The following is a 57,427-nucleotide window of genomic DNA, read 5'->3' on the forward strand; positions in this document are numbered from 1 at the left end:
GCCGTTCCGGTCCTTCACGGCCGCCTCGCCGGAGATGACCTGCTTGAGGGCCTCCTCGCGCTGGGCGTCCTGGGTCTTGCTGAGCGGCCCGTCGAAGTCGTGCTCGTGCGCCTTCGCCGGCTGCGGGTCGTGCCCGTCCGCCGCGGGGGCCTGGGCCGAGCCTGTCTCGGCGGCCTGCGCCACTGCGAACGTCGTGAACGTCGCCGAGGCCGCCGCAAGGGCGACGACCGTCGCGGCAGTCCGATACGTCCAAGATTTGTTGGTCACTTGATGTCCTCCCACGCACGCGCCCTGCTCGCGGACAGAGGGGATCCCCGTAAGGGGAGGCCCGCGGCTTCTACGCGTGTAGTCAAGTGACGCCATTTGACTACTGGTTTAAAAGAAAAGACAGACCTTGACTTGAACAAGTCAAATGCATTATCGGGAGCCGCTGTTCGCATTGCGGACACATGACCGTTACGTGACCGAGTCCGGGGCGAGATCCGTGACGGGGTCCGGCGGGGTCCGGCGGGGTCCGGCGGGGAACTGACGGGAGCCTGGCGGGGACCCGACGGGCGCGCGGGGCAGTCCACTTGGTGGACGCCATGACTCCGTGCGCCCCCTGTGCACCGGCGCCGTGGGTTAGGTCACGCTTACCGTTCGGTCCGCTCGGGCATGCAGCCGAATAGAGTCGAGACCGCCCCCGCTTCCGAGGACACGATTGCCATGCCTCGTCCGACTGTCGCACAGCTCACGTACGGTTCCTGCACCGTCATCTTCTCGACGCTCGCCATGCTGCTGCTGTCACAGACGAGTTCGGGCCCCGGGATCGCCGTCGTCGTCGTCGCCGCGGTCGCGCTCGGCGTGCTCGTCGCCATGACGGTGCCGACGCCGAAGCCGCCGCGGGCCCCCGTGGCCCGCTCCGCGGCCAGCAACTCCGCGGCCCCGCCCGCGAGTCGGCCCGAACCCGTCTCCATCTCTGTCCCTGTCTCCGTTCCCGTCTCCGTTCCTGTGTCCGTCTCGGCTGCCGAGCCCGTCCGGGAGCGCACGGCACCCTGAAACGCGGCGGTACGACGGAGGGGCCGGCCCACGCCTCATGGCTGCGGGCCGGCCCCTCCGCCGTGCGGCGGGCGGTACGTCAGGGGGTGCTGACCACGACCGTCTTGGCCGCCTTGTCGTGCAGGCCCTGCTTGTAGGGCTTGTCGAAGTAGCTCCAGCCGCCGCAGATCGCCGTCCACAGGCAGGCGCAGCAGAACGCGAACGGCAGCCACAGCACCAGGGCCCGCACCAGTGACGTCTGCACGGAGGGCGTGGAGCCGTTGTCGAGGTTGGCCACGCGCATGCCGAGCCACTTCTTGCCGAGCGTCTGGCCGGCCTTGGCGGTGAGGATCGTGTCGTACGCGACGTACAGGATCGCGGCGACGAGCTCCCGGCCGAAGGTCTTGCCGAACTCGAGCTCGTCCGCGTCCGTCGTGTACTGCGCGACCCCGAAGGCCCACGACAGCAGCAGCACCACGACGAAGACGAGGATCATGTCGATGATCCGGGCCAGCGTGCGCCGGCCGCTGTCGGCGAGCGGCGGCATCCCGGCGAGCGGGTCGGCGGGGTAGCCGCCGTAGGGGTCACCCCCGTAGGGACCGCCGCCGTGGGGGTCACCGCCGACGGGACCGCCGCGGTACGGATCCTGGGGTCCCTGCGGGGTGTCGTACGGCGAGCCCTGCCCCCCGCCGTACGGCGGGGGCTGCTGCGGCGGCCGCTTCTTGAACGGGTCGTCCTCCGGCGGCTCGCCGCCGCCGGAGCCGGGGGGCGGTTCGGTGGTCATGCCCCCGAGTCGACCCCGAACCCCTCCGCTCCGCATCCGGCGAGCGGCCGTCCGGGGTACCGGAGTACCGGTGCCGGAGTACCGGTGCCGGAGTACCGGTGCCGGAGTACCGGTGCCGGAGTACCGGTGCCGGAGTACCGGTGCCGGAGTACCGGTGCCGGAGTACCGGTGCCGGTCAGCCGGCGACGAACGTGTGCGCCGCCTTGTCGTGCCAGCACTGCCGCCAGGGCTTGTCGAACGCGCCCCATACGACGCCCACGACGCCGACCACGAGCAGACCCGGCACGCTGTACACGAGCCAGCGGCGCAGGGCCGCCCCGAAGGACGGGGGTTCACCGCCCCCGATGTCCCGCACCTCGAGTCCGAACAGCTTCTTGCCCAGCGTGCGGCCCCACTTGGCGGTCGGCAGCGCCTCGTAGACGACCCCGAAGACCAGCAGGACGCCGAGGACGATCCCGAGGTACACCGACGTCGTGCCGTCCAGCAGCCAGACGGTGACGGTCTCGCCGGTGAGCTTGGCCGCGTCGATCTTCGCGTTGACGTGGTCGAGGGCCTTCACGCCGAGCGGTACGGCGGCGGCGGAGGTGACGGCAGCGAGGACGAGCGTGTCGACGAGACGGGCCGCCAGCCGCTTGCCGAGGCCTGCGGGACGGGCCGAGGCCTGCCGCCGGGCGGCCGCCTGGAAGATGTCCTCGACCGGCGGCTTCCAGGGCGCGACGGGCCCGTCCTCGGCCCCCGCGAGCCGGTGCACCTGCTGCGCCCAGGACGGCTGCCCGCCACCGGGACCGGGGGCCGGCGGGACGGACGCGGATGCGGATGCCTGGGCGGCACCCTGGGCGGCGACTGCGGCGGGCTGAGGCTGGGGCACGGCAGGAGCACCGGCCTGCTGGGGAACGTTGGGGGCGGCCTGCTGGGGTCCGGGGTGAGCGGCGGACGCCCGCACGCCGGGCTGGGCGGCGGGTTGCCCGCCGGGCTGGGCGGCCGGGAAGCCGGCGGGACCCTGCGGGGCGGGGGCGCCCGGCGGCTGAGCCGCGGCCGCCCGTTCGGCAGCCGCCTTCCCGGCCCCGAAGCCGGGCCTGGCAGCGGCGGGGGCGGCGGGCGCCGCCCCGGAGGCCACGGCGGGGTCAGTGCCTGCGGAGCCCGGCGCCCCGAAACCGGTGCCGGGGGCGGCAGCGCCCTGCCCTTGCCCGCCGAAACCCGAGCCGGGGGCAGCAGCGCCCGAACCCGGCGCGCCGAAACCCGCCCCAGGCGCCGCGCCGCTGCCGGCCGCGCCGACAGGTCCCTGGGTCCCGAAGTCGGCCGCGGCCGGACCCGCCGGACCCGGCGCGCCGAAACCGGTCGCGGCCCCGCCGCTGTCCTGCGCCGCCGCAGGGAACGTCGGGGCGGGCGTGCTTCCGGGGTGTGCGCCGGGGGCGGCCGGGTGGTGGGGTGTGCGCGGGGGCGGCGTGCGGAAGGTGACCGTGCCCTCGTCAGGGACGGGGCCCCCGGGGCCGGACGCACCGGACGGGGCCGTACCGGACGGCGATCCGGCCACCCCCGCTCCCCCGTCGCCCGACGTCGGCCGGCGGAAGACGAACGTGCCCCCGGAGACCACGTCCCCGGCCCCGGCCCCGCCGCCGTCCTCCGGTTCTGTGGGCGGGATCGTCGCCGTGCCGTCCGTGCTCGTCGACTGGCCGCCGGGCTGGGCCGGAGACGGGAGCCTCGGGTCGGGGGTCTGCGGGCCGCCGCCCCAGGAGACCCGGCGGTCCTGGTCACCGCCGAAGCCGGACTGGTGGGAGCGGTCGGCGCCCCACGCGGAGGCCGGCTCGGGCCGGCCGGCGTAGGGGTCGGCCGGGGCCGGGTCCTCGTCGAAGAAGTGCGGGCCGGTCTCCTCGACGGAGGCCGGGGGCGCGCCGGACGGGGGCGTGAGCGGTCCGCCGTCGGACGGGGCGGGTCGGCTGGTGCCCGGTACCCAGGCGGAGCCGTTCCAGTACCGGACGTATCCAGGGATGGACGGGTCCGGGTAAAACCCTTCGCGGGGCCGGTCGTCGCCGGGTGCCGGGGTTGGGGCGCTCATGTCCGTCGTCCCGTATCTGCTCGGGGGTGGGATGGGAACCTCCACATCTATCAGACCGGCGCGGCCGCCATCGCCAGTCCCGTCGGACCCGCCCTTTTACGGGCAACCCCGTGCACGCTCTTCACAGGTTCGGAACCACCCGCCGGAACACCCGTAGGGACACCAGCCGGAACCCGTCGCCGGAAGCCGCCGAAAAAAGTTCTCCGAACCCGCGTAATGGATCCGGCTCCACCCTCTCTCCACTCGTAAGGGCCCAACGGGTGCCCGTACGAGGTCCGTATCGAGAGGAGAACCGACATGCATCACACCGTGGTGGAGCGCGAGCTGGAGCTCAAGCTCATCCTGTCGCCGGAGCGCAGCATCCCCGTCCCGGCCCGGCTCAGCTACCGCAGCGACGACCCCTTCGCCATCCACGTCGCCTTCCACACCAACTCCGAGCACCCGGTCGACTGGACGTTCGCCCGCGAGCTGCTGGTGGAGGGCGTGTTCCGGCCGTGCGGGCACGGGGACGTGCGGGTGTGGCCGACGAAGGTGAACGGGCGCGGCGTCGTGCTGATGGCGCTGAGTTCGCCGGACGGCGACGCGCTCCTGGAGGCGCCCGCGGCCCAGGTCTCGGCCTGGCTGGAGCGGACGTTGCGGGTGGTGCCCCCGGGGACCGAGGGTGAGCAGCTCGGCATCGACGACGGTCTGGCCGAACTGCTCGCCCCCACCCCGGCCGACGACCTGTGGCTGCGCGACCCGTGGCCGTCGGACGAGTCGAGGGAAGGGGAGTGACTCCGAAAAACTGTGACACTTCGCTACCCAGGTGTCACAGTTTTTCGGGAAGGGGGTGTCCCCCCGGCGACCACCGGCGACCACCGGTGACCACGGGCGACCACCGTCAGAACAGCTTGCCGGGGTTGAGGATGCCCAGCGGGTCGAAGGCCGCCTTGACCGCCCGCTGCATCTCCACGCCCACCGGGCCGAGTTCGCGCGCGAGCCACTCCTTCTTCAGCACGCCCACGCCGTGCTCGCCGGTGATGGTGCCGCCGAGTTCCAGGCCGAGGCCCATGATCTCGTCGAAGGACTCGCGGGCGCGACGGCACTCGTCGGGGTCCTGCGCGTCGAAGCAGACGGTGGGGTGGGTGTTGCCGTCCCCGGCGTGGGCCACGACCCCGATGGTCAACCGGTGCTTCTGCGCGATGCGTTCGACGCCGTCGAGCAGCTCGCCGAGTCTCGACCGGGGCACGCACACGTCGTCGATCATCGTCGTGCCCTTGACCGCCTCCAGGGCGACGAGCGACGACCGCCGTGCCTGGAGCAGGAGTTCGGACTCGGCGAAGTCGTCGGCGGGGACCACCTGGGTGGCGCCGGCCGCCTCGCACAGCGCGCCGACGGCGGCGAGGTCGGCGGCCGGGTCGGGGGTGTCGAAGGCGGCGAGGAGCAGGGCTTCGGTGGTGTCCGGCAGGCCCATGCGGGTCAGGTCGTTGACGGCCCGGACCGTCGTACGGTCCATCAGTTCGAGGAGGGACGGGACGTGCCCGTCCGCCATGATCCGGCACACCGCGTCGCAGGCGGCGGCCCCGGACGCGAACTCGGCCGCCAGCACCAACTGCCGCGGCGGCTGCGGCCGCAGCGCCAGGACCGCCCGTACGACGATGCCGAGCGAGCCCTCGGAGCCGACGAACAGGCGGGTGAGGTCGTACCCGGCGACGCCCTTCGCCGTACGGCGGCCGGTGGACATGAGCCGGCCGTCGGCCAGGACGACGTCCAGGCCGAGGACGTACTCGGCCGTCACCCCGTACTTCACGCAGCACAGGCCGCCCGAGGCGGTGCCGATGTTGCCGCCGATCGTGCACAGCTCCCAACTGGAGGGATCGGGCGGGTAGTACAGCCCCTGTTCGCCCACCGCGCGGGAGAGGGTCGCGTTCACGACGCCCGGTTCGACGACGGCGATCCGGTCGACCGGGCTGATCTCGAGGATCCGGTCCATCTTCGTCAGGGAGACCACGACGCAGCCCTCGGAGGCGTTGGCGCCGCCGGACAGGCCGGTGCGCGCGCCCTGCGGGACGACCGGGACGCGCAGCTCGCTCGCCGTGCGCATGACGTGCTGGACCTCCTCGACCGTGCGCGGCAGCACGACCACGGCCGGGGTGCCGGCCGGGCAGAAGCTCGCCATGTCGTTGGCGTAGGAGAGCGTGACGTCCGGGTCGGTGAGGACGGCGTCGGCGGGCAGGCCGGCGAGGAGACGGTCGAGGAGGTCGCCCGTCGCCACGGACGCGGCGGTGTGTCGTGCTTCCGAACGGCTCATGATCAAAGGTTCGCACCCGGGGCCATCGGTGTGAACCCCGTCCGGCCACCCCTTCGGCTGACGTCCTCCGGTCGCCGTACTGCCGCACAGTGAGCGCCATGGAGAGGGAGAAGGTCTCTTGGTTGCGTCGGCGGCTGCTGCTCGTCGGCTCGCTCGTGGGGTGTCTCGTGCTGGGCGGCGGGGTGCTGATGTGCCTGCCGGGCGACGAGCCCGCCGTCCGCTCGGCGCCGGCGGCGGGGGCGCAGGCGGGCACGGCGGTCCGGGCGGGGGTGCCGGCCGCGCTGCCCGATCTGGCGGTGCTGATCGGCGAGCGCGAGAGCCGGGTGCGGGCGCATCCGCGGGACGCGCGGTCCTGGACGGTGCTCGCCGCGGCCTACGTCGAACAGGGCCGGCGCACCGCCGACGCGGCCCTCCTCTACCCCAAGGCCGAGCAGGCGCTGCGGACCTCGCTGAAGGTGCGCCCCAAGAACAACGCCGAGGCCCTCGACGGCCTGGCCGCGCTGGCCAACGCGCGCCGCGACTTCCCCGCCGCCCTGGCCTTCGGCGAGGCCGCGCGCAAGCTGGCGCCGGCCCGCTGGACGACGTATCCGCAGCTCATCGACGCGTACACCGGGCTCGGCGACTACAAGAAGGCCCGCAAGGCGCTCGACAGGCTGACCGCGCTGCACTCCGGTCCCGCCGTGCGGGCGCGGGCGGCGGGCGTCTACTGGGAACGGGGCCGACGCGAGGACGCGCAGGCCGCGCTGGCCGACGCGGCGGCCGGCGCCACCGCCCCCGCCGAGCAGGCGGCCTGGCTGGAGCGGGCCGGGGAGTTCGCCTGGGAACGCGGCGAGCGGGAGGACGCGCTGCGGCACTTCCAGGAGGCGGTGCGGCTCGACCCCGACCAGCGGGCCGCGCAGGCCGGGCAGGGGCGTGCGCTGGCGGCCCTGGGGCGGACGTCGGAGGCGCTGAGCGCGTACCGGACGGCGCTCGCCCGGCAGCCGCTGCCGCAGTACGCGCTGGAGCTGGGCGAACTGTACGAGTCGCTGGGGCTCGCGCAGGCGGCGCGCGTGCAGTACGACCTGCTGCGGGCGCGGGTCCGGACGGACGCGGCGGGCGGGGTCGACGGGGACCTGGTGCTGGGCCTCTTCGAGGCCGACCACGGGGATCCGGCGTCGGCGGTCCGACGGCTGCGCGCCGAGTGGCGTCGGCAGCCGGGGATCCCGGTCGCGGACGCGCTGGGCTGGGCGCTGCACCGGGCCGGCGACGACAAGGAGGCGGTGAAGTTCGCCGCGATCGCCACCGACCGGGTGCACGGGGGCGCGGTGCACAGCGCGCCGTACCTCTACCACCGGGCCATGACCGAGCGGAGCCTGCGGCAGGACGGGCCGGCCCGCCGGCACCTCCAGGAGGCGTTGCGGATCAACCCGTACTTCTCGCCGCTGCTCGCCCCGGCCGCCCGCGCCACGCTGACGGAACTGGGCGCCGAGCCGGCCCCGGCGGACCTGCCCGAGTAACCCGGCCCCGGCCCGGTGGGCCTACAGGTTGCCGCGCTTCTCCTGCTCGCGCTCGATCGCCTCGAACAGGGCCTTGAAGTTGCCCTTGCCGAAGCCCATCGAGCCGTGCCGTTCGATGATCTCGAAGAAGACGGTCGGCCGGTCCTGGACCGGCTTGGTGAAGATCTGCAGCAGGTAGCCGTCCTCGTCGCGGTCGGCGAGGATCCTCAGCTCGCGCAGGGTCTCGACGGGGACGCGGGTGTCGCCGACCCACTCGCCGAGGGTGTCGTAGTAGGAGTCGGGGGTGTTCAGGAACTGGACGCCCGCCGCGCGCATGGTCCGTACCGTCTGCACGATGTCGCCGGTGTTGAGCGCGATGTGCTGGACGCCCGCGCCGCCGTAGAACTCCAGGTACTCGTCGATCTGGGACTTCTTCTTGGCGATGGCGGGCTCGTTGATCGGGAACTTGACCTTGAGCGTGCCGTCGGCGACGACCTTGGACATGAGGGCGCTGTACTCGGTGGCGATGTCGTCGCCCACGAACTCCTTCATGTTCGTGAAGCCCATGACCTTGTTGTAGAAGCCGACCCACTCGTTCATCCGGCCGAGCTCGACGTTGCCGACGCAGTGGTCGATCGCCTGGAAGGTGCGGTGGGCGCGCGGTTCGACGATCGGGGCGGCGGCGACGTAGCCGGGGAGGTAGGGGCCGTCGTAGCCGGAGCGGTCGACGAGGGTGTGGCGGGTCTCGCCGTACGTCGCGATCGCGGCCAGCACCACCGTGCCGTGCTCGTCCTTCAGCTCGTACGGCTCGGCGACCGGGCGCGCGCCGTGCTCGATCGCGTAGGCGTACGCGGCGCGGGCGTCCGGGACCTCGATGGCGAGGTCGACGACGCCGTCGCCGTGCTCGGCCACGTGCCCGGCGAGGAAGTGGCCCCAGGTGGTGGCGGGCTTGACGACGGAGGTGAGGACGAAGCGGGCCGAGCCGTTCGTGAGGACGTACGAGGCGGTCTCGCGGCTGCCCGTCTCCGGTCCGGAGTAGGCGACCAGCGTCATGCCGAAGGCGGTGGAGTAGTAGTGCGCCGCCTGCTTGGCGTTGCCCACGGCGAAGACGACCGCGTCCATTCCCTTCACCGGGAAGGGATCGGCCTGCCGGGCGGTGTCGGGAGTGTGGTGTGTGGTCTGCGTCATGACGAAAGCCTCGCGCCGGGCAGCAAGGTGCGCAATAGTTCGCTCCATCGCTGGGCAATGTGTGCAGCGGTACGACGGTTTCTGCGGGCTTTCTGTACAGGGTGACCATCACGGTGACGATCTCGGAGGCGGGCGGCGTGGCGATCGATCATCTGGACGGCCGGATCATCGTGCTGCTGGCGCGGGAGCCGCGGATCGGGGTGCTGGAGATGTCCCGGCGGCTGGGAGTGGCCCGGGGGACCGTGCAGGCGCGGCTCGACCGGCTTCAGTCGAGCGGAGTCATCCGGGGATTCGGCCCGGAGGTCGATCCGGCGGCCCTCGGCTACCCGGTCACCGCGTTCGCCACGCTGCAGATCCGGCAGGGGCAAGGGGCCGACGTACGGGCGCACTTGGGATCCGTCCCGGAGGTGCTGGAGCTGCACACCACCACCGGCGGCGGGGACATGCTGTGCCGGCTGGTGGCCCGGTCCAACGCCGATCTCCAGCGGGTGATCGACCTGGTCGTCGGTTTTGATGGCATTGTCCGGGCCTCCACCGCGATCGTGATGGAGAACCCCGTTCCGCTGCGGATCATCCCGCTGGTGGAGCAGGCGGCCGCACAGGCCCTGGACGACCGGGAAGGGCCTGGCCGGCCTGTGGGGTGAGGGCGTGTGAGCTCCTGGGAGTACCTGGCCGACCGGCACCGGCAACTGCTCACCGACGCCTGTCAACACGCCGGCGTCGTCTTCCAGTGCATGGTCGTGGCGACCCTGCTGGGCGTGCTGATCGGGGTCGTCGCCTACCGCAGCGACTGGGGCGGCAACCTCGCCGCCACCGCCACCTCCACCATCGGCCCTGTGGCAGCAGGTCCAACTGACCGTGATCTCCACCTTCTTCGTGCTGGTCATCGCGATCCCGCTGGGCATCCTGCTCACCCGGCGCAGGTTCCGCAGGGCGACCCCGGTCGCGCTGGCCCTCGCCAACATGGGGCAGGCGACCCCCGCGATCGGTCTGCTGGCGCTGCTGGTGATCTGGCTGGGCATCGGCCGCCGGGCCGCCCTGATCGGCATCATCGCCTACGCCATCCTGCCCGTGCTCTCCAACACCGTGGCGGGGCTGAAGGCCAACGACCCGACGCTGCTGGAGGCGGCCCGCGGGATCGGCATGTCCCCCACCGGGGTGCTGTCCCGGGTGGAACTGCCGCTGGCGATGCCGCTGATCCTGGCGGGCGTACGGACGGCTCTCGTCCTCAACGTCGGCACGGCGACCCTGGCGACCTTCGGCGGGGGCGGCGGCCTGGGCGTCCTGATCACGGCCGGCATCACCAACCAGCGCATGCCGGTCCTGGTCCTCGGCTCGATCCTCACCGTGTCCCTGGCCCTGCTGGTCGACTGGCTGGCCTCCCTGGCCGAGGTACTGCTGCGGCCACGGGGACTGGAGGCGGGGAAGTGAGCAGGGCGGCGAGAAGGCGGAGGTCCTGGGCGGTGAGCAGGGTGCGGTGTCTGGCCGGGGGGCTGGTGCTTCTGGCGGCGTCCGGCTGCGGACTGAGCAGCGGCTCCCCCATGGTCGACGACGTCTCCCCCGGCTCCATCGGGCAGGGCGAGCCGCTCGAGGGCGCTCAACTGACCGTGACGTCCAAGTCGTTCACCGAGAACCTCATCCTCGGCGCGATGATCGGCATCGCCTTCCAGGCGGCCGGCGCGGACGTGCTGGACCGCACCGGCATCCAGGGTTCCATCGGCAGCCGGGAGGCGGTCCGCAAGGGCGACGCCGACGCCATGTACGAGTACACGGGCACGGCGTGGATCACGTACATGGGCAACAGCGAGCCCGTCACCGACCCGCAGGCGCAGTGGCGGGCGGTCCGGGACGCCGACCTGAGGAACGGGGTGACCTGGCTGCCGCAGTCCCGGCTGGACAACACCTACGCGCTGGCCATGAACCAGGCCAACCACAAGAAGTACCGCACCAGGACGCTGTCGCAGGTGGCCGCGCTGTCGAAGTCGGACCCGAGCGCCGTAACACTGTGTGTGGAGGGCGAGTTCGCCAACCGGGCGGACGGGCTGCCGGGGATGGAGAAGGCGTACGGCATGAACGTGGCGTCGTCCCGGATCACGCAGATGGACACCGGGATCATCTACACCCAGGCGGCGAAAGGGAGTTGCGTCTACGGGGAGGTGTACACCACCGACGGCCGCATCAAGTCGATGAACCTGGTCGTGATGGACGACGACAAGGACTTCTTCCCCAACTACAACGCGGCCCCCGTGGTCAACTCCAAGGCGCTGAAGAGGTGGCCGGCGATCGCGGGCCTGCTGAACCCGATCACGAAGAAGCTCGACAACACGGTGGCACGGGAGCTGAACGCCAAGGTGGACGTCGAGGGGGAGGATCCGCATCAGGTGGCGCTGGAGTGGATGAAGGACGAGGGGTTCGTCAAGTAGCCCCCGCCGGAGGCCTCTTGGGGGACGTGGTTCAGCAGCTCGGTACCGAGCCCTTCCCCTTCTCCAGCGCTACGAGTGCGCTCACCGCGCCCTTGAGCGTGGTGACCGGGATCAGCCGCAGGCCCTTGGGCAGGTCGGTCTTCGCGTCGCCGCACTCGTCCTTCGGCACGAGGAACACCGTCGCCCCGTCGCGCCGGGCGGCCTGCGTCTTCAGGGCGACGCCGCCGACCGCGCCGACCTTGCCGTCGGCGTCGATGGTCCCGGTGCCGGCGATCGTGCGGCCGCCCGTGAGGTCGCCGCCGCCGCCGTCGCCGTCGAGCTTGTCGACGACGCCGAGCGAGAACAGCAGCCCCGCGCTGGGACCGCCCACGTCGGACAGTCTCAGCGTGACCTTGATGCCGTCGCCGGTCCGGTCGAGGTACTTCAGGGCGGCCTCGGCGGCGGCGTCCTGGGACTGCCGCATCTGCTCGGTGTTGTGCTGCTCGATCTCCTTGGTGCTCTCCCCGCTGGGGTACACGGAGTCGCGCGGCATGATCGCCTGGTCGGCGCGGAACCAGCCGTCGATCACATCGCCGAGCGAGACGTCCGCGTCGGGGCCGGTCGCCTCGATCGTCGTCATCCGCAACTGTCCGCTCGTGTCCCGGGTGGGCGCGCCGGAGACCGTGATGACCTGGTCGCCCTTGTTCTCGCCGAGGACGTTCGCCGTCATGCCCGGCTGCGCCACCGAGAACGGCAGCGGCGCGAAAGCGGCCATGGCGAGCAGCGCCACGAGGGGCAGGGCGCAGACGGTGAGGGCCTTGGGGCGTGAGAGACGAGAGAGCACGGGGTCAATGTAACCGCCGGGCCTGCGCAGACGACCGCGCAGGTACAGCCCACAGGCACAGCGCGCAGGCACAGCACAGGCACGCCGGGCCTGCGCAGACGACCGCGCAGGTACAGCCCACAGGCACGCCGACACAGCGCGCAGGTACAGGCAGCCTGCGGGCAGTCGTACCGCTTGGGTGCGTCACGGGCGAGCCGCTGGGGCGTCACGGGTGGGCGCGGGCGGCACCCGCCAAGCACCCCCGCGAGCGCCCGGCACCAGCCCACGGCACCCGCCCAGTGAACGTCAGCGCAGCGCCTCCGCCACCTCCCGCGCAGCGTCCAGCACCCGTGGTCCCACCCGCTCCGGCACCGCGTCCGCCAGCATCACCACGCCCACGCTCCCCTCGACGCCCGTCACCCCGAGCAACGGCGCCGCGGCCCCGCTCGCGCCCGCCTCCAGTTCCCCGTGCGTCAAGGTGTAGCCGGGCTGGTCCGGCAACTGCTGCCGGGCGGCGAGGATCGCCCGCCCCGCGGCACCCCGGTCCAGCGGGTGCCGGAACCCGGCCCGGTACGCCACGTGGTAGTCCGTCCAGGTCGGTTCGACGACGGCGACGGCGAGCGCCTCCGTGCCGTCCACCAGCGTCAGATGCGCGGTCGCCCCTATGTCCTCGGCCAGCGAGCGCAGCGCGGGCAGGGCGGCCTCCCGCACCAGCGGATGCACCTGGCGGCCGAGCCGCAGCACTCCGAGGCCGACCCGGGCTCGTCCGCCCAGGTCACGCCGTACGAGGGTGTGCTGCTCCAGGGTGGCGAGCAACCGGTACACGACGGTCCGGTTCACCCCCAGTTTGCTGGAAAGTTCGGTGACGGTCAGCCCGTGGTCGGTGTCGGCCAACAGCTTGAGAACCTTCAGTCCTCGATCGAGCGTCTGGGAGGTCTCCGCGGTCACGACTCCCACTCCTTAAGTGGTGAGGTCGGCAGGCCCCCATCGCGACGGATGCGTCACCGAGTCCCGTCGGCGACGCGCTACAGAGGCCGCCGATCGAAGACGGGCCCGGCGTGTCCGGGCCCAGTCGCTTCACGGCTGCGCTCCGCGGCGGCGCTGCCACGGGGCGTGTGCGTAGGCGGGACAGTAGCGAAGCAGGTTCGCTGAGCGGAAGGCTCCGTCCAGAATCCGGGCATGAGCCGGTACGGACTAACAGGATTTATCCCGATACGTACGGGGCGTGACAACGTTGTGCGCGCCCCCCGGAGCTCGCAGGACGCGGCCTCGCAGGGCACTGGACGTGCGGACGTCACTTCATCCGCGTGGCCCACTCCTGCACCTTGGCGATGCGCTGCCGCAACTGTCCCGCCGTCGCCTCCGCGCTCGGCGGTCCGCCGCACACGCGCCGCAGCTCGGTGTGGATCACGCCGTGCGGCTTGCCGCTCTGGTGGACGTACGCGCCGACCATCGTGTTGAGCTGCTTGCGCAGCTCCATCATCTCCTTGTGCGAGACGACCGGCCGCCGCTCGGCGGGCAGTTCCAGCAGGTCGGCGTCCTCGTCCGGCTTCTTCCTGCTGTGCGCGATCTGCTTGGCCTGCCGCTTCTGGAGCAGCATCTGCACCTGGTCGGGCTCCAGCAGCCCCGGGATGCCGAGGTAGTCCTGCTCCTCCTCGCTGCCCGGGTGGGCCTGCATGCCGAACTCGGCGCCGTTGTACATCACCCGGTCGAAGACGGCCTCGGACTCCAGCGCCTCGAAGGCGAACTGCTCCTGCTCGCCGGTGTCCTCGTCCTGCTCCTTGTTCGCCTCGTCCATCTCCTGCTCGGACTCGGCGTACGGATCCTCCTCGCCCTCCTTCTTGGGCTTGTCGAGGGCGTGGTCGCGCTCGACCTCCATCTCGTTGGCGAAGGTGAGCAGATCGGGCACGGTCGGCAGGAACACGGAGGCGGTCTCGCCGCGCCGCCTCGACCGCACGAAGCGCCCGACGGCCTGCGCGAAGAAGAGGGGCGTGGAGATGGTCGTCGCGTACACGCCGACGGCGAGGCGCGGCACGTCGACGCCCTCCGACACCATCCGCACCGCGACCATCCACCGGTCGTTGCTCGCGCTGAACTCGTCGATGCGGTTGGACGCGCCGTTGTCGTCGGACAGGACGAGGGTCGCCTTGTCGCCGGTGATCTCCCGGATCAGCTTCGCGTAGGCGCGGGCGGAGTCCTGGTCGGAGGCGATGACGAGCGCACCGGCGTCCGGGATGGCCTTCCTGACCTCGGTGAGCCGCCGGTCGGCGGCGCGCAGCACGCTCGGCATCCACTCGCCGCGCGGGTCGAGCGCGGTACGCCAGGCCTGGCTGATCGCGTCCTTGGTCATCGGCTCGCCGAGCCGCGCCGCGATCTCGTCGCCGGCCTTCGTCCGCCAGCGCATGTTGCCGCTGTAGGAGAGGAAGATGACGGGCCGCACGACGTTGTCGGCGAGCGCCGACCCGTACCCGTAGGTGTAGTCGGCCGACGACCGCCGGATCCCGTCGTTGCCCTCCTCGTACGTCACGAAGGGGATGGGGTTGGTGTCGGACCGGAACGGCGTACCGGTGAGCGCGAGACGGCGGGTGGCCGGCTCGAACGCCTCCAGGCACGCCTCGCCCCACGACTTGCTGTCACCGGCGTGGTGGATCTCGTCGAGGATGACGAGGGTCTTGCGCTGCTCGGACCGGTTGCGGTGCAGCATCGGCCGGACGCCGACGCCCGCGTACGTCACGGCGACCCCGTGGTAGTCCTTGCTCAGCGGTCCGGCGCTGTACTCGGGATCGAGCCTGATCCCTATCCTCGCGGCCGCTTCCGCCCACTGCTTCTTCAGGTGCTCGGTCGGCGCGACCACCGTCACCTGCTGCACGACGTGGTGGTGCAGCAGCCAGGAGGCGAGGGTCAGCGCGAACGTCGTCTTGCCGGCGCCGGGGGTGGCGACGGCGAGGAAGTCGCGCGGCTGCTCCTGGAGGTACCTCTCCATCGCCCCCTGCTGCCAGGCACGCAGCTTGCTGGCGGTGCCCCAGGGCGCGCGGCCGGGAAAGGCGGGCGACAGGTGGTGGGAGGACGTGGAGGTGGCGGCGGTGGTAGTCACGGTCTCCGGGTTCGTGGTCGAAATCAGAGGGGCCGCGCGAAGCGCGTCGGACAGGGCTGTGGTGGGTGACGGGCGGGCGGCTCAGCTGTATGGAGCTGTACAGGGCGTACGGGGCTGTGTGGAGCTGTGCGGGGCTGTGCGGGGCTGTGCGGGGCTGTGCAGGAAGGACTCGGCTGCGTATGACAACCGGGCCACCCTACCGGCGGCCCGACGGTGCCGATGGGCGAACGAGGCCGGGCAGCCGGTGGGTGGGACTCACGTCACAGCGCCCGCAGTCGCCGCGCGATCACCGCGACCTCGGACTCCGTACCGGACGCCACGTCGATGACCAGGTCGTACGCCGCGTCCTGGTCACAGGCGGCGAGATCCACACCGTGCAGCGCGAGAAAGGTCGCGGTGGCCAGCCAGGCCGCGCGCTTGTTGCCGTCGACGAGGGGGTGGTTCGTGGCGATCGCGTGCAGGAGGGCGGCGGCCTGCTCGTGTAGGTCGTCGTACGCGGCCGTACCGAACATCCGGGCACGGGGCCGATGCACGGCGGACGCGAGCAGACCGGGCTCCCGCGCCTCAGGAGCCCGCCCCCCGAAGGCGATCCGCGCGATGTCGGCGACCTCGGCGAGGGTGAGATGCCGGGTGGGGTGAGGGGCGGACCGAGGGGCGGGGCGGTTCCCGGGGGTGCGGCTCATTCCCCCAACCTCCGCAGCAGGCCGGCGTGGGCTCCCGCGAGCCGCTCGGCCACGGCCCGCACCCGCGCCTCCTCCACCCGCAGACCCGCCCGTACGGCGTCCAGCGCGACGTCCTCCGGCCGACGCCCGGTGGCGTCCGCGAGGTCGTCCAGGGCATGCCGGAGACCGGGGTCGAGGGGGAGGGCGAGGGCGAGGGAGGTGTCGGGCTGCATACGGCCGAGCGTAGGAGGCGGACGAGGTCACCGGCGAGGGGTTTTGACCCCGGGCTTCACCCGCACCCGGGTGCCGGCCCCCCAAGCCCCGAACAACGCGACGGACGGCAGTCCCCGGGCCGCCCGCCACGTCCCGCGCGGCAACAGCCCGAGCACGGCGGGCACGAGCAACGCGACACCGACCGCACCCGGCAGCAACGCGACCGGCCGCAGATCCTGGGCGGCGTACTGCAGCAGCCCGGCACCGAGGCCAGAAGTCGGTTCCCCGACGGTCCGCCGGTCGTACGCCCACGCACCGCCTTCCCCGTTTCATGAACGCGGTATGGCAGTCCCATTGCAGCCCGCCCCGCCCCCTTGAACCCCACCTCACCCCACCCATACGGTCAAAGCACCAAGTCCGGACGGGAACTCCAACTCCCCACCCCGACCTGGCCGTGTGCCCGAGTGGTTTAGGGGCTCGCCTGCAAAGCGAGTTACGTGGGTTCAATTCCCGCCACGGCCTCTGTAGCTGGTCTGACCAGCGGACGTGACCACTGGGACCTCTGGGTCTGAAGACTCCCCCAGCCGCCTGCTCCCCCGTGTCAGATGACAGGGGTTTACCGGGTCTTCGAGCTTGGGCAGTGCGGCTCTCTGTCGGGTGCCTGCCCCGGGGGGCCGCACAGGAAGGTGACACTTCGGTGCGGGAGTGTCACATTTCCGCACCTCACCTATCGGGGACGCGGCGTGCCCGCGCACCGCTCAACTTCGAAGAACCGGCTCACCCCCTGCCCACGACCGATCTGCACTATGCCAATGGCCGCATCCGCTGGACGCGCCAGTCCTGCTCCGCTCCGCCTGGGCGTGTCTGGAAGCCTGGCCGCCCGACAGGCGGCCGCACGCTTGAGAGCGCGTCAGCCTGCGGAGCAGAGCCCGTCCGTCGGGCAGAACATGACCCAGGTGGAGTTGTAGCCGGTTCGTATGGTCGCGGGGTTCGGGGTGGGGCCGTCGTTCAGGTAGGAGCCTGTGTCGGGGGTGGCGGTGAAGGTGACCGTCGTTCCGATGTCGAAGGTCGCGGTGCAGGTGCCGGTCGGGTACGGCTGGGGTTCGTTCGATGCGTACGGGTCCCATGCCGACTGGTGGCAGTTGATTCCGGCGGGCTGGCTGGTGATGGTGCCGCCGCCCCAGCCGTCGCTGACCCACGCGGACAGTTGAGCGGTGGACTGAGCCTGGACCGGGGTGACTGAGGCGATCGCGGCGGCCGTGGCGAGTGCGGTGACGACTCCCGTCACGCGCCAGGCGCCGTTCCTGTTCTTCCTCTGCTTCCGCTGTTTCCTCTGTCTTCTCATGGGTGGCTCCCTTGGAGCGAACCGTGTCGACCCCCTGCGACCAGCCTATTCGCCCCCTCGGGAGTGTGCTACGGGACGGGTACCCGGTCGGCGTCGGCTCTCCCCGGTGGGCAATACAGCTAGGCGCACAGGCCGCCGCCCGCCTCGTCCTCGAACATGCCCGGCCAGTAGCGCAGGCCGTCGTCCGTGGGGATGGTCGGGTTCGGGGTCGGGTCGCAGGCGACCGGGTCCACGGCGGCCAGGGTGCGGGACATCGCGTCGGCCAACTGGTCGTAGGCCGCGGTCAGTTCGTGTACCGCGTCCAGGGCGCGTTCGCGTCGTATCAGCCAGAGGGTGAACGCCAGGGTCGAGATGTCGGCGTTGAGGGGGCGCAGGGCGAGGTCCGGCTCGCTCCAGGTCAGGACCGCGCCCGTGGTGCCGTCGACGACCAGGCTGGTGTCCTCCAGGAGGTGGCCCAGGCGGATCAGGCGGTCGGCTTCGGCGGGGAGCCGGTGCTCGGTGCGGACGCCGCCGCGGTCGTCCGCGCCGTACTCGGCGAGGGTCTGGAGCGGCATGTCCGTCTCCAGGGAGAACCAGACGGCCTCCTCCGGCAGGCCCACCTCGCGCAGGAAGTCGCGGGTCGGGGCGTGCGTGAGGGCCTTCGGGAAGTCGACGTCCTCGAAGCGGACGACCTCGCCGGGGCCGAACTCCTCGTCCAGGAGGCGGACCGGCAGGTCCAGGGCCAGGCCGGACCGCGTGCCCGGGCCGGCCACCAGGGCGAGCGGGCGGATCACGGCGGCCAGCTTCCAGAAGAGGCCGGACCGATCGCCGTCCCCGCCCTTCACCGCATCCGCATCCTCCTTCGCCGCATCCCCCTCCGCGCTCTCCTCGAAGACCGCCAGCAACTGCCGCGTCGCCTCCTCCACCGCCTTCGGGCCGAGGCGGCCCGCGTAGGAGGCGAACTGGCCGCGCAGGGCCGCCAGTTCGTCCACCGCCGTCGCGCAGCGCACCAGCCTCTCCAGGGACGGGGCGAGCGGGCGGGTGTCCATCAGGTCGAGGCGGTCGTGCAGGAAGTACGTCGTGGAGATCTCGCCCGTCATGCCGTCCAGCAGGACCGACTCCCGCGACCGGCCGTCCGCGCCCAGGATGCCGCCTATCACCAGGCGGTCACGCAGCTCCGCCGCCAGGCGGCCGCCCGGGTCGCCCGTGGAGTCCGCGACCGTGCGCAGGCCGTCCGTGCGCAGCGCCTCGAACGTCAGCAGGCCGCCGTCGCCCGGCAGTCCCGGCAGGCCGGGGCCGGTGAGCCAGCGGCGCGTCGGCGCGTGCGTGACGTACGGGTCGAGCTGGTCCTCGGTGAAGGTGATCGTCGTGATCGTCGTCGTGCCGGTGGTGCTCCTGGTCGTGCTCATCGGGTCCCCCGTGCGGAAAGTTGCGTGCGCCGTCCCACTGCTTCGCAGCCTACGCGGCACCACTGACAACGCCCCGGCCCGTCAGATCACCTGACGTCACCTCACGTCACGTCAGGTACACGCCACCGAGTACCACGGCCACCGCCGCCAGCACGAACAGCACGATCCAGCCGATCAACTTGCCCACACTCGGCGGGGGTTCGTAGCTCTGGGGTTCCCGTTCGCTCATCGGTCCGTCACCACCGCCGCCTGGGGCCTTATCGGCAGGCGGTTCACCGGGCGGCCCGTCGCGGCGCGGACGGCGGAGGCGATCGCCGCCGGTGAGGTCACCACCGGGACCGCGCTGGCCGCCTTCGCGCCGAACGGGGCGACCACGTCGCGCTCCTCGACCAGTTTGACGATCCGGATGTCCGGGGTGTCCAGGGCCGTGGGCAGCGCGTAGCCGGTGAGGTCGGGGTGGCGGATCAGGCCGCGCGGTGTGCGGAGGTTCTCGGTGAGCGCGATGCCGACGCCCTGCGTCACGCCGGCCTCGATGCGGGCGACGAGCTGCGCCGGGTTCAGGATCCGGCCGACGTCCTGGGCGATGGCGAGTTCGACGACCCGCACCGAGCCGAGTTCGATGTCCACGTCCACCACCGCGCGGATCGCGCAGAAGGCCAGGCCCACGAAGGCGTCGCCCTGGCCGGCCCCGTCCAGCGGCTCGGTCGGGTGCGGGCGGCACTGGGCCGTCGCCCACAGCTCCTTGCCGTGCAGCTCCTCCGTGACGGTCGTCGACAGGACGCCGTCGTACGAGGTGATCTTGCCGTCGGTGATCTGGAGCAGCTCCGTGGACATGCCGAACTTGTGCGCCAGGGGCTGGAGGAGCTGGGTGCGGACCATCTTCGCCGCCCGCTCCACCGCGCCGCCGGACACCCAGGTGTGGCGGCCCCGGCAGCCGGGGCCGGCCGGGGGCTGGTCGGTGTCCACCGGGGCGACGTGCACCTCGTCGATGCCCAGCGTCTCCTGGACGATCTGGCGGGCCAGCGTGGTGAAGCCCTGGCCCGTCTCCACCGCCGCGCACAGGACCGTCGCGACGCCGTCCTGTACCTTCACGGTCGCCGTGGACACCTCGTCGGCGCCCTCCGCGCCCAGCATGTGCACCATGCCCAGGCCGTAGCCCACGCCCCGGCGCACCGCGCCCGGTTCGCCCGCGCCCTCGGGGCCGCCGGGCAGCAGCCAGTCCGCCTCGGGCGTGTCCTTGGGGAGCTCGGGGAGGGGGAACTCCTGGACGGCCTGGAGGAGTTCGGCGACGGGGGCCGGGCAGGTCACCGTCTGGCCGGTCGGCAGGACGTCCCCGGTCGCCATGACGTTGCGCAGCCGCAGCTCCGCCGGGTCGACGCCGAGTCTCTTCGCCAGCTTGTCCATCTGCGCCTCGTAGGCGGCGCACACCTGCATCGCGCCCTCGCCGCGCACATGGCCCGAGGGCGGGTTGTTCGTGCGTACCGCCCAGCCCTCGATGAAGGCGTTCGGGACGACGTAGGGGCCGCAGGCGAAGGAGACGGCGGCGGCCAGGGCCTCGGCGGAGGTGTCGGCGTAGGCGCCCGCGTCCAGCAGGATCTGCGCCTCGACCTTCACGAGCCGGCCGTCGGCGTCGGCGTGGTGGCGGTAGCGCAGGAGGGTGGGGTGCCGGTGGACGTGCCCGAGGAAGGACTCCTCGCGGGTGGCCGTCAGTTTCACCGGGCAGCCGGTCCTCAGGGCCAGCAGGCCCAGCGGGAGCTGGAAGCCCTGGTCCTCGCGGTCGGCCGTCGCGCCGGGCACCCCGGTGACGACGATCTTCACCTGGTCGGCTGTCAGGCCGTAGACGGCGGCGGCCGTGTCGCGGTCGCTGTGCGGGTCGGTGGAGGCGAGGTAGAGCTCCACGCCGCCGTCGGGACGGGGCACGGCGAGGCCGGCCTCGGCGCCGATCGGGGCGGGGTCGGCGCGGCCGATGCGGTACTGGCCCTCGACGACGACCTCGCCGGCCGCGGACGGGTCCCCGTGGTGCAGCGGGATGTGCCGGATCAGGTTGCCGTCGGGGTGCAGGGGCTCCGCCTCGAAGGCCTGCTCCGGGTCGATCACCGGGTCGAGTACCTCGTACTCGACGATGACGGCGGCGGCGGCCATCCGCGCGGTGTCCGGGTGGTCGGCGGCGACGGCGGCGATGGGCTCGCCGTGGTGGCGGACGACCTCGGAGGCGAACACCGGACGGTCGGCCTTGCCACGGCCGTGCAACGGGCGCCCGGGGACGTCCTCGTGGGTGACGACGGCCCGTACGCCGGGCATCTCCCGCGCGTGGGACGTGTCGATGGACACGATGCGCGCGTGCGCGTGCGGGGAGCGCAGCACGGCCGCCCACAGCAGGCCCTCGGCCCACAGGTCGGCCGCGTAGGGGAAGGTGCCCTCCGTCTTCGCGCGCGCGTCGGCGGGCTGCAGGGACGCACCGATGCCGTGCGGGATCGGCTCGGGGGCCTGGGCCGCCGCCATGGTGGTGGTCACGGTGGTCGTCGCGGTGGCTGCTTCGTTGCTCACGCCTGGCCTCCGTCCTGGCCCTGGCCGTACGCCGGGTCGTGCGGGTGGGGCTGTGCCGGGTTCTCGAACGCCGACGCGTGGATGCCGCCCGCGCCCGGACCCGCCTGGTGAGGGATACGCGCCTCGTCGCCGTCCGACTCGGCGTCGGCGGCGGCGTGCGCCTCGCGTTCGGCGACGACGTCCTGCACGGCCTGGAGCACGCCCCGGTAGCCGGAGCAGCGGCACAGGTTGCCGCACAGGGCCTGGCGGGCCTCCAGTTCCGACGGCGCCGGGTTGCCCTCCAGCAGGTCGTGCACGGTCATCGCCATGCCGGGCACGCAGAAGCCGCACTGCACGGCCCCGCACCTGGCGAGCGCCCGCTGCACGTCCGAGGGCTGCCCGTTGACGGCCAGGCCCTCGACGGTACGGATCTCGCTGCCGGCGGTGGTCACGGCGGGCACCAGGCAGGAGGCCACGAGACGGCCGTCCACCTGCACGTTGCAGGCCCCGCACTCGCCCTGCGAGCAGCCGTCCTTGGCGCCCGCGAGGCCGAGGCGCTCGCGCAGGACGTAGAGCAGCGACTCGCCGATCCAGGCGTCGGTGACGGGCCGTTCGGAGCCGTTGACGCGCAGCACGTAGGCGGCGAGGGGGTGTTCCTCGTGGAACGGGGGCGGGGTGTCCTCGGACGCCTCGACGGCGTCGGCGGCGTCGTCGTCGGACTGCGGGGCGACGACGTCGGCATCGGCGACCGCGGCGGCGTCGGGAGCCGTGTCCGCCGCAGGCTCCGGCGCCGGCTCCGTTTCCGGCTCGGGGTCCTGCGGGGCGTCGCCGAAGGGGTCCTCGTGCCCGGCCTCAGCGGGCTCGTGAGCGGCCTCGTGGGCGCGCTCCGGATCTCCTGAGGCCTCGGCGGCTCCTGCGAGCTCAGGGGCCTGCCCAGCGGCTTCCGCGGGGCCGTCCGGGGACACCGTGTACGCCTCGGCGGAGACCTCCGGGGCGAACGTCCCGGTGTGCCCGTGCTCCGCCCCGTGGTGGTCGGCGGGCGCGTGCTCCCGTGTGTGGCCGAACGCGGGCGTCTCCGTGGCCGCCTGTCGCACGGCCGGGTCGGCCTCGTCCGTGGGCGCGTCCATGGGCGGCGCCCATGCCTGGCCCGCCGTGCTCAGGTGGCCCGCCGTGGCCGTCGGGTCGGTCGCCCAGGGCGCGGGCGCGCCGCCGGGCAGGGTGGCCGGGGGCGTGCCGCCCCACTGCTCGACCAGGGCCGACGTGGTGAACTCGCCCGACTCGTCGGGCAGGTCGCCGCCCGCGACGGGGATCGACCACTGGCCCGTCACGTCGTGACCGGGAGCGGACCGCGGTGCGCCGGGGGCCGCCGAGGTGTCGTCGAAGGCCCACTGGCCGGTCGCGCCCGGCTGGTACGTGAACCGGTCGTCGCCCACCGTCTGCGGGGTGCCCTGCGGGGCCGGCCAGTCGCTGCCGCCGGCCGGGGCCGCCCAGGTTCCGCCGGTGTCCGGCTCGGGCGCCACAGCTATCTGCGGCGGCACGTAGCCGTGGCCCGGCGCGGCGAGCGGGGTGTCGCCGCGTCCGGCCAGGAGGGCGTCGATGCCGCCCTCGGGGAACTTCACGAAGGCGGTCGCGCCGTCGTCGTAGTCCCCCTGGGGCAGCGGGTCCCAGCGGCCGCCCTGCGGCGCCCCCTGGGCCTGCTCGGTCTCCTGGCCGTGGCCGTGGCCGCGTCCCTGCTGGTCGTCGGTCACGACAGCGCCCTCCCCAGTGCTCGTCGGGCCAGCGCGGCGACGGTGCGCCGCAGGTGCAGTACCGCGGGCGGAAGTTCCGGTACGGAGCCGTCCATGCCGGGCACCGGGTCGGGGATGCAGGCGGCGGCGACGTACTCCCCGAAGGCGGTCAGGGCCTCGGGGACGATCGTGCGGTTGTTGTCCCAGTCGATGAGCCGGGCGACCCACTGCTCGGCGTCCAGGGGGCGCAGCGGCATCGGCGCTATGGCGCCCACCGCGCACCGCACTCCGCGCCGGGCGGGGTCGAGGACCAGGGCCACGGAGGCGACCGCGCGGCCCGGCCCGGTGCGGCCGGTGGCCTTCAGGAAGACCTGCGGGGCGTGCAGCAGCGGCACGCGCACGTACCCGATGAGTTCGCCGCCGCGCAGCATCTCCATGCCGGCCAGCAGGTGCGACACCGGCATCTCCCGGCGGGCTCCGCCCGGGCCCGCGATGATCAGGGTCGCCTCCAGCGCGGCCAGCACGGGCAGCGCGTCGCCCGTGGGGGCGGCCGAGGCGATGTTGCCGCCCAGGGTGCCCGCGTTGCGGATCTGCGGCGGTCCCGCGGCGCGGGCGGCGGCGGCGAGCGCCGGGATGAGAGCGGCGAAGTCGGGGCGGCCCATGCGCGCGTGCGTGAGCCCGGCGCCGAGCAGCGCGTGGCCGTCCTGGTACTGCCAGCCGCGGATCTCGCTGATCCGGCCGAGGCCGACGAGCCCGGTGGGCCTGAGCTGTCCGGAGTTGACGGCGGCCATCAGATCGGTGCCACCGGCCACCGGTACGGCCGCGGGCATGGCCGCCAGCGCCGCCACGGCCTCGTCCAGTGTCGTGGGCAGCGTGACGGCCTGCGCCGCCTGCGGTGCGTGCGTGCTCAAAACCGGCTGCCCCTTCCCGCTGCCCCACCTGGTCCCACCTGTGCTGCCGTACGGTACGTGCTGACAGGGCGGACGTGGCAACTCTGGCACATCTTCGCAACACCCGAACGCGGGGGTCCGCTAGGAGGCATTCGCCCACCTCATCGCACCGATGGTCCGTTTTCGTACGGCATCACCGGTGCGCGCGAATTGCCACTCTTCGGTGATCCTGCCGGGGTTTATCCGTGACGTGCGCCCGGGTCACGGCGTGGGCCGGCCGGGACTACCGGTTCGGGGGCGGGCCGTCGATCGGGCGCCCGAGGACGCCGGGCCGCCGCTGCCACGGCCGGGGTCCGGACGGCGGGCGGTAGCCGACGCCCAGGGCGTCGAGGCGCGCGTAATGGGCCGTCATCCGCTCCTCGAAGCCGGCGAAGTCCCGTTCCGCCGGGGCGGGCAGGGCGCTCCACGCGACCTCGGCGAAGGCGGCGAGCCGGGGGAACGCCTGATAGTCGACGCGCGCGTGATCCTCCATCACCTCGGTCCACAGGTTGGCCTGCGTGCCGAGCACGTGCGCCGCCTCCCGGGGCGTCAACTCGGCGGGAACGGGCTCGAACCGGTAGACGTCCTCCAGGGTGCGCACGTAGCCGATCGGGACGGGCTCGTCCGTGCCGGGCGCCTGCCGGTGGTCCAGGTACACCTGCTGCTCGGGGCACATGACGACGTCGTGCCCCGCGCGCGCGGCGGCGATCCCGCCCGCGTACCCGCGCCAGGACGACACCGCCGCGCCCTCGGCGAGCCCGCCCTCCAGGATCTCGTCCCAGCCGATGAGCCGACGCCCGCGCGCGGAGAGCCACGTGTCGAAGTGGCCGATGAACCAGGACTGCAACTGGTCCTCGTCCGCGAGTCCGAGTTCCCGGATGCGGGCCTGTGCGGTGGGCGAGCGCCGCCACTGGTCCTTGGGGCATTCGTCGCCCCCGATGTGCACGAACTCCGAGGGGAAGAGATCGAGGACTTCCTCGAAGACCCCTTCGTAGAAGCGCAGGGTGTTGTCAGTGGGGGCGAGTACGTTCGGGTTGACGCCCCAGGTGTCCCAGACGGAGAGGGAGTTGGTGTCGGTGTCGACGACGTCGGTGTTGCCGAGTTCCGGATACGCGGCGATCGCGGCCTGCGAGTGTCCGGGTACGTCGATTTCGGGGACGACGGCGATATGCCGCTCGGCGGCGTACGCGACGATCTCCCGGATGTCGTCCTGGGTGTAGTAGCCACCGTGCGGCTTCTCGTCCCAGAGCGGTGAGGCGCGGTGACCGAATTTCGTGCGTGCGCGCCAGGAGCCGACCTCGGTCAGCCGGGGGTACCGCCTGATCTCGACGCGCCAGCCCTGATCGTCCGTCAGATGGAAGTGGAAGACGTTGAGTTTGTGCGCCGCCATCAGGTCCAGGTAGCGCAGGACGCCTTCCTTGGGCATGAAGTGCCGGGCCACGTCGAGCATGAGGCCGCGCCAGGGGAAACGGGGCGAGTCCTCGATCGTGACGTGCGGTACGGCCCAGGCGCGGTCGCGGTCGAGCGGGGCCCTGCGGTACGCGTCGGGGCCGAGGAGCTGCCGCAGCGTCTGGGCGCCCCGGAACACGCCGGCCGCGCTGCCGCCGACGACGAGGACGCCGGTCCCGTCGCTGACGAGGCGGTACTCCTCGGGGCCGAGGCCGGCATCCAGCCGGAGTCCGATTGCGCCGTCGCCGGCGTCGTCGGGCTCCCGCCCCTCGCGCAGCGGCAGGCCGGTGGCCTGCCACAGGACGGTGCGCAGCCAGTGACCGACGCCCTCCGTCCCGGGACCTGCGCAGAGCCGGGAGCGCGCCGTCAGCCGTACCTCGCCGGAACCGGCGACGACCCGGCGGGGCGCCGGAATCAGTGACGTCATGGTCAGTCCTTAACCGCGCCGCCCAGCCCGGAGACCAGTCGTCGCTGTACGAGTACGAAGAACACCAGGACCGGAATCGTCATCACCGTGGAGCCCGCCATCACGCCGCCCCAGTCCGGGTCGTCCGGCTTGTAGAAGACCAGGAGAGCCATCGGCAGGGTCGACCGGGAAGTGTCGCTGATGTTGAAGGACTTGGCGAAGAGGAAGTCGTTCCAGGCGGAGATGAAGGAAAACACGCTGGTGGCCACCAGCCCCGGCAGGACGAGCGGGAAATGGATCTGCCACAGAAAGCGGCCGCGGCTCGCCCCGTCGAGGTACGCGGCCTCCTCCAGCGCCTCCGGAACCGCTTTCACGAACCCGCGCAGCATCCAGATCGCGAAGGGCAGCGAGAAGGCGATGTGGGGCAGGATCAGCGACCCCAGGGTGTTCAACTGGCCGAGGTCCCGCATGAGGAAGAACAGGGGGATCGTCAGGGCCTCCACGGGCACCGTCTGAGCCACCAGGAACATGATCAGCAAGGTGGTCCGGAAGCGGAACCGGAATCGGGCCACGGCGGTCGCGGCGAGAAACGCGATCACTCCGGAGGCGATCACCACGGCGCCCGCCACGACAAGACTGTTGAGGAAGTAACGGCCGAATTCCTGCTGCCCGAACACCCGCCGGAAGGAATCCGGAGAGGGCGCGAGCGTCCACGGCCGCGGCTCGCCGGACTCGGTCTCCCCGGCCGGTTTGAAGGCGCTGAGCACCATCCAGTGGAGCGCTCCCTCCGAGCGAGCGTTGCGCCATGCGCAACGACTGTTTTGCTCTGCACAACACACCGGAGGCTAGGGACTACATGAACATGCCGACAAGAGGTCTCAACCACTCTGTGACCACCTGACGCACCCCGCGCAACGACAGAAGGCGTCAGAACGCGTCAGAAGACGCAAAAAAGCCCCCGAAGCGCGCCGGACGCGCCCCGAGGGCCCTGGAACACCGCTAAGAGCATCAGGGGAAGGCGGGAAGGGCCCGAAGGGCTACTTCTTGTCGCCGCCCTTGCCCTTGTCGTCGCCGCCCGCGCCCATGGACTCGAAGATCTCCTTGCACATCGGGCACACGGGATACTTCTTCGGGTCGCGGCCGGGCACCCAGACCTTGCCGCACAGCGCCACGACGGGCGTGCCGTCCAGGGCGCTCGCCATGATCTTGTCCTTCTGGACGTAGTGAGCGAAGCGCTCGTGGTCCCCGTCGCCGTGCGACACCTGCGGCGTCGGCTCCACGAGGGTCCCCGTCCCAGTGCCTCGCTGGGGCTGGGTCTCAGGCTCAAGAGTGCTCATGCTGTCCAGAGTACTGAAGCCGAGCAACGAAACTCACCCGCGTCGGAAGCTCGCAGACGTCGGAACCTCGCGGACGTCGGAAGCTCACCCGCGTCAGTTGAGCGAGGCGTCGTCCGGATACGTCGCCACCATCGCCAGTTCGCTGCGCTGCCGGCGCAGCACCTCGCGCCAGAGTCTCTCCGGGAACGGGCACGAGACGTCGCCGGGCTCGGAGTCGACCACGTACCAGGCGCCCTCCTCCAGCTCGTCCTGCAACTGGCCGGGGCCCCAGCCGGCGTATCCGGCGAAGATCCGGAGGGAGCCGAGGGCCGGGGCGAGGAGCTGCGGCGGGGCCTCCAGGTCGACGAGGCCGATCGCGCCGTGCACCCGCCGCCAGCCCAGCGGGGTGCCGTCGACGGCCGGGCCGCCCGGGATGACGGCGATCCCGAGGGCGGAGTCGAGGGACACCGGGCCGCCCTGGAAGACGACGCCGGGCTCGCCGGTGAAGTCCGCCCAGCCCTCCAGGATGTCGCTCACGCCCACCGGTGTGGGCCGGTTGAGGACGACGCCGAGGGAGCCCTTCTCGTCGTGGTCGAGAAGGAGCACCACCGCGCGGTCGAAGTTCGGGTCCGCCAGGACGGGCGTTGCCACGAGCAGCCGTCCTGTGAGCGAGGACACCTCGGTCATGCCAGACATGATCCCGCACATTCCCGGGAAGTGGGGAGCCAATGCGGGCAGGAGCTCGCATGGCAGGTCGGGCGCACGGGTGCGGTCACGGCGCGCGGACCGGCGGGACGGCCGACGGTGACCCCCTGTGCCCGCCGCAGAACCGTTCGTGTTGTGACAGGGCTATGACGATCCCGGGTCGCCCGCGGGCTTACGGGACAGGGGGCGACGGCGATTACTCTGTCTCATCTGGCCCCTGCCCCGACCCGAGGCCGACTCAAGGCCGACCCGAGGCCGACTCAAGGCCCGCTGCCCCATCCACCATCCATGGAACGCGAGATACATGACCGTCAACGGCTCTGACGACGTACTGCTTGTCCACGGCGGAACCCCGCTCGAGGGCGAGATCCGTGTCCGCGGTGCGAAGAACCTCGTACCCAAGGCCATGGTCGCCGCCCTGCTGGGCAGTGAGCCGAGTCGGCTGCGCAACGTTCCGGACATTCGTGACGTGCGGGTCGTACGCGGCCTGCTGCAACTGCACGGGGTGACGGTCCGTCCGGGCGAGGAGCCGGGCGAGCTGGTGCTCGACCCGACCTACGTCGAGAGCGCCAACGTCGCCGACATCGACGCCCACGCGGGGTCGAGCCGTATCCCGATCCTCCTCTGCGGTCCGCTGCTGCACCGGCTGGGGCACGCCTTCATCCCCGGCCTCGGCGGCTGCGACATCGGCGGCCGGCCGATCGACTTCCACTTCGAGGTGCTGCGGCAGTTCGGCGCGAAGATCGAGAAGCGGGACGACGGTCAGTACCTGGAGGCCCCGCAGCGGCTGCGCGGCACGAAGATCGTGCTGCCGTACCCGTCCGTCGGCGCGACCGAGCAGGTGCTGCTGACGGCCGTCCTGGCCGAGGGCGTCACCGAGCTCGCGAACGCGGCCGTGGAGCCCGAGATCGAGGACCTCATCTGCGTCCTGCAGAAGATGGGCGCCATCATCGCGATGGACACCGACCGCACCATCCGCATCACCGGTGTGGACAAGCTCGGCGGCTACAACCACGCGGCCCTCTCGGACCGTCTGGAGGCCGCCTCCTGGGCGAGCGCGGCGCTGGCGACCGAGGGCAACATCTACGTCCGCGGCGCCCAGCAGCGCTCGATGATGACGTTCCTCAACACCTACCGCAAGGTGGGCGGCGCCTTCGAGATCGACGACGAGGGCATCCGCTTCTGGCACCCCGGCGGCCAGTTGAAGTCCATCGCGCTGGAGACGGACGTCCACCCCGGTTTCCAGACCGACTGGCAGCAGCCCCTGGTGGTCGCGCTCACCCAGGCGACGGGCCTGTCGATCATCCACGAGACGGTCTACGAGTCCCGCCTCGGCTTCACCTCCGCGCTCAACCAGATGGGCGCCCACATCCAGCTCTACCGCGAGTGCCTGGGCGGCTCGAACTGCCGCTTCGGCCAGCGCAACTTCCTCCACTCGGCGGTCGTCTCCGGCCCGACCAAGCTCCAGGGCGCCGACCTGGTCATCCCCGACCTGCGCGGCGGCTTCTCGTACCTGATCGCCGCCCTCGCGGCCCAGGGCACCTCCCGCGTCCACGGCATCGACCTCATCAACCGCGGCTACGAGAACTTCATGGAGAAGCTCGTCGAACTTGGCGCAAAGGTCGAACTACCGGGCAAGGCACTCGGCTAGAGCCACAAAACCCAGCCTGGTCGACAATCCAGCCCGGTGACAAATCCAGCCCGGCCGGCACAACCCAGCCCGGCCGGCGTTTGAGGCCATCGGTGAGCGAACCACGAGGGGGCGGCACCCGGATTCCGGGTGCCGCCCCCTCGCATTGCCAACGGCGCTCTCAAGCGGAGCGCTTACTTGCCCTTGGCCGCTTCCTTGAGCTTCGAGCCCGCGGAGACCTTGACGCTGTAGCCGGCCGGGATCTGGATCGGGTCGCCGGTCTGCGGGTTGCGCGCGGTGCGAGCGGCACGGTGGGTGCGCTCGAAGGTCAGGAAGCCGGGGATGGTGACCTTCTCGTCGCCCTTGGAGACGATGTCGCCGACGACCTCGGCGAACGCGGCCAGCACTGCGTCGGCGTCCTTGCGGGTCACCTCGGCGCGGTCGGCCAGCGCGGCCACCAGCTCACTGCGGTTCATGTTGTTACTCCCGTGTTCTTCTTGCCGTTGAGGCGTGCCACGCGGCGGAGCCGCCTGTGGGGCACAGCGAAGTCGTTGTGCTCGCGCCCAGGGACGCATCCTGCCCCTACCTGCGGCGGGAAAGCCAATCCGGCACCCGCTCGGAGTGGTGGGACAACCCTTGTGTGTCACGCCGGAGCGCTTAGCTCGGGCGCAACCCTAGAGGGCCGCGATCGGCGCGCCGTTCCGCGACGCGCCGTCACGGGGCCGTCGTGGCCATCCTCACAGCCGCACGGCCCCGCCGCTCACCCGTCAGAGCCTACGAGGCCGACGCGCCGACCGCCTTCGCGGCCTCCCGCACCGCGCCCGCCACCGCGCCCGCGACCTTGTCGTTGAAGACGCTCGGGATGATGTAGTTCGCGTTCAGCTCGTCGTCGCTCACGACCTCCGCCAGGGCCTTTGCAGCCGCCAGCATCATGTCGGTGTTGACCGTGCGGGACTGCGCGTCCAGCAGGCCCCGGAAGACACCCGGGAAGACCAGCACGTTGTTGATCTGGTTGGGGAAGTCGGAGCGGCCGGTGGCCACGACCGCGGCCGTCTGGCGGGCGATCGCCGGGTCCACCTCGGGGTCCGGGTTCGCGAGTGCGAACACGATCGCGTCGTCGGCCATCGCGGCGACGTCGGTGCCGTCGATGACGTTCGGGGCGGAGACGCCGATGAAGACGTCCGCGCCGCGCACGGCCTCCTTCAGGGTGCCGGTGAGGCTCTCGGGGTTGGTGTTGTCGGCGATCCAGCGCAGCGCCGAGTCCGGGGCCGCGTCGACGAGGTCCTCGCGGTCCGCGTGGACGACGCCGTGGATGTCGGCGACGACCGCGTTCTTCACGCCGGCCGCGATCAGCAGCTTGAGGATGGCCGTGCCGGCGGCGCCGGCGCCGGACATGACGACCCGGACGTCCCCGACGCCCTTGCCCACGACACGCAGGGCGTTCGTGAGGGAGGCCAGGACGACGATCGCGGTGCCGTGCTGGTCGTCGTGGAAGACGGGGATGTCGAGGGCCTCGCGCAGGCGGGCCTCGATCTCGAAGCAGCGCGGGGCCGAGATGTCCTCGAGGTTGATGCCCGCGAAGCCCGGGGCGATCGCCTTGACGATCTCGACGATCGCGTCGGTGTCCTGGGTGTCCAGGCACAGCGGCCAGGCGTCGATGCCGGCGAACCGCTTGAAGAGGGCCGCCTTGCCCTCCATCACGGGGAGGGCGGCCATGGGGCCGATGTTGCCCAGGCCCAGCACGGCCGAGCCGTCCGTCACGACCGCAACGGAGTTGCGCTTGATGGTGAGACGGCGGGCGTCCTCGGGGTTCTCGGCGATCGCCATGCAGACGCGGGCCACACCCGGCGTGTAGATCATCGAGAGATCGTCACGGTTGCGGATGGGGTGCTTGGACTGCATCTCGATCTTGCCGCCGAGGTGCATCAGGAACGTACGGTCGGAGACCTTGCCGAGGGTGACGCCCTCGATGCCGCGCAGTTGCTCGACGATCTCGTCGGCGTGGGCGGTGGAGGTGGCCGCGATGGTGACGTCGATGCGGAGCTTCTCGTGCCCGGAGGCGGTGACGTCGAGGCCGGTGACCGAGCCTCCGTGGGACTCGACGGCTCCGGTGAGCTGGGAGACCGCGGTTCCGCTCGCGGGCACCTCCAGCCGGACCGTCATCGAGTAGGAGACGCTGGGCGCCGTTGCCATGGCCGACTTCCTCTGCACTGCTGGGTCGCGGGTTTGCGGTCCGATCGTCGCACCTACCCCCGAGTACGTGGTAGCCGCCCTGGTATTGCGGACGTTTTGTTCACGGGACGGGGAACAACTGCGACTTCGGAAAACGACTTCCACCATACGAGAGTTGATCGGCCAACGAAAGAGGCCCACGTCACTGATGTGACGTGGGCCTCTCTCACGTAGGTGACACCGACCCGCCATGCTCGCCTCGCGGCAAGTGGTCGCTCGTAGCGACGAAGGTTGGGCCCGGGGGCTTGGATCGAGCCGGTGTCACACCCAGGCTAACAAACGGATCCCCGAACGCCATTCCCGTCCGGCCTGTTCACTGGAAACAACCGGCCGCTCGAGCCCCGTTCGGTCCCGTTCAGTCCCTGAGGAGGTCGGGGACGCCGTTCGCGTCCGGCTCGTCGCGGTCCCCGGAGACGACCGTGAGCTGCTGGGTGGCCCGGGTGAGGGCCACGTACAGCACGCGCAGGCCGGCCGGGCTCTCGTCCGCGATCTCCGCCGGGGAGACGACGACCGTGGCGTCGTACTCCAGGCCCTTGGCCTCCAGGCTGCCGAGGGCCACCACGCGATCGCCGAGCCCGGCGAGCCAGCGCCTGGCCTCCTCGCGGCGGTTCATGGCCACGACGACGCCGACGGTGCCGTCGACCCGGTCGAGGAGCCGTTCGGCCTCGGCCCGGACGGCCGACGCCATGGTTCCCGTCACGGCGGCGCTGTGCCTTTGGTTCGTTCCCACGAAACGGGGCACGACGCCCGTCGACCTGACCGCCGACGGGGACTCGGCGCCCGGCATGGCCAGCGCCAGCACCTTGGCGGCCAGCTCGGCGATCTCGGCCGGGTTGCGGTAGTTCACGGTGAGCTGGAAGCGGCGGCGGGGGCGGCTGCCGAGGGCCTCGTCGCGGGCCTCGGCGGCCTCGTCGGGGTCGGACCAGGAGGACTGGGCCGGGTCGCCGACGACCGTCCAGGTGGCGTGCCGGCCGCGGCGGCCGACCATCCGCCACTGCATCGGGGTGAGGTCCTGCGCCTCGTCGACGATGACGTGCGCGTACTCGGTGCGCTCCTGCGCGAGCCGCTCGGCGCGCTCGCGCTGCGTCTCCTCACGCGTCGGCATCAGCTCCTCCAGCCCGGTGAGGTGGTCCAGCGGGTCGAGCTCGCGGCGCTTCCTCGGGCGCAGCGGGGCGCCGAGGATCGACTCGAGTTCGTCCAGCATGGCGATGTCGTGGACGGAGCGGCCGTCCCGCTTGAGGGCGCGGGCGACCTTGCGGACCTCGCCGGGGTTGAGGATGTGTCTCGCCCAGCGGCCGAGCCGCCGTTCGTCGGCCATGGCCGCGAGCACGGCCTGCGGGGTCAGCTCGGGCCACCAGGCGTCGAGGAAGGCGACGAAGGCGTCCTCGGTGGTGACGTCCTCGTCGAAGGAGGAGCGCAGCTCGGCGGCGAGCTCGGGGTCGGTGTGCCGGCCGGCCGCGCCGGAGCGCTCCCACAGGGCGTCCAGGAGCAGCTTGCGGGCGCGCGGGCGCAGCAGGTTCACCGGCGCGGTGCCGCTGAGGGCGCTCTGCCGGACCCGGTCCAGGTCGGCGGCCTCCAGCTCCAGCCGGCGGTTGAAGGCGACGACCCGCAGCCGCGTGGGAGTGCCGGCGGCGGGGGCGGGGGCCTCGTCGAAGCTCAGTTGCCCCGCGTTCCGCTGCCCCGGGTGCCGGCCGCCGGTACCGGATTCCAGCGCGCCGCGCGCGGCCTTGCGCAGCACCTTCAGCATCCGGTGCGAGCCCTTGGCGCGGGCTACGGCCGGGGAGTCGTACAGGGTGGCCTCGGCGCCGTCGACGAGGGAGCCGATGGCGCGGATGGCGACCTGGCCCTCCTCGCCGAGGGACGGCAGCACGCCCTCGGTGTACGCGACCAGCAGCGGGGTGGGCGAGACGATGAGGATGCCGCCCGCGTACCGGCGCCGGTCCTGGTAGAGGAGGTAGGCCGCCCGGTGCAGGGCGACGGCCGTCTTGCCGGTCCCCGGGCCGCCCTCGACGTAGGTCACGGAGGCGGCGGGGGCGCGGATGACCAGGTCCTGTTCGGCCTGGATGGAGGCGACGATGTCCCGCATGGTGTGGCTGCGGGCCTGTCCGAGGGCGGCCATCAGGGCGCCGTCGCCGATGACGGGAAGTTCGTCGCCGGCCAGGAACGCCTTCAGCTCGGGACGCATCAGGTCGTCCTCGACGCCGAGGACGCGCCGCCCCTTGGAGCGGATCACCCGGCGCCGTACGACACGCCCCGGGTCGACCGGGGTGGACCGGTAGAAGGGCGCCGCGGCGGGCGCCCGCCAGTCGATGACGAGCGGGGCGTACTCGGAGTCGAGGACGCCGATCCGGCCGATGTGGAGCGTCTCGGCGATGTCGGCGGTGTTGTCGGGCCGCACCGACCCCTCCGCGGGCTCGACGGCGGTGTAGGCGCCGTCGGGGCCCTTCTTGCCGTCCTTCCCGAGGAGCAGGTCGATCCGCCCGAACAGGAAGTCCTCGAACTCGTTGTTGAGCCGATTGAGGTGGACGCCTGCGCGGAACACCTGCGCGTCCCGCTCGGCGAGGGCGCCGGGCGTGCCGACCTGGCCGCGCTTGGCCGCGTCGTCCATGAGGAACTCGGCTTCGTGGATCTTCTCCTCGAGCCGGTGGTACACCCGGTCGAGGTGTTCCTGTTCGACGCTGATCTCGCGGTCCCGTACCGAATCCGGCGTCATGTGCCGAACCGATCCGACCGCGGTTTCCTGCTGAGCCTGAGCGGCCACCGGGCCCCCTTCTGACGTGCTGGGCAGCCGTCAACCGTACGCGAAAGGGGCCCGCAATAGCTACGCGTCGACCTGGACGATCTTCTTGCCGTCGAAGGTCATGATCTCGAAGTGGTCGATCTCGTCCGGGGCGAAGGCCGCGCCGCCCACCACGTAGAGCGGGTTCTTGGCCTGCTCGGTCGTGGCGGTGGGGATGCCGTAGCCCTGCGGCGGGACCGCCCAGGAGGAGACCGTCTCGCGCTCGCCGTTCTTGCCGACGGCGATGAGCGAGCACTTCTCGGGGCCCGTCACGTTCTTCAGTTCGACGCCGATCTCCGTGCCCCACGCCTTCTGGCCCATGGCGACGGTCGCCGTCGCCTTGGAGGTGGAGTCGGTCGCGGTGACCCGGTCGGAGAGCGTGTCGAAGGTCGACTTGGCGGTGCTGGCGGACTTGGTGGCGCTCGCCTCGGTCCCCTTGGTGCCGCTGTCGCCGCCGGTCGCCGCGAGCACGGTGAGCGGGCCGCCGATGATCAGCGCGGCCGCGGCCGCCACCAGGAAGAAGGAGCGGCGGCGCTTGACCGCGCGGCGCTCGGACACCTCGTCGACCAGCCGTTCCGCGAGGCGCGGGCTGGGACGGGCGGACAGGGACTCGCCGATCGCGGGTGTGCCGGTGCCCGGCAGGTCCGCGAGGGCGGCCAGCATGGGCTCCATGCCGGCGAGCTCGTCGAGCTGCTGGGCGCACCATTCGCAGCCCGCGAGGTGCATCTCGAAGGTGGTCGCCTCGGCGTCGTCGAGAATGCCGAGGGCGTAGGCGCCGACGGTCTCGTGTTCGCTGGGGCTCGGAGATCCCACTGATCCCTGCATGGGACCAGACATACCCGAACCACCCGCGCCGAATCCCCCGTAACCGCTCATCACGCCGTCACCCCCCGCTCTTCCAGAGCCAGCTTCATCGACCGCAGGGCATAGAAGACCCGAGAGCGAACGGTGCCGCTGGGTATGCCCAGCGTCTCGGCCGCCTCGTTGACGGTGCGCCCCTTGAAGTACGTCTCGACGAGCACTTCCCGGTGGGCCGGGGTCAGGTCGTCGAGCGCGTCCGACAGCGTCATCAGCCACAGCGCCTTGTCGATCTCGTCCTCCGCAGGAATGACCTCCAGCGGCGACGGGTCGACCTCCTGCGGCCGGGCCTGCCGGCTGCGGTGGCCGTCGATGACGATGCGACGTGCGACCGTCACCAGCCAGGGGCGTACCGATCCGGTCGCCCGATTGAGCTGACCGGCGTTCTTCCAGGCACGGATGAGCGTCTCTTGTACGACGTCCTCGGCACGCTGCCGGTCTCCGGCAACCAGGCGCAGGACATACGCAAGCAGGGGTCCGGCATGCTCCCGATACAGAGCACGCATCAGCTCCTCGTCAGGCTCCGAGGGCTGGGACATGCGATGTCGGGCCCTCGATCCACGTTCATTGGCCACGGCCGCATCCTTGCGCACGCCCACCTCCGGTGTCCGGGGGTTCCCCCAGTCGGTCGCTCGATGACGGGTACGCAAGCGGGGTGACGGATGTTCAAACCGAGGCGACAGTTTTCTTCGGAGTGTCATGACGAGGGGGACATGGCGGCACATTCCCACCCCGTTTTCTTTACATTTCCGCCACACCGACAAGATCGGGCCGACTGCCCGAGGCGTGACGCGAGTAAACGACGTGTAATCGAAATCACGTCGACAGTTGGACCGTTCCACCCTCATGAAAGCCGCATACCAGACAGGGCAGTTGAGGAGCTCACCCGCGCGCGAGTGCCGCCACGCGCCGGCGGTGGCGTGCGACCCGCTCCCGGTTCCCGCAGACCTCGCTGGAACACCAGCGCCTCCTGCGCCCCCGGGACGTGTCGACGTACACGATCGGGCAGTTGTCCCCGGCGCACTGCCGCAGCCCCGCCCGCACGACGGGATCGGTGAGCAGCTCCACCGCGTCCCGGGCCACGGCGGCGAGCAGCGCGGCACACTCCGGCGGCCCGTCCAACGCCCGCACGAGCGCCCCGTCTTCACCGCGTACGGCACGGGGGGTCGGGGGCGCGCCCCGGGCGACGTCGTTGACCCGCGCGAGGGCGAGGTCGTACACCCCGGCATCGCTGCGGGCCAGCCACCCGTGCACCAACCGGCCGACGTCACGCCGCAGTTCCCGGAAGGCCGGCGGCCAGGAAGCGTCGGCGTGGGCGAGCGGGGTGCCCGGCGGGACGAGCCCGCACCCACGGATCCACGCCCCCAACGGCCCGACGGCGTCGAGCCGTTCACAGGGATGCGCGGTCGCGAGCAGGTCGAGACAGACCCGCCCGGCATCGAACCGAAGCCCGTCCATGCACGCGTCACCACCAACTGAGGAACCGTCCCCTCCACCACACTGCCAGCGCCGGACGCTATTCACTAGCCCGTCCGGCATTCACCAGCCCGTCCGGCGTTTGAGGACAAGGCCCCTCAAGGGCCGATAGCGGGGGTCTGGGGGCGCAGCCCCCAGTGACTCCCACACCAACACAGGGCGCCGACAACCCGCCTACGCGTCCGCGTACTTCGCGTCGGCGGCGGGATCCAGCGCCAGCCGATACCCCCGCTTCACCACCGTCTGGATCAGCTTCGGCGCGCCGAGTGCCGTCCGCAGCCGGGCCATCGCCGTCTCGACGGCGTGCTCGTCGCGCCCCGCACCGGGCAGCGCCCGCAGCAGATCGGAGCGCGGCACGACCCACCCCGGCCGCCGCGCCAGCGCCCGCAGCAACGACATCCCCGCCGGCGGCACCGGCTTCAGGCAGCCGTCCACCAGCACGGCGTGCCCCCGGATCTCCATCCGGTGCCCGGCGACCGGCAGCGCCCGCGCCCGCCCCGGCAGCTCCCGGCACAGCAACTGCACGAGCGGCCCGAGCCGGAACCGCTCCGGGGAGACGGTGTCCACGCCCTGCGCCTGCAACGGCAGCGCGGTGACCGGCCCGACGCAGGCGGGCAGCACGTCGTGCTGGAAGGCGGCGAGCAGCTCGGCCAGCAGCCCGCGCTCCTGCGCCCGCGACAGCAGGGACGCGGCGGCGGGCGCGCTGGTGAAGGTGATGGCGTCCAGTCCGCGGGAGACGGCGGCGTCGAGGAGCCGGTCGAGCGGCGAGATGTCCTCCGGCGGCATCCACCGGTAGACGGGCACCCCCACGACCTCCGCGCCCGCGACCCGCAGCGACTCCACGAACCCCGGCAGCGGCTCGCCGTGCAGCTGGACGGCGACCCGGCGGCCCTCGACGCCCTCCTCCAGCAGCCGGTCGAGCACCTCGGCCATGGACTCGCTCGACGGCGACCACTCCTCCGTCAGCCCGGCGGCCCGGATGGCGCCCTTGACCTTGGGCCCGCGGGCCAGCAGCTCGACGCCGCCGAGCCGGGCGAGCAACTGCTCGCCGAGCCCCCAGCCGTCGGCGGCCTCGACCCAGCCGCGGAAGCCGATGGCCGTGGTGGCGACGACGACGTCCGGCGCCTGGTCGATGAGGCCCTGGGTGGCGGCGAGCAGTTCACCGTCGTCGGCGAGCTGCACGATGCGCAGGGCGGGCGCGTGCAGCACCGCCGCCCCGCGCCGCTGGAGCAGCGCGCCGAGCTCCTCGGCCCGGCGCGCGGCCGTCACGCCCACGGTGAAGCCCGCGAGGGGCCCGTGTTCGGCGGCGGCCTCGGGGCCGGTGTCCGGTCGTTGCTGTCCCTGGTACATAACACTCGTCCCGCGTTCGAGTCGCACTGCATGGCACCTACATGCCGAGCGAGCCTGTCAATGGTGCGTGACAGGCTCGGTTCGGCTTCATGTCGCCAGTGTTACGTCACACCTCGGCGTAGCTGAGCTGCGACTCGGCCTGCGAGGCGGTACCGGCGGCGGTGACGCGGCCGGGGGCCGGGCGGCGAAGGTATACGGCCCAGGTGACCACGAAGCACGCCGCGTAGAAGGCGAGGAAGGCGACGAAGGCGCCGGTCCCGGAGCCGTAGGAGAGGAAGGACTGCCGGAAGGCCAGGTTGATGCCGACCCCGCCGAGCGCGCCGACCGCCCCGATGAGCCCCATGGACGCGCCGGACAGCCGGCGCCCGTAGCGGGCCGCCTCCTCGCCCGACAGCCCCTTGGCGACGGCCTTCGCCTGGAAGATGCCGGGGATCATCTTGTACGTCGACCCGTTGCCGAGCCCGGTGAGGACGAACAGCACCACGAAGACGGCGACGAAGAGCGGCAGCGACTTCTGCATGCTGGCGAAGACCAGGACGGCGGTGGCGGCGGCCATGCCGACGTAGTTGTACAGGGTGATGCGGGCGCCGCCGTAGCGGTCGGCGAGCCAGCCGCCGACGGGCCGGATGAGGGAGCCGAGCAGCGGGCCGATGAAGGTGAGGTAGGCCGCCTGGAGGGGCGTCCGGCCGAACTGGTTGGTCAGCACCTGGCCGAAGGCGAAGGAGTACCCGATGAACGAGCCGAACGTGCCGACGTAGAGGAAGGACATGATCCAGGTGTGGCCGTCCTTCGCCGCGTCGATCGCGGCGCCGGTGTCGTTCTTCACGGACGCGAGGTTGTCCATGAACAGCGCGGCGAGGGTCGCGGCGACGAGGATCAGCGGGATGTAGATCCCGAGCAGCACGCGCGGCCCGCCGCTCGCCCCGATGACGCCGAGGGCGATCAGCTGGATCACCGGCACGCCGATGTTGCCGCCGCCCGCGTTGAGCCCGAGCGCCCAGCCCTTCTTGCGGAGCGGGAAGAAGGCGTTGATGTTGGTCATGGAGGAGGCGAAGTTGCCGCCGCCGATGCCCGCCAGCAGGCCGACCAGCAGGAACGTGTTGAAGGAGGTCCCCGGCTCCATCACCGTGAACGCGGCGACCGTGGGGATCAGCAGCAGGCCGGCGGAGACGATCGTCCAGTTCCGGCCGCCGAAGACCGCGACGGCGAAGGTGTACGGCACCCGCACGACCGCCCCGACCAGCGTCACCATCGACGTCAGCAGGAACTTGTCGGCCGGGGTGAGGCCGTACTCCGGGCCCATGAAGAGCACCAGCACGGACCACAGGGTCCAGATCGAGAAGCCGATGTGCTCGGACAGGACGGAGAAGAGCAGGTTACGGCGGGCGATCTTCTCGCCCTTCGCGTTCCAGAAGGTCTCGTTCTCCGGGTCCCACTCCTCGATCCAGCGGCTCCCCTTCTTCGTGGGCGACGGGGGTGCGGGGGCTGTACTAGGGGCTGTCATGACGCCTCCACGGTGGTCCGGGACTCGGGTAGTCCCGAAGGTAGGGAGAGCGCGTTTCCGTGCTGTGCCTGCGGGTGACCGGAAAGGAACGTTGCTCTCACCTTGCGCTGCGGCCCGGTGAGAGGTTCTGGGGAGAGGTTCTGGAGAGAGCTCAGCGCGGGGGTGCCTGGCCGGCGCACCTGGCGTCGCGGCGCCGGGTGACGCCGATGCCGATGCCGACGCCGGCAGTCTTCCACAGGCCCCACAGCCCCCACAGGCCTTCAGGTCCTCCGCCCTCAGGCCCGGCGCCCTCCAGCCCTCAGGCCCGGCGCGTGCCCCCGCGGCCGTCCGGCCACAGGCGGGGCCTGCGGCGGGCCGCCAGGTCCTCGACCCAGCCGAAGGAGACGACGCAGGCCGCGGTGAGGAGCCAGATGACCGGCAGTTGCGGCCACGGGCTCTGCAGCAGCCACGGGGTGTTGACCTCCAGCCACGGGAAGTTCCACAGCCGGTCCCACAGGGCCTCGACGATCCCGATGCACACGTTGTGCCACAGGTAGATCGTCACGGCACGGGAGTTGAGGAGGGTGACCAGCCGGTCCCAGCGGCGCAGGGGGGCCGGCCACTCGGTCCAGGACGGGCTGAGGTGCAGGAGCAGCAGGACCGCCGCGAAGGACCACAGGGACTGCGCGAACGGCATGTCGTCGAGGTCGTGGCCCTCCCTGATGTGGTGGCCCAGGGCGTACCAGAGGCCGACCGCGCCGACCGCCGGGGCCAGCGACGGGACGACGTAGCGGGGCAGCCGGCGCAGGATGCCCTCCTGGTGCGCCATGCCCAGCAGCCAGCACGCGCCGAACGCGCCGAAGTCGCTGACGCTCGCCTCCAGCCGCCAGCCGGGCACCGACAGCGCGCCGAACTCCAGGGCGGCGGACAGCGCGACCGGCGCGAGGATCGTCGGCCAGGGCAGCCGGCGCAGGGCGCGCAGGAGGAACGGGGAGAGCAGCACGAACCAGAGGTAGGCGCGGATGTACCAGAGGGGTACGCCCAGGTCGGCGCCCCAGTCGGCGCCGATCAGCCCGTGCACGCCGGGCAGGCCGTCGCCGTACGGCGGGTCGCTCAGCGGCAGGATCCAGTAGCCGAGGTGGAGCCACCACCAGCCGGGGTGTCCCTCGTCGTCCGGGCTCCAGCCCGCCAGCAGCATGCCCGTGACGCCGACCGCGCCCAGCAGCCACAGCGGGGGCAGCAGCCGGCGCAGCCGTCCCCGTACGACGTCCAGCGCGGGGCGGCTCGCCAGCGAGCGGGCCATGAGGTTGCCGGCGAGCGCGAACATCACGCCCATGGAGGGGAAGACGATGGGCAGCCAGGCCCAGCCCATCAGGTGGTAGAAGACGACGCGGAAGAGGGCGATGGCGCGGAGCAGGTCGAAGTAGCGGTCGCGTCCGCCGCCGCTCTTCTTCTCCTTCCCCTCCTTCCCCGCCGCCCCCTGGTGCTGAGTCGGCAGCGCCGGTGACTGCTCCGCCGTGTCGGTCGCGGTGTCAGTCGCGGTGTCGGTCGTGGTCCCGGTCTCTGTCGGCTGGGTGCTCATCAGACCGCTCCCCCGTCCATGGCGGGAGTGGCGGCGCCGGGCGGGGCCGCCACCTGGCCCTTGCGGCGCAGTTTCTGCCAGCGCAGCCGGCCGCCGGTGAGGGCGGTGATCCAGGACTGGAGCAGCACGATGTACATGAGCTGGCGGTAGAGGAGTTGCTGGAGCGGGAGGGAGATGAGGGGGGTGAGGCGTTCGCGGTCCAGGGCGAAGGCGTAGGCCGCGCAGCCCGCCTGGACGGCGAGGACGCCGAACCAGGCGGCGATCGTCTTGCCGGTCGGGCCGAAGAGCAGGCCGTAGACGAGGAAGAGGTCGATGAGCGGCGCGAGGAGCGGGGCGACGACCATGAAGAGGGAGACGAGCGGCAGTCCGACCCGCCCGAACCGCCCGGACGGACCCTTCTCCACGATCGCGCGCCGGTGCTTCCAGATCGCCTGCATGGTGCCGTAGCACCAGCGGTAGCGCTGGGACCACAGTTGCTGGACGGACTCGGGGGCCTCGGTCCAGGCGCGCGCCTTCTCCGCGTAGACGACCTTCCAGCCGTCGCGGTGGATGGCCATGGTGATGTCGGTGTCCTCGGCGAGGGTGTCGTCGCTCATGCCGCCGACCCGGTCGAGGGCGGTGCGGCGGAACGCGCCGACGGCGCCGGGGATGGTGGGCATGCAGCGCAGGACGTCGTACATGCGGCGGTCGAGGTTGAAGCCCATCACGTACTCGATGTGCTGCCAGGCGCCGATGAGGGTGTCCTTGTTGCCGACCTTGGCGTTGCCGGCGACGGCGCCGACCTGCGGGTCGGCGAACGGCTGGACGAGTTCGCGGACCGTGGCCGGCTCGAAGACGGTGTCGCCGTCCATCATCACGATCAGGTCGTACGAGGCGTTGGCGATGCCCCGGTTGAGCGCGGACGGCTTGCCCGCGTTGAGCTGCCGGACGACGCGCACGCCGGGCAGGCCGAGGTCCTCGACGATGCGGGCGGTGCCGTCGCTGGAGCCGTCGTCGATGACGAGGATCTCGATCGGGTGCTCGCTCTGCATCAGCGAACGCACCGTGTTCTCGATGCACTTGGCCTCGTTGTAGGCCGGGACGAGCACGGACGCGGGTTCGGTGACGGGCGCGTCGGGCCCCCAGACGAAGCCCTTGCGGCGGGTGCGGCGGGTGTGGATCGCGGACAGCAGCAGCATCAGGCCGAAGCGGGCGAAGACGAGGACGCCGATGACGGCAAGGCCGACGACCAGGACGCCGGTGATGTCGTCGGACGCCTCGACCAGGAAGATCCAGGCCTTGCCCTTCCACAGCTCGACCCCGGTGACCGGGGTGTGCGCGCTGGGGGCGTGCAGGGCCTCGGTGAGGTTCTCGAACGTGTAGCCCTTCGCCTGGAGCTCGGGGAGGTAGGTGTCGAGGGCCTGGACCGTCTGGTGGCGGTCGCCGCCGGAGTCGTGCATGAGGACGATCGCGCCCTTGCCGCCCTTCGGCGTGGAGTTGCGGATGATCTGCCGCACGCCCGGCCTCTGCCAGTCCTCGCTGTCGGCGGTGGTGAAGACGGTGAGGTAGCCGCGGCTGCCGACGAACTGGGTGACCGGCCAGGAGTCGTTGTCGAGGGCGTCGGCGGACGAGGAGTACGGCGGCCGGAAGAGGGAGCTGCGGATGCCCGCCGCGCCTGCCAGCGCCAGTTGGTTCTGGGTGAGCTCCCAGTCGATGCGCTTCGTCGACTGGTAGGAGAGGTCGGGGTGGTTGAAGGTGTGCAGCCCGATCTCATGCCCCTCGTCCACCATCCGCCGGACCAGGTCCGGGTAGCGGGAGGCCATGGTGCCGGTGATGAAGAAGACGGCGTGCGCGTGGTGCTTCTTCAGGAGGTCGAGGACCTCGGGGGTCCACTTCGGGTCGGGGCCGTCGTCGAAGGTGAGCACGATCCGGTGGTCCGGCACGTCCAGGCTGCTCTGCCGGCCGCTGCGGGTGTCGACGACCGGCCCGCCGTCGAGGATCTTCTCCGGCACCTTGTCGGTGGCGGCCTCGGGGTGGATGCGGTAGTCGGCGAGGATCTCGCTGTGCACGTAGCCGCGCAGCATCAGCATCGCCATCATCGCGAAGAGCACGAGCAGCGGCAGCAGGTGCCGTAGCCGCAACGGCACCAGACGCTTCCGCTCGGGCGGCGCCGCCCCGTGCGCGCCCCCGCCACCACCGTGCCCGGCGGCCCGCCCCCGCCGCACCCTGCGCCCACCGCCCGACGCCGAGGAATCGGACCCGGACCCGGACGCGGCCTGGCCGCCGGACGAATACGCGGACTGCCCGACAGACGACCGTCGAGTCGAGCGCCGGCTGGTACGTGGTGCCATGAGAACTGTTTCTCCGAGAACGGCTCACCGCGCGGCTCCGGGCGGCGAGGGTGGGTGACGAGGAGTGGCGGTGCGGAGTGAGCGGTGCGGAGTGGGGGTGAGCTGGGTGGCGCGGGTCGCGTCACGTGGCCGCGCCTGGCTGAGCCGGACAGGGCGGGGCGGAGCGGAGCTGCTGTGTGGAGCTGTGAGCTGTGTGGGGCGGGCACCCAGGTCGGACGACATGGGGCGAGCTACGGGCATCGGCCGCCCGGGACGGATGGGGCAGCCGGGTCGGATGGGGCAGCCGGGCAGACGGCGGGCATCTGACCGCGAGAGGCCGAGCTGCGGATCAACCCGCCAGGTCAGGTCGGGTCAGGTGACGGGTTGAGCGGTGTGGGCCGGACGGTTCACACCGCTTGCGGGTGCCGTTCTGCGCGGACCGCCCACCCCGGTGGTCGACGCCCTGGCCGGACCGGCCCGAGCCCCCGCCGGGTGACGCCCCCACGCCCTCTCAGGCCGCCGGGACCGGGCTCGAAGCGGCCGGGGCCGGGTCGGGTGGGCCGTTGGCGACCGTGGTGGTTCCCCCGGCCGGGGACGGGGAGGAGGCGGGCGGTTCGGGGGTCGCGGCGGGTGAGGATGCCGCCGGCGGCGGCGTGGACGCCGTCGGAGCGATCACCGGGCTGCTCGGGCCGGGCGACGGCGAGACCGCGGCCGTGGGAGCCGTGCTGGGACGGGCCGTCCCGCTCGCCGAGGGCCGGGCCGGCATCGACGCGCCGGGCGAAGCCGCCGCGCTCCCCGACGCGCCCGGCACCGCGCTCGCCCCCGGCTTGCCCGGCATCGTGCCGAACCCGGAGGCGGTGCTGCCCGAGCCGCCCGGGAACAGGCCGCCCGGCTCTCCGGGCCGCGGAGTCGTGGAGTCGTCCGGCGCCGACGAACTGTCGACCTTGCCGGCCGCCGGCTTGTCGTCAGGTGCGCCCGGCACCGGAACCGGCAGCCAGGGCGCGCCGGCGTTGCCCGACAGCAGCGTGGCCACGATGAGGACGGCGTACGCCCCGCACGCGGTCCCCACGAAGATGCCGATGCGGCGGAACGTCCGGCTGCGCCGGCCCGACTCGTCGACGAACACCGGGACGTCGGAGGCGCCGGCCTCCGGACCGTCGGGCCGCCCCTTCTTGAGGGGGTCGAGCTGGACGGTCACCTCGCCGGGATCGTTGCCCTTCCCGTCCGCCCCGCCGGGCTCCTCCCCCCAGGGATCCCGGAGATCGCTCGACCGTTCGTTTTCAGAAAGGCCGTTCGAGGATTTCGGGGCCGACAGCAGACCGTTCTCACGCGGTACGTCCATCAATGACCGGTATCTGGCGCTCTCTCCCGCCATGGACGTCAGGGATTGCCCCACCGCCCCGGAAAAGCTCTGGGATCCTGCCCCCACGACCGGTACGTCCCGGGTCGGCTTTGCCGCCTCCGGCCACTCCGGTTGGGCGTCTTCTCGCCAATTCTTCACGTGCGTACTTCCCCCCACAGAACTGTTCTGGGTGCGCGCGACCCGAGCACACGTCGACGGAACCGGGCCCCCACCCAGTTCCTGCGCCCCTTTTACCCCACTGCGCTCGGTTCGACGAATCTAGCGCAGGCTTGGGCCCCGTGTTCACGGTGTGTCTTTTATGGACAGAAGTCATGTTCATGTCTATGTCCAAAATTCACCTCTTGACGGCCCGTCAGAATCGCGTTCTCGCCGCTCTCTCCCACCCCTCACCCCGTCGAAGCGCATCAAGAGCGGAACGGACCAGCCCCTTTCGCCACACCAGCGACACAGGGGACAAAGAGACCGGGCGGACGGGAGCACGGAACCCCCCTCTCAGGCATGGCCGGAAAGTTCACGTTCACGAGCGCCGAATTGCCTTCTTTACCCTAAATCTGACAGCAGACAGCCCCCCGAAAACCACTCCAACGAGCGCACGCCCCTGTCGGCCATTTCCCGCACACGCCATTGACGCGGTCAGAGCGGCCACATACCTTCCCCCGTCGAAACGCTTCGACGTCCCGCGTCGAATCGGTTCGACGCGACTCGCTTCGACGATCGCGTCGCTCCATCCGGCTCCCTGAGAGGCACAGGATGTTGACGGCACGCAAGCGTGTGTCCACATGAAGTTCTCCGACGGTTATTGGCTGCCGCGCGAGGGCGTCACGGCCGCGCACCCCGCCGAGGTCCTCGACGTCACCGAGTCGGACGACGGCGCCCTGGAGATCCACGCGCCGACCCGGCCCGTCCGCGGCCGCGGCGACCTGATGACCGGCCCGGTCATGACGATCCGAGCCCACACCCCGATGCCCGACGTCATCGGCCTCACCCTCACCCACCTCACGGGCGGCCACCCCCGCGAGCCCGCCTTCGACCTCACCGCCACACCCCCGGGCCCGGCCTCAGACCCCTCCCACCGGCTCTCCCTCGTCTCCCTGGACGACGAGCACGCGACCCTGACCTCCGGCGCGCTCTGCGTGAGAGTCGCCCGCTCCGGCCCCTGGCACGTGGAGTTCCTCGCCCACGGCCGCCCGCTCACCTCCAGCGGCCCCCGGGGCATGGGCATCATGCGGGACTCGGACACCGGCGGCCACTACCTGCGCGAACAGCTCGACCTGGGCGTGGGCACCGCCGTCTACGGCCTCGGCGAACGCTTCGGCCCGCTGGTCAGGAACGGCCAGAGCGTCGACATCTGGAACGCCGACGGCGGCACCTCGACCGAACAGGCCTACAAGAACGTCCCGTTCTACCTGACCGACGCGGGCTACGGCGTCTTCGTCGACCACCCGGGCAAGGTCTCCTTCGAGGTCGGCTCGGAGACGGTCTCGAAGGTCCAGTTCAGCGCCGAGACCCAGGAGTTGACGTACTACGTCATCCACGGCCCCACCCCGAAGGAGATCCTCCGCAGATACACCGCCCTCACCGGCCGCCCCGCCCTCCCGCCCACCTGGTCCTTCGGCCTCTGGCTGTCGACGTCGTTCACCACCTCCTACGACGAGGAGACGGTGACGTCCTTCATCGAGGGCATGCGGGAACGCGAACTCCCCCTCTCCGTCTTCCACTTCGACTGCTTCTGGATGCGGGAGCACCACTGGTGCGACTTCCGGTGGGACCCGCGGGTCTTCCCCGACCCGGAGGGCATGCTGGCCCGGCTGAAGGCGAAGGGCCTGCGCGTCAGCGTGTGGATCAACCCGTACATCGCCCAGCGCTCGCCGCTCTTCGCGGAGGGCAGGGCCCTCGGCCATCTCCTCCGCCGCCCCGACGGCAGCGTCTGGCAGACGGACATGTGGCAGCCCGGCATGGCCCTCGTCGACTTCACCAGCCCCGCCGCGCGCGAGTGGTACGCGTCGAAACTGGAGGCGCTGCTCGTGCAGGGCGTCGACTGTTTCAAGACCGACTTCGGCGAGCGGGTGCCCCTCGACGTGGAGTGGTCCGACGGCTCCGACCCGGAGCGGATGCACAACTACTACTCGTACCTCTACCACCGCACCGTCTTCGACGTGCTGCGCAAGCACCGCGGCGAGGGCGAGGCCGTGCTCTTCGCGCGCTCGGCGACGGCCGGCGGCCAGCAGTTCCCGGTCCACTGGGGCGGCGACTGCGAGGCGACGTACGCGTCGATGGCCGAGTCCCTGCGCGGCGGCCTGTCTCTCGGCCTGTCCGGGTTCGGCTTCTGGAGCCACGACATCGGCGGCTTCGAGGGCACCCCGACCCCCGCCCTCTTCAAACGCTGGCTGGCCTTCGGTCTCCTCTCCTCCCACAGCAGACTGCACGGCAGCTCCTCGTACCGGGTGCCGTGGCTGTTCGACACGGAGTCGGTGGACGTCCTGCGCCACTTCACCCGCCTCAAACTGCGCCTCATGCCGTACCTGTACGAGGCCGCGCGCGTCGCCCACGAGGAGGGCGTGCCGGTGATGCGGGCGATGGTCCTGGAGTTCCCGGCGGATCCCGGGTGCGCGCATCTGGAACGGCAGTACATGCTCGGCCCGGACCTGCTGGTCGCGCCGGTCTTCAGCGATGGCGGGGACGTGGCGTACTACGTCCCCGAGGGCGCCTGGACCCACTACCTCACCGGCCGGACGGTGACCGGCCCCCGCTGGACCCGGGAACGGCACGGGTTCCTCGGCCTGCCGCTGCTGGTGCGGCCGGGCGCGGTGCTCCCGGTGGGCGCCCACGCCGACCGGCCGGACTACCCGCACGCCGACGGCGTCACCCTGCGCACCTACGGCCTGGAGCGCGGTGCGCAGGTGACGGTACGGGTCGGGGACGTGACCTTCACCGTCGTCCGGGAGGGGGACACGCTGCGGGCGTCCGCGAGCGAACCCTCGGCGCCGTGGGCGCTGGCCGCCGGGGACCGGGTCGCGTGGGCGGAGGCGGGAACCGGGTTCCTGACGCTGGACACCGTGGAGGCGGACTGATGGTGAAGATCACCGATGTGGCGCGGCACGCCGGGGTCTCCCCCAGCACGGTGTCGTACGCGCTGAGCGGCAAGCGCCCGATCTCCGTGGCGACCCGGCGGCGGGTCGAGGAGGCCGCCCGGAAACTGGGTTACCGCCCGCACGCGGGCGCCCGCGCCCTGGCGAGCAGCCGCTCCAACGTCCTGGCGCTGGTCGCCCCCCTGCGGGCCGGCATCCACGTCCCGGTCGTCATGCAGTTCGCGGTGTCGGTGGTGACGGCGGCCCGCCGCCACGACCACGACGTCCTGCTCCTCACCCAGGAGGAGGGCGAGGACGGCCTGCGACGCGTCGCGGACACGGCGCTGGTCGACGCGCTGATCCTGATGGACGTCCAACTCCACGACCCCCGGCTGCCGTTGCTGCGCTCCCTCGACCGGCCGTCCGTGATGATCGGCTTCCCGCTCGAGGCCGCCGGGCTGACCTGCATCGACCTCGACTTCCGGGCGGCGGGCGAGCGGTGCGTGGAGCATCTGGCGCAGCTCGGGCACCGGGTGGTGGCCCTGGTCGGGTCACCACCGGAGGTGTACGTGCGCGGGACGGCGTTCGCGCAGCGCGTGGTCCAGGGTTTCACCGAGGCCGCCGACCGCGCCGGCCTCACCTCCGCGGTCCACCCCTGCGAGGCGACACCGGCCGCGGCCCGCCGCATGGCGGAGCGACTCCTGCGCGAACAACCCGCGCTGACGGGGGTCGTCGTCCACAACGAAGCCATCCTGGAACCCCTGATCGACGCCTTCGAACACCTCGGCCTACGTATCCCCGCCGACATCTCGATCACGGCGATCTGCCCGGACGAACTCGCCTCGGCCCTCCGCGTCCCGGTCACCTCCATAGCCCTGCCCTCCACGGAAGTCGGCGAGCGCGCGGTGACCCTCCTGATGCGGAAACTGACCAACGAGCCGGTCCCGGAGGCAACCCTCCTGCCACCCCGCCTGACCCCCCGCGCCAGCACCACACCACGCACCACCGGGTGAGCCGCCGAGCACCGGACGAGAGTCGGCTTCCGCTCCTCCAGGGAGAGCGGAGACGACAAGAACCCCGCCGCTCGGGAGCGACGGGGTTCTTGTTCACATGGGGTGAAGTGGAGATGGCGGGAATCGAACCCGCGTCCAACGGTGCAGAATCAGGGCTTCTCCGTGTGCAGTTCGCTGTGATTTTCTCGGCCCCGGTGATCACGCGAACAAGTCGCCGACGGGCCCAGTCACTGTTTGATTTCCCATCCGACCCCGTGACCGGGCCAGATGGTTTAGTCCCCTAGATTATGCCAGGGTCCGGGTCGGGAACACTCCCGGGCTGACACCCATTAAGGGTCCCTCACTCACTGCTTATTAGGCAGCGAGGGCGAAGGACTGGGAATCGCTCTTGGAATTGGCGATTATTGGTTGCGACATATGGTTAACGAGATCATTGCCGCTTTCTCGACACGCTTCCCCTGCTTCGACATCCGCTGTCGAAACCGATCATCCCCATGTTGATTTTTCAATCCTCTTCGGATACTTCTCCAAGCGAAGAGGGTCGCACCCGCTGTGGGGCGCTAGTGCCATCGTACGTGACCAACGCGCACCGATGCCACCGTATTCCCGGCGGCCACCCGTGAGGTGCCTGCCTACCTGCGTACCTGCATACCTGCGGCTACGCGCCCCGCTGCTTCCGCTTGGCCGCCGCGATCGCCCGGTCCGTCTCCCGGCGGTCCTGCTGCTCGCGCAGGGTCTGGCGCTTGTCGTACTCCTTCTTGCCGCGCGCCAGTGCGATCTCGGCCTTCGCCCGGCCGTCCTTGAAGTAGATGGCGAGGGGCACGATCGTGTGCCCCGTCTCCTCCGACTTCACCGACAGCTTGTCGATCTCCTCGCGGTGCAGCAGCAGCTTGCGCTTGCGGCGCGCGGAGTGGTTGGTCCAGCTCCCCTGGAAGTACTCGGGGATGTGCGCGGCGTGCAGCCACGCCTCGTTCCCCTCGATCTGGACGAACCCGTCGGTCAGCGAGGCACGCCCCTCGCGCAGCGACTTCACCTCGGTGCCGGTGAGGACGAGACCGGCCTCGTAGACATCGATGATCGCGTAGTCGTGCCGGGCCTTCTTGTTCTGCGCGACGATCTTGCGCTTGCCGTCCTTGACCTTGCCGGACGGGGCCGCCCCGCCCTGCTTCGGCTGGGACTCCTTCGGTACGTACATTCCCTTACTCATAGTCCCGCCAGTTTCGCACCTCGGAGGGGTATGAGGGAAAGCCGATTACTTCCCGTCCCCGAGCGCGTCCCCGAGGCCGCTCAGCACGGTCTCGGCCCGCGCCAGCGCCCCGGCGTCGGCCTCCAGGTCCGGGGTGATGCCGCGGCCGTCGACGCTGTGGCCGGCGGGGGTGCGGTAGTGCCCGACGGTCAGCTCGGCCACGGAGCCGTCGGGCAGCCGGTTCGGCATCTGGACCGAGCCCTTGCCGAAGGTGCGCGACCCCACGACGACCGCGCGGCCGCGGTCCTGGAGGGCGCCGGTGAGGAGTTCGGCGGCGCTCATCGTGCCGCCGTCGACGAGCGCGACCAGGGGCCGGGCGGTGTCGCCGCCGGCCTCTGCGTGCAGGGCGCGCTGGGCGCCGTCGACGTCATAGGTGGCGACGAGGCCGCCGTCGAGGAAGGCGGAGGCGGCGGAGACGGCCTCGGTGACCAGGCCGCCGGAGTTCCCGCGCAGGTCCAGGACGATCCCGGCGCCGGCCGGGGCCCGCCGGACGGCGGTGCGCACGCTGTCGCCGACGCCCTTGGTGAACGCGGCGACGGTGATGACGGTGATGCCGTCGGGAAGCTTGTGGGCGGTGACGGAGTCCGTGGACAGCAGGGCCCGGCGCAGGGTCTCGCTCCACGCGCGCGTGCCGCGCTCCAGACCGAGCCGGACGGTGGTGCCGGCGGACGCGTCCTTGGCGTCACCGCGCAGTAAGGAGACGACGTCGGTGACCGGGAGCCCGTCCACGGACCGCCCGTCGACGCTGCGCAGCCGGTCGCCCGCGCGGACCCCGGCGCCGGCCGCGGGCGACCCCGACTGCACCCTGGTCACCTCGATCCGGCCGTCCCGCTCGCGCCGCGCCTCCAGGCCTACGCCGGTGTACCGGCCGTCGAGGGACTCCTCGAACTCCTCGTACTCGCCCTCGGAGTAGACGGCCGCCCAGCGGTCCCCGCTGCGGCTGACGGCGCGCTCGGCGGCCTCCAGCGGCGACTTGCCGTCCGCGGCGGCCTCCTCGGCGGCCCGCGTCACGTCCTCGGAGTGTCCGGCGGGCGCGGTGGAGGGGGCGGCGCTGTCCGGGGCGGTCCTGCGTCCGCCGCCCAGCTCCTGCGGCAGCGATCCGGTCGCGGCACCGGCGACGAGCACGCTCGCGAACACCAGTGTCAGGGCGGCCCCGCGGCCGAAACGGCGGGGCTGGCAGAACAGGTCTCGGCCTGACATGGCGGCGAGTCTAGGGGAACGCGAAGGGCCGCACGGTCGGTTGACCGTACGACCCTCGGGGCGTGCGTCACACCTTCAGGTACTTGCGCAGCGCGAAGAAAGCGGCCAGGGCCGGCATCAGCAGGCTGGTGGCGAGGATGAGCGGGAGTTTCGTCAACACGGCGTCCCAGCCGATGAAGTTGATCAGGTTCAGCTTCTCGGACAGGGCCAGGCCGTGGTCGATGATGAAGTACCGGGCGACCACCAGGAATCCGCAGGCGACCGTGCCGCCGATGAGCCCGGCGACCGCCGCCTCGGCGATGAACGGCGCCTGGATGTAGAAGCCGGAGGCGCCGACCAGCCGCATGATCCCGGTCTCGCGCCGACGGCTGAACGCCGAGACGCGCACGGTGTTGACGATCAGCATCAGCGCCACCACCAGCATCAGCGCCATCACCGCCCGCGCCGCCCAGTTCATGCCGTTGAGCAGCCCGAACAGGTTGTCCAGGATGCCCTTCTGGTCCTGCACCGACTGCACGCCGTCGCGCCCGTCGAAAGCGGTCGCGATGACCTGGTACTTCTCCGGATCCTTCAGCTTGATGCGGTACGACTCCTGCATCTGGTCCGGCGTGAGCGAACTCGCCAGCGGGGAGTCGCCGAACTGCTCCTTGTAGTGCTTGTAGGCGTCGTCCTGCGACTCGTACGTCACCTTGTCGACGACGCCCATCTTGTCCAGGTCGGACTTGATCTGCTTCTTCTGGTCCGCGGTGACCGCACCCTTGGCACAGTTCGCGTCGGACTCGGCGTCGCTCTTGTTGCAGAGGAACACCGAGACGTTGACCTTGTCGTACCAGTAGCCCTTCATGGTGCTGACCTGGTCGCTCATGAGGAGCGACCCGCCGAAGAGCGCCAGGGACAGGGCGACGGAGACGATGACGGCGAAGGTCATCGTCAGGTTGCGGCGGAGACCGACGCCGATCTCCGACAGTACGAACTGGGCGCGCATGGCGAGTTGTTCAGGCCTTTCCGGGGACGTCCGCGAGGGCGGAGGCGATGGCTGGGGCGGTCAGTGCTGGTAGCCGTAGACGCCGCGCGCCTGGTCGCGGACGAGACGGCCCTGCTCCAGCTCGATGACGCGCTTGCGCATCTGGTCCACGATGTTCTGGTCGTGCGTGGCCATCACGACGGTCGTGCCGGTGCGGTTGATCCGGTCGAGCAGCTTCATGATGCCGACCGAGGTCTGCGGGTCGAGGTTGCCCGTGGGCTCGTCGGCGATCAGCAGCTTGGGCCGGTTGACGAAGGCCCGCGCGATGGCCACCCGCTGCTGCTCACCGCCGGACAGCTCACCGGGCCTGCGCTCCTCCTTGCCGCCCAGCCCGACGAGGTCGAGCACCTGCGGCACGGACTTGCGGATCTCGCCCTTCGACTTGCCGATGACCTCCTGCGCGAAGGCGACGTTCTCCGCCACCGTCTTGTTCGGCAGCAGCCGGAAGTCCTGGAAGACCGTCCCCAGCTGGCGGCGCATCTGCGGCACCTTCCAGTTGGAGAGGCGCGCGAGATCCTTGCCCAGCACGTGCACCTGACCGTGACTGCACCGCTCCTCGCGGAGAAGCAGCCGCAGGAAAGTGGACTTTCCGGAGCCGGAGGACCCCACGAGGAACACGAACTCGCCCTTCTCCACCTCGAGGGAGACATCCCTGAGTGCGGGGCGGGTCTGCTTGGGGTAGACCTTGGAGACGTTGTCGAATCGGATCACGGATGCACCACGGGTCGCCGGGGGTAGATGAGCGTGACCATACGCGAACCGAGCAGTGCGCCGCAGGCGTCGGGAGTGGTTGGGCGGAGCTTGTGGTCTTTTGTCTGGCGGGGGCCAGGGGCGCGGGGCTGTATCGATATGCGGCTCCGCCGCGGGGCGCGACAAGCCCCCACCGCCCCGCAGCCGCGAAACCAAGCCCAGGCCCCCCAATGGGAGCGACCCGCGCAACCTCCGGAGGAACCTGGCACAGTGGTAGGGGGAACGTTCGCGTTCCCCCAGGCGTTGTGTACATGGAACCGGTGCAAGGAGGGCGAGCGCATGACGTACGACCGGCTGGTGTGCGCTAACTGCGCCGCGCCCGTGAGCGAGGGCCGGTGCCCGGTGTGCCGCGCGAACCGCGAGCGGCTGCAGCAACAGGAGAACTTCTTCGCGGGGCTGAACCCGATGGCGCTGATCGCGCTGCTGGCGGTGCTGGTGGCCGCGCTGGCGCTGCTGGCCCACCAGACCGCGTAACAGGCCGCGCAACCCGCTGGGACAGGCACGCAGAGGGGCCCGGAGCTGATCGCTCCGGGCCCCTTCGCGCGTACGTCACGTACGGGTGCGGCTGCCTACCGTCAGGCAGCGGCCCCGCCGCGGCCAGCCGCGAGGCGCGGCAGCACACGGAAGCCGATGCCGCCGGCGATCATCGTGGCGGCGCCGATGATCAGGAACGTGGTCTCCCCGGCACCGGTCTCGGCCAGCTCCTTGCCGCCGCCCTGGGCGACGGCGTCGGCGCGGGTGTCCGAGGTGTCGGTCAGCGCGGAGCTGCCCACGTCCTGGGTGGACGTGCCGTCGGTGCCGGTACCGGTACCGGCGGAGGTGCTGCCCTCCGAGGACGAGCCGGACGAGGTGTTGCCCTCGCTGGAGCTGCCGGAGGACGTGTTGCCCTCCGAGGCGGAGCCCGAGGAGGTGTTGCCCGTCGAGGTACCGGCCGAGGTGCCCGTGGACGTACCCGCGGACGTACCCGTCGAGGTACCGGCCGAGGTGCCCGTCGAAGTACCGGCGGACGTACCCGTCGAAGTACCGGCGGACGTACCCGTCGAAGTACCGGCCGAGGTGCCCGTCGAGGTACCCGTCGAGGTGCCCGTGGACGTACCCGTCGAGGTACCGGTGGACGTACCCGTCGAGGTACCGGTGGACGTACCGGACGAGGTGCCGGTGGACGTGCCCTCGGACGTACCCGTGGAGGTGCCCTCCGACGTGCCGGTGGAGGTGCCCTCCGACGTACCGGACGAGGTGCCCGTGGACGTGCCCTCGGACGTACCGGAGGAGGTGCCCTCCGACGTGCCCGTGGAGGTGCCCTCGGACGTGCCCTCCGACGTACCGGCGGACGTGCCGCCGTCGGTGCAGATGATGATGATGGGGCACTCGCCGTCGCGCGAGGCGGAGGCGTCGTCCCCCGTGGCGGTGGTAGTGGTGCTCGTGTCGACAAGGCCGTCGTCACCGGTGGCCGAGGCGACGCCGGCGACCGTCAGTGAGGCGCCCGCGGCGATCACGGCGCCCGCGGCTATGCGCGCGACCCGGATCCGCGTCTTCTTGGTCATATGGTTGCTACCCCCAGTAGCTGATCGTCGATGAGGCCGCGCCCGGGGCCGTGATCGACGGAGGTAGCTGAGAAGCAGCTGAAGCCCCCCGGTTCACATGCGCCCCAGAGATACGCATGCCACAGTGCACCTTCCCCATTTTCAAAGGCAACGTCAAGGTCGTTGCGTACGCAATGTCCAACAGGGGGCGCTTTGCCGGATGTTGGAGCTGTGAGTGTGATGTAAAACCCAGACATTGGGGAAGTTGAAAGGGAGTGGGAAGGGAAGTAGCAGGGCGCGAAAAAGGCAACCGCCCCCGAATCGGAGGCAGTTGCCTTGTCGACAAACCTACTTCTCCTGCTGCTTGCGCCAGCGAATTCCGGCTTCCAGGAATCCGTCGATCTCGCCGTTGAACACGGCCTCGGGGTTACCGACCTCGAATTCGGTGCGCAGGTCCTTGACCATCTGGTACGGGTGCAGGACGTACGAACGCATCTGGTTGCCCCAGGAGTTGCCGCCGTCGCCCTTGAGGGCGTCCATCTTGGCCTGCTCCTCCTGCCGGCGCCGGTCGAGGAGCTTCGCCTGGAGGACGTTCATCGCGGACGCCTTGTTCTGGATCTGCGACCGCTCGTTCTGGCAGGAGACGACGATGCCGGTGGCGAGGTGGGTGAGGCGCACCGCGGAGTCGGTGGTGTTCACGCCCTGACCGCCCGGGCCGGAGGAGCGGTACACGTCGACCCGCAGCTCGGACTCGTCGATCTCGATGTGGTCGGTCTGCTCGACCACGGGGAGGATCTCGACGCCCGCGAAGGAGGTCTGACGGCGCCCCTGGTTGTCGAAGGGCGAGATGCGCACGAGGCGGTGCGTGCCCTGCTCCACGGAGAGCGTCCCGTACGCGTACGGGATCTGGACGGCGAAGGTGGTCGACTTGATGCCGGCCTCTTCGGCGTACGACGTCTCGTAGATCTCGGTCTTGTAGCCCTTCTGCTCCGCCCACCGCAGGTACATGCGCTGCAGCTTCTCGGCGAAGTCCGCGGCGTCGACGCCGCCGGCCTCGGCGCGGATGTTGACGAGCGCCTCGCGGGAGTCGTACTCACCGCTGAGCAGCGTCCGGACCTCCATCTCGTCCAGCGCCTTCTTGACGGCGGTGAGCTCGGACTCGGCCTCGGCGCGGGTGTCCGGGTCGTCCTCCTCCTCGGCCATCTCGAACAGCACGACGAGATCGTCGATCCGGCCGCGCAGCGTGTCCGCCTTCCTGACCTCGGCCTGGAGGTGGGACAGCTTGCTGGTGATCTTCTGCGCCTCGTCCGGGTTGTCCCACAGGGACGGCGCGGCCGCCTGCTCCTCGAGCACGGCGATGTCTGCCCTCAGCTTGTCGAGGTCCAGAACGGCCTCGATCGACTCCATGGTCGAGGAGAGGGACTTGAGCTCTTCGGATACATCGACGACTGCCACGCCTCCCAGCGTAACGGACCCGGCATCCCGGCCCGTCCGGCGTAACGGCATCACGGAGTCATGACGTCACGGCATCACGACGTCACGGTGCCGTCGGGGCCGAGTTCTTCGTGTCCTGCGGGGTCGCGCCCGCGTCGTCGCCCGAGGTGGCCGCCCAGGTGCCGGCGCCTACCGCCACCACCAGTGCCGCCGCGGCCACGCCCAGCGTGATCCGGCGCCGCCTGGTGACGGAGCGGTTCCGGGCCGAGCCGGGGCGCGGGGCGCCGGCCGCCCTCGGCACCCGGGCGGTGCCGTGCGCGCCGCCCGCCAGTTCGTCCGGCGCGGGCACCCGCATCGAGGTGTGCGTGTCACGGTTGGAGTCCGGCTTCGCGCCGGGCACCAGCGGGACCGAGCCCCGCCGCTCACGCCCGCCGGAGGGCGCCGGCGCCTCGGGGGCCGCACCCGGCTCGCCGCCGCCGTCCCCCTCAGCCTCCGGTTCCGTGTCCGGCTCGTCGACGTCCAGCGGGGGCATGCCCGCCAGCGTGGGCAACTGCTCGCGCAGGCGGGCCGCCAGTTCGGAGGCGCGCAGCCGGGAGGCCGGGGCCTTCGCCAGGCACTGCACGAGCAGCTGCCACAGCTCGTCCGGGATGCCCGGCAGCGGGGCGACGGCCTCCGTGACATGGCGGCGCAGCACCGCGCCCGGGTGGCCGCCGCCGAACGGCGTGAAGCCCGCGAGCAGCTCGTACAGCACCGTCGCCAGGGCGTAGATGTCCACCGAGGCGCGCGGCGGCAGGCCCTCGACGATCTCCGGGGCGAGGTAGTCCGGCGTGCCGATGATCTTCGTGGCGCGGGTCCGTTTGGGGGTGTCGATGAGTTTGGCGACGCCGAAGTCGGTCAGCAGCGCGCGGTGCGAGCCGCCGGGGCCGAGCGGACCCTGCATGTCGAGGAGCACGTTCTCCGGCTTGACGTCCCGGTGGACGACCCCGGCCGCGTGCGCGGCGGCCAGTCCCTCGGCGACGTCCGCGACGATCGCCACGGCGGCCTCGGGCGCGAGCCGCCGGTCCCGTTCGAGCCGGGTGCGCAGGTCCGTGCCGCGGACCAGGTCCATGACGAGCGCCAGGTCGTTGCCGTCGACCACCAGGTCCCGTACGGACACCACGTTCGGGTGCTCCAGGCCGAGCAGGGCCGTGCGCTCCTGCACGAAGCGGCCCACCAGCTCCTCGTCGGAGGCGAGGTCCTCGCGCAGCAGCTTGACGGCGACGGGCCCCTCCGGTCCCTCGCCCAGCCACACCGTGCCGGCGCTGCCCCGTCC

General features: G+C 71.6%; 47 protein-coding genes, 1 tRNA gene, 1 other RNA gene and 2 pseudogenes (2 of these 51 running past the window's edge). 11 read left to right on the forward strand and 40 right to left on the reverse strand.

Annotated elements, in window-relative coordinates:
• Positions 1–267: the 5' end (the start) of an immune inhibitor A domain-containing protein gene (locus OG352_RS16505; RefSeq protein WP_329217784.1), read on the reverse strand. The gene continues 2,088 nt to the left of window position 1, outside the view; only the first 267 of its 2,355 coding nucleotides appear in the window; the start codon lies at positions 265–267; its stop codon lies off the left edge, out of view.
• A gap of 438 nt (positions 268–705) precedes the next feature.
• On the opposite strand from OG352_RS16505, the gene OG352_RS16510 reads away from it, so the two are divergent.
• A complete protein-coding gene (locus tag OG352_RS16510; RefSeq protein WP_329217786.1) occupies positions 706–1,038 on the forward strand; it encodes a hypothetical protein in 333 nt (110 codons plus the stop codon).
• A gap of 79 nt (positions 1,039–1,117) precedes the next feature.
• Here OG352_RS16510 and OG352_RS16515 read toward each other — a convergent pair whose 3' ends face one another.
• A complete protein-coding gene (locus tag OG352_RS16515; RefSeq protein ID WP_329217787.1) occupies positions 1,118–1,801 on the reverse strand; it encodes an RDD family protein in 684 nt (227 codons plus the stop codon).
• 175 nt (positions 1,802–1,976) lie between these two features.
• Positions 1,977–3,857: an RDD family protein gene (locus tag OG352_RS16520; RefSeq protein WP_329217788.1), complete on the reverse strand. Its 1,881-nt coding sequence runs from the start codon at positions 3,855–3,857 to the stop codon at positions 1,977–1,979.
• Between the two features lie 297 nt (positions 3,858–4,154).
• On the opposite strand from OG352_RS16520, the gene OG352_RS16525 reads away from it, so the two are divergent.
• A complete protein-coding gene (locus OG352_RS16525) occupies positions 4,155–4,631 on the forward strand; it encodes an SsgA family sporulation/cell division regulator (protein WP_329217789.1) in 477 nt (158 codons plus the stop codon).
• 106 nt (positions 4,632–4,737) lie between these two features.
• Here the strand turns inward: OG352_RS16525 and OG352_RS16530 are convergent, their stop codons facing one another.
• Complete coding sequence (locus OG352_RS16530) at positions 4,738–6,153, reverse strand: FAD-binding oxidoreductase (protein ID WP_443072288.1); 1,416 nt, start codon at positions 6,151–6,153, stop codon at positions 4,738–4,740.
• 92 nt (positions 6,154–6,245) lie between these two features.
• Between OG352_RS16530 and OG352_RS16535 the strand changes: the two genes are divergently transcribed.
• Entirely contained in the window at positions 6,246–7,643 is a 1,398-nt protein-coding gene (locus OG352_RS16535; protein ID WP_329217792.1) for a tetratricopeptide repeat protein, read from the forward strand.
• A 21-nt stretch (positions 7,644–7,664) separates the two neighbouring features.
• Here OG352_RS16535 and hppD read toward each other — a convergent pair whose 3' ends face one another.
• A complete protein-coding gene (hppD, locus tag OG352_RS16540) occupies positions 7,665–8,810 on the reverse strand; it encodes a 4-hydroxyphenylpyruvate dioxygenase (RefSeq protein WP_329217793.1) in 1,146 nt (381 codons plus the stop codon).
• Between the two features lie 137 nt (positions 8,811–8,947).
• Here hppD and OG352_RS16545 point away from each other — a divergent pair, with 137 nt between their 5' ends.
• The 3 genes and pseudogenes from OG352_RS16545 to OG352_RS16555 all read left to right on the forward strand — a co-directional run bounded on the left by OG352_RS16545 (position 8,948) and on the right by OG352_RS16555 (position 11,233).
• On the forward strand, positions 8,948–9,454 hold the full coding sequence (locus tag OG352_RS16545) for an Lrp/AsnC family transcriptional regulator (protein ID WP_329223856.1): 507 nt from the start codon (positions 8,948–8,950) through the stop codon (positions 9,452–9,454).
• A gap of 187 nt (positions 9,455–9,641) precedes the next feature.
• Positions 9,642–10,241 (forward strand): annotated as a pseudogene (locus OG352_RS16550) (ABC transporter permease); the annotation flags it as partial.
• Between the two features lie 110 nt (positions 10,242–10,351).
• A complete protein-coding gene (locus OG352_RS16555) occupies positions 10,352–11,233 on the forward strand; it encodes a glycine betaine ABC transporter substrate-binding protein (protein ID WP_329223857.1) in 882 nt (293 codons plus the stop codon).
• A 31-nt stretch (positions 11,234–11,264) separates the two neighbouring features.
• On the opposite strand, the gene OG352_RS16560 is transcribed toward OG352_RS16555, so the two are convergent.
• The 6 genes and pseudogenes from OG352_RS16560 to OG352_RS16585 all read right to left on the reverse strand — a co-directional run.
• The gene (locus OG352_RS16560; protein WP_329217795.1) at positions 11,265–12,056 is read right to left on the reverse strand and encodes a S16 family serine protease; all 792 of its coding nucleotides are present in this window, start codon (positions 12,054–12,056) and stop codon (positions 11,265–11,267) included.
• Between the two features lie 285 nt (positions 12,057–12,341).
• Complete coding sequence (locus OG352_RS16565) at positions 12,342–12,983, reverse strand: IclR family transcriptional regulator (protein ID WP_329217796.1); 642 nt, start codon at positions 12,981–12,983, stop codon at positions 12,342–12,344.
• A 346-nt stretch (positions 12,984–13,329) separates the two neighbouring features.
• Positions 13,330–15,129 (reverse strand): DEAD/DEAH box helicase, encoded by a 1,800-nt coding sequence (locus OG352_RS16570; RefSeq protein WP_329217798.1) that lies wholly within the window; start codon positions 15,127–15,129, stop codon positions 13,330–13,332.
• A 260-nt stretch (positions 15,130–15,389) separates the two neighbouring features.
• A complete protein-coding gene (locus OG352_RS16575; RefSeq protein ID WP_329217799.1) occupies positions 15,390–15,812 on the reverse strand; it encodes a type II toxin-antitoxin system death-on-curing family toxin in 423 nt (140 codons plus the stop codon).
• Positions 15,809–16,024 (reverse strand): hypothetical protein, encoded by a 216-nt coding sequence (locus OG352_RS16580; protein ID WP_329217800.1) that lies wholly within the window; start codon positions 16,022–16,024, stop codon positions 15,809–15,811. The genes OG352_RS16575 and OG352_RS16580 overlap by 4 nt, the downstream gene beginning before the upstream one ends.
• Positions 16,025–16,093: 69 nt before the next feature.
• Positions 16,094–16,321: pseudogene (locus tag OG352_RS16585) on the reverse strand (MFS transporter); the annotation flags it as partial.
• A 133-nt stretch (positions 16,322–16,454) separates the two neighbouring features.
• On the opposite strand from OG352_RS16585, the gene OG352_RS16590 reads away from it, so the two are divergent.
• Positions 16,455–16,526 (forward strand) — tRNA-Cys (locus OG352_RS16590).
• 388 nt (positions 16,527–16,914) lie between these two features.
• On the opposite strand, the gene OG352_RS16595 is transcribed toward OG352_RS16590, so the two are convergent.
• The 10 genes from OG352_RS16595 to OG352_RS16640 form a co-directional block, all read right to left on the reverse strand.
• A complete protein-coding gene (locus OG352_RS16595) occupies positions 16,915–17,349 on the reverse strand; it encodes a hypothetical protein (RefSeq protein ID WP_329217801.1) in 435 nt (144 codons plus the stop codon).
• A gap of 119 nt (positions 17,350–17,468) precedes the next feature.
• Positions 17,469–18,737, reverse strand: coding sequence for an SUKH-4 family immunity protein (locus OG352_RS16600; RefSeq protein WP_329217802.1), 1,269 nt, complete (start codon positions 18,735–18,737; stop codon positions 17,469–17,471).
• Between the two features lie 106 nt (positions 18,738–18,843).
• Positions 18,844–18,966: a hypothetical protein gene (locus OG352_RS16605; RefSeq protein ID WP_329217803.1), complete on the reverse strand. Its 123-nt coding sequence runs from the start codon at positions 18,964–18,966 to the stop codon at positions 18,844–18,846.
• Positions 18,963–21,284 carry a xanthine dehydrogenase family protein molybdopterin-binding subunit gene (locus tag OG352_RS16610; RefSeq protein ID WP_329217804.1) on the reverse strand — a complete coding sequence of 774 codons (2,322 nt, stop codon included), beginning with the start codon at positions 21,282–21,284 and terminating at the stop codon, positions 18,963–18,965. The genes OG352_RS16605 and OG352_RS16610 overlap by 4 nt, the downstream gene beginning before the upstream one ends.
• On the reverse strand, positions 21,281–23,011 hold the full coding sequence (locus OG352_RS16615; protein ID WP_329217806.1) for a 2Fe-2S iron-sulfur cluster-binding protein: 1,731 nt from the start codon (positions 23,009–23,011) through the stop codon (positions 21,281–21,283). Before OG352_RS16615 ends, OG352_RS16610 begins: the two co-directional genes overlap by 4 nt.
• A complete protein-coding gene (locus OG352_RS16620) occupies positions 23,008–23,901 on the reverse strand; it encodes an FAD binding domain-containing protein (RefSeq protein ID WP_329217807.1) in 894 nt (297 codons plus the stop codon). The genes OG352_RS16615 and OG352_RS16620 overlap by 4 nt, the downstream gene beginning before the upstream one ends.
• A gap of 262 nt (positions 23,902–24,163) precedes the next feature.
• Complete coding sequence (locus OG352_RS16625; RefSeq protein ID WP_329217809.1) at positions 24,164–25,795, reverse strand: beta-N-acetylhexosaminidase; 1,632 nt, start codon at positions 25,793–25,795, stop codon at positions 24,164–24,166.
• A 2-nt stretch (positions 25,796–25,797) separates the two neighbouring features.
• The gene (locus OG352_RS16630) at positions 25,798–26,613 is read right to left on the reverse strand and encodes a carbohydrate ABC transporter permease (RefSeq protein WP_443072289.1); all 816 of its coding nucleotides are present in this window, start codon (positions 26,611–26,613) and stop codon (positions 25,798–25,800) included.
• Between the two features lie 198 nt (positions 26,614–26,811).
• Positions 26,812–27,111 (reverse strand): DUF3039 domain-containing protein, encoded by a 300-nt coding sequence (locus tag OG352_RS16635; RefSeq protein WP_093772932.1) that lies wholly within the window; start codon positions 27,109–27,111, stop codon positions 26,812–26,814.
• Positions 27,112–27,204: 93 nt separating this feature from the next.
• Positions 27,205–27,777: a YqgE/AlgH family protein gene (locus OG352_RS16640; protein ID WP_329217810.1), complete on the reverse strand. Its 573-nt coding sequence runs from the start codon at positions 27,775–27,777 to the stop codon at positions 27,205–27,207.
• Positions 27,778–28,099: 322 nt separating this feature from the next.
• On the opposite strand from OG352_RS16640, the gene murA reads away from it, so the two are divergent.
• Positions 28,100–29,446 carry a UDP-N-acetylglucosamine 1-carboxyvinyltransferase gene (gene murA, locus OG352_RS16645; protein ID WP_329217812.1) on the forward strand — a complete coding sequence of 449 codons (1,347 nt, stop codon included), beginning with the start codon at positions 28,100–28,102 and terminating at the stop codon, positions 29,444–29,446.
• Positions 29,447–29,619: 173 nt separating this feature from the next.
• Here the strand turns inward: murA and OG352_RS16650 are convergent, their stop codons facing one another.
• The 11 genes from OG352_RS16650 to OG352_RS16700 form a co-directional block, all read right to left on the reverse strand.
• Positions 29,620–29,901: an HU family DNA-binding protein gene (locus OG352_RS16650; protein ID WP_004000874.1), complete on the reverse strand. Its 282-nt coding sequence runs from the start codon at positions 29,899–29,901 to the stop codon at positions 29,620–29,622.
• A 298-nt stretch (positions 29,902–30,199) separates the two neighbouring features.
• Positions 30,200–31,618: an NAD-dependent malic enzyme gene (locus tag OG352_RS16655; protein WP_329217813.1), complete on the reverse strand. Its 1,419-nt coding sequence runs from the start codon at positions 31,616–31,618 to the stop codon at positions 30,200–30,202.
• 394 nt (positions 31,619–32,012) lie between these two features.
• Positions 32,013–34,418, reverse strand: a complete 2,406-nt coding sequence (locus OG352_RS16660; RefSeq protein WP_329217814.1) for a HelD family protein — start codon at positions 34,416–34,418, stop codon at positions 32,013–32,015.
• 60 nt (positions 34,419–34,478) lie between these two features.
• Positions 34,479–35,261: an anti-sigma factor family protein gene (locus OG352_RS16665; protein ID WP_329217816.1), complete on the reverse strand. Its 783-nt coding sequence runs from the start codon at positions 35,259–35,261 to the stop codon at positions 34,479–34,481.
• A 50-nt stretch (positions 35,262–35,311) separates the two neighbouring features.
• Positions 35,312–35,833 carry a sigma-70 family RNA polymerase sigma factor gene (locus OG352_RS16670; RefSeq protein WP_010039908.1) on the reverse strand — a complete coding sequence of 174 codons (522 nt, stop codon included), beginning with the start codon at positions 35,831–35,833 and terminating at the stop codon, positions 35,312–35,314.
• Positions 35,834–36,176: 343 nt separating this feature from the next.
• The gene (locus tag OG352_RS16675) at positions 36,177–36,752 is read right to left on the reverse strand and encodes a CGNR zinc finger domain-containing protein (RefSeq protein ID WP_329217819.1); all 576 of its coding nucleotides are present in this window, start codon (positions 36,750–36,752) and stop codon (positions 36,177–36,179) included.
• 192 nt (positions 36,753–36,944) lie between these two features.
• Positions 36,945–38,120, reverse strand: a complete 1,176-nt coding sequence (locus tag OG352_RS16680; RefSeq protein ID WP_329223858.1) for a uroporphyrinogen-III synthase — start codon at positions 38,118–38,120, stop codon at positions 36,945–36,947.
• A 106-nt stretch (positions 38,121–38,226) separates the two neighbouring features.
• Positions 38,227–39,624 carry a nitrate/nitrite transporter gene (locus OG352_RS16685; protein ID WP_329217820.1) on the reverse strand — a complete coding sequence of 466 codons (1,398 nt, stop codon included), beginning with the start codon at positions 39,622–39,624 and terminating at the stop codon, positions 38,227–38,229.
• A gap of 298 nt (positions 39,625–39,922) precedes the next feature.
• Entirely contained in the window at positions 39,923–41,185 is a 1,263-nt protein-coding gene (locus tag OG352_RS16690; protein ID WP_329217821.1) for an acyltransferase family protein, read from the reverse strand.
• The gene (locus OG352_RS16695; RefSeq protein ID WP_329223859.1) at positions 41,185–43,263 is read right to left on the reverse strand and encodes a bifunctional polysaccharide deacetylase/glycosyltransferase family 2 protein; all 2,079 of its coding nucleotides are present in this window, start codon (positions 43,261–43,263) and stop codon (positions 41,185–41,187) included. The genes OG352_RS16690 and OG352_RS16695 overlap by 1 nt, the downstream gene beginning before the upstream one ends.
• 742 nt (positions 43,264–44,005) lie before the next feature.
• Positions 44,006–44,836, reverse strand: coding sequence for a hypothetical protein (locus OG352_RS16700; RefSeq protein WP_329217823.1), 831 nt, complete (start codon positions 44,834–44,836; stop codon positions 44,006–44,008).
• An 800-nt stretch (positions 44,837–45,636) separates the two neighbouring features.
• On the opposite strand from OG352_RS16700, the gene yicI reads away from it, so the two are divergent.
• Both yicI and OG352_RS16710 read left to right on the forward strand, forming a co-directional pair.
• Positions 45,637–47,928 carry an alpha-xylosidase gene (gene yicI, locus OG352_RS16705; protein ID WP_329217825.1) on the forward strand — a complete coding sequence of 764 codons (2,292 nt, stop codon included), beginning with the start codon at positions 45,637–45,639 and terminating at the stop codon, positions 47,926–47,928.
• The gene (locus tag OG352_RS16710) at positions 47,928–48,938 is read left to right on the forward strand and encodes a LacI family DNA-binding transcriptional regulator (protein WP_329217827.1); all 1,011 of its coding nucleotides are present in this window, start codon (positions 47,928–47,930) and stop codon (positions 48,936–48,938) included. Before yicI ends, OG352_RS16710 begins: the two co-directional genes overlap by 1 nt.
• A 105-nt stretch (positions 48,939–49,043) precedes the next feature.
• Here the strand turns inward: OG352_RS16710 and ssrA are convergent.
• The 5 genes from ssrA to ftsE all read right to left on the reverse strand — a co-directional run bounded on the left by ssrA (position 49,044) and on the right by ftsE (position 53,119).
• Positions 49,044–49,432, reverse strand: a transfer-messenger RNA (tmRNA) gene (gene ssrA, locus OG352_RS16715).
• A gap of 164 nt (positions 49,433–49,596) precedes the next feature.
• On the reverse strand, positions 49,597–50,133 hold the full coding sequence (gene smpB / locus OG352_RS16720) for an SsrA-binding protein SmpB (protein WP_329217828.1): 537 nt from the start codon (positions 50,131–50,133) through the stop codon (positions 49,597–49,599).
• A gap of 57 nt (positions 50,134–50,190) precedes the next feature.
• On the reverse strand, positions 50,191–51,384 hold the full coding sequence (locus OG352_RS16725; protein WP_329217829.1) for a S41 family peptidase: 1,194 nt from the start codon (positions 51,382–51,384) through the stop codon (positions 50,191–50,193).
• A 67-nt stretch (positions 51,385–51,451) separates the two neighbouring features.
• A complete protein-coding gene (gene ftsX / locus OG352_RS16730; protein WP_329217830.1) occupies positions 51,452–52,369 on the reverse strand; it encodes a permease-like cell division protein FtsX in 918 nt (305 codons plus the stop codon).
• Between the two features lie 60 nt (positions 52,370–52,429).
• Positions 52,430–53,119: a cell division ATP-binding protein FtsE gene (ftsE, locus tag OG352_RS16735; RefSeq protein ID WP_093772567.1), complete on the reverse strand. Its 690-nt coding sequence runs from the start codon at positions 53,117–53,119 to the stop codon at positions 52,430–52,432.
• Positions 53,120–53,437: 318 nt separating this feature from the next.
• On the opposite strand from ftsE, the gene OG352_RS16740 reads away from it, so the two are divergent.
• Entirely contained in the window at positions 53,438–53,632 is a 195-nt protein-coding gene (locus tag OG352_RS16740) for a hypothetical protein (RefSeq protein ID WP_057574411.1), read from the forward strand.
• Between the two features lie 101 nt (positions 53,633–53,733).
• Here the strand turns inward: OG352_RS16740 and OG352_RS16745 are convergent, their stop codons facing one another.
• From OG352_RS16745 to OG352_RS16755, 3 genes are all read right to left on the reverse strand, one after another.
• Entirely contained in the window at positions 53,734–54,702 is a 969-nt protein-coding gene (locus tag OG352_RS16745) for a hypothetical protein (RefSeq protein WP_329217832.1), read from the reverse strand.
• A 327-nt stretch (positions 54,703–55,029) separates the two neighbouring features.
• Entirely contained in the window at positions 55,030–56,136 is a 1,107-nt protein-coding gene (prfB, locus tag OG352_RS16750; RefSeq protein WP_329217833.1) for a peptide chain release factor 2, read from the reverse strand.
• 82 nt (positions 56,137–56,218) lie between these two features.
• Positions 56,219–57,427, reverse strand: the 3' portion of a protein-coding gene (locus OG352_RS16755) for a serine/threonine-protein kinase (protein ID WP_329217834.1). The gene runs 45 nt beyond the window's last position; only the last 1,209 of its 1,254 coding nucleotides appear in the window; its start codon lies beyond the right edge, outside the window — the gene reads right to left on this strand; it ends in the stop codon at positions 56,219–56,221.

The sequence above is a fragment of the Streptomyces sp. NBC_01485 genome (genome assembly GCF_036227125.1).
Taxonomy (GTDB): Bacteria; Actinomycetota; Actinomycetes; order Streptomycetales; family Streptomycetaceae; genus Streptomyces.

Excerpts from the sequence above, each read along its gene's own strand:
- OG352_RS16510 (WP_329217786.1), top strand. The coding sequence starts at position 706 with ATGCCTCGTCCGACTGTCGCACAGCTCACGTACGGTTCCTGCACCGTC.
- OG352_RS16515 (WP_329217787.1), bottom strand. The coding sequence starts at position 1,801 with ATGACCACCGAACCGCCCCCCGGCTCCGGCGGCGGCGAGCCGCCGGAG.
- OG352_RS16520 (WP_329217788.1), bottom strand. The coding sequence starts at position 3,857 with ATGAGCGCCCCAACCCCGGCACCCGGCGACGACCGGCCCCGCGAAGGG.
- OG352_RS16525 (WP_329217789.1), top strand. The coding sequence starts at position 4,155 with ATGCATCACACCGTGGTGGAGCGCGAGCTGGAGCTCAAGCTCATCCTG.
- OG352_RS16535 (WP_329217792.1), top strand. The coding sequence starts at position 6,246 with ATGGAGAGGGAGAAGGTCTCTTGGTTGCGTCGGCGGCTGCTGCTCGTC.
- hppD (WP_329217793.1), bottom strand. The coding sequence starts at position 8,810 with ATGACGCAGACCACACACCACACTCCCGACACCGCCCGGCAGGCCGAT.
- OG352_RS16555 (WP_329223857.1), top strand. The coding sequence starts at position 10,352 with ATGGTCGACGACGTCTCCCCCGGCTCCATCGGGCAGGGCGAGCCGCTC.
- OG352_RS16575 (WP_329217799.1), bottom strand. The coding sequence starts at position 15,812 with ATGAGCCGCACCCCCGGGAACCGCCCCGCCCCTCGGTCCGCCCCTCAC.
- OG352_RS16580 (WP_329217800.1), bottom strand. The coding sequence starts at position 16,024 with ATGCAGCCCGACACCTCCCTCGCCCTCGCCCTCCCCCTCGACCCCGGT.
- OG352_RS16595 (WP_329217801.1), bottom strand. The coding sequence starts at position 17,349 with ATGAGAAGACAGAGGAAACAGCGGAAGCAGAGGAAGAACAGGAACGGC.
- OG352_RS16600 (WP_329217802.1), bottom strand. The coding sequence starts at position 18,737 with ATGAGCACGACCAGGAGCACCACCGGCACGACGACGATCACGACGATC.
- OG352_RS16605 (WP_329217803.1), bottom strand. The coding sequence starts at position 18,966 with ATGAGCGAACGGGAACCCCAGAGCTACGAACCCCCGCCGAGTGTGGGC.
- OG352_RS16625 (WP_329217809.1), bottom strand. The coding sequence starts at position 25,795 with ATGACGTCACTGATTCCGGCGCCCCGCCGGGTCGTCGCCGGTTCCGGC.
- OG352_RS16635 (WP_093772932.1), bottom strand. The coding sequence starts at position 27,111 with ATGAGCACTCTTGAGCCTGAGACCCAGCCCCAGCGAGGCACTGGGACG.
- OG352_RS16640 (WP_329217810.1), bottom strand. The coding sequence starts at position 27,777 with ATGACCGAGGTGTCCTCGCTCACAGGACGGCTGCTCGTGGCAACGCCC.
- murA (WP_329217812.1), top strand. The coding sequence starts at position 28,100 with ATGACCGTCAACGGCTCTGACGACGTACTGCTTGTCCACGGCGGAACC.
- OG352_RS16650 (WP_004000874.1), bottom strand. The coding sequence starts at position 29,901 with ATGAACCGCAGTGAGCTGGTGGCCGCGCTGGCCGACCGCGCCGAGGTG.
- OG352_RS16655 (WP_329217813.1), bottom strand. The coding sequence starts at position 31,618 with ATGGCAACGGCGCCCAGCGTCTCCTACTCGATGACGGTCCGGCTGGAG.
- OG352_RS16665 (WP_329217816.1), bottom strand. The coding sequence starts at position 35,261 with ATGCAGGGATCAGTGGGATCTCCGAGCCCCAGCGAACACGAGACCGTC.
- OG352_RS16670 (WP_010039908.1), bottom strand. The coding sequence starts at position 35,833 with ATGTCCCAGCCCTCGGAGCCTGACGAGGAGCTGATGCGTGCTCTGTAT.
- OG352_RS16675 (WP_329217819.1), bottom strand. The coding sequence starts at position 36,752 with ATGGACGGGCTTCGGTTCGATGCCGGGCGGGTCTGTCTCGACCTGCTC.
- OG352_RS16680 (WP_329223858.1), bottom strand. The coding sequence starts at position 38,120 with ATGTACCAGGGACAGCAACGACCGGACACCGGCCCCGAGGCCGCCGCC.
- OG352_RS16685 (WP_329217820.1), bottom strand. The coding sequence starts at position 39,624 with ATGACAGCCCCTAGTACAGCCCCCGCACCCCCGTCGCCCACGAAGAAG.
- OG352_RS16690 (WP_329217821.1), bottom strand. The coding sequence starts at position 41,185 with ATGAGCACCCAGCCGACAGAGACCGGGACCACGACCGACACCGCGACT.
- OG352_RS16695 (WP_329223859.1), bottom strand. The coding sequence starts at position 43,263 with ATGATGGCGATGCTGATGCTGCGCGGCTACGTGCACAGCGAGATCCTC.
- OG352_RS16700 (WP_329217823.1), bottom strand. The coding sequence starts at position 44,836 with ATGGACGTACCGCGTGAGAACGGTCTGCTGTCGGCCCCGAAATCCTCG.
- yicI (WP_329217825.1), top strand. The coding sequence starts at position 45,637 with ATGAAGTTCTCCGACGGTTATTGGCTGCCGCGCGAGGGCGTCACGGCC.
- OG352_RS16710 (WP_329217827.1), top strand. The coding sequence starts at position 47,928 with ATGGTGAAGATCACCGATGTGGCGCGGCACGCCGGGGTCTCCCCCAGC.
- smpB (WP_329217828.1), bottom strand. The coding sequence starts at position 50,133 with ATGTACGTACCGAAGGAGTCCCAGCCGAAGCAGGGCGGGGCGGCCCCG.
- OG352_RS16725 (WP_329217829.1), bottom strand. The coding sequence starts at position 51,384 with ATGTCAGGCCGAGACCTGTTCTGCCAGCCCCGCCGTTTCGGCCGCGGG.
- ftsX (WP_329217830.1), bottom strand. The coding sequence starts at position 52,369 with ATGCGCGCCCAGTTCGTACTGTCGGAGATCGGCGTCGGTCTCCGCCGC.
- OG352_RS16740 (WP_057574411.1), top strand. The coding sequence starts at position 53,438 with ATGACGTACGACCGGCTGGTGTGCGCTAACTGCGCCGCGCCCGTGAGC.
- OG352_RS16745 (WP_329217832.1), bottom strand. The coding sequence starts at position 54,702 with ATGACCAAGAAGACGCGGATCCGGGTCGCGCGCATAGCCGCGGGCGCC.